The organism is Pseudoflavonifractor phocaeensis (genome assembly GCF_038439875.1).
Classification (GTDB): Bacteria; Bacillota; Clostridia; order Oscillospirales; family Oscillospiraceae; genus Vermiculatibacterium.
The window spans coordinates 1-56,053 of the sequence record NZ_JBCDMT010000007.1 but is presented as its reverse complement, the minus strand read 5'-3'; the positions used below and the strand labels follow the sequence as shown (position 1 = coordinate 56,053).

Below are 56,053 nucleotides of genomic sequence, written 5' to 3'. Positions count from 1 at the left end.
ACGGCTCCTTCTCCGTGAAGATCAACGTGGAGCCCATCAACATCGTCCAGCTGGTGGAGGCGGATTGGGAAGAGGTCATGGACCCCTTCTACGAGAAGTACACCATGGACGTGCAGAACAGCATGACCGACGAGGAATACCAGGCCATGGACGAGGAGTGGGCCCGGATGATCGTGGACCTCTACCTGGAGAAGCTGCCCGAGACCAGCAACCTGGAGAGCCAGTCCACCACCGTGCAGCTGGAGAAGGACACCGACGGGTATTACATCATCACGGAGGACGACTTCAACCGCCTGGACGGCATGATCATCGACTATTCCTCCGCTCCCAGCTCTGAGGCCTGAGACATAATCAAAAGAGCGCCCGCATCGTCACGATGCGGGCGCTCTTTTGATCACCGGGCTCAAATCTCCGCCGGCTCCAGGGACATGACGGAGACCTCGTAGGCGGTGCGCTCCGTCTCCCGGCCCTCCTCCAGCTTGTGGTACTTCCGGCTCTGCAGGCGGCCGGTCATATGGACGGCGTCCCCCACCTCCAGCTGCCCGCAGGAGCGGGCCAGGGAGCCCCAGACGATGCAGGGCAGGTAGTCCGCCCGGCCGTACCGGCGGTTGACGGCCAGGAGCAGGTCGCAGATCTCCCGCCCCAGGGGGGTGCGGCGGACCACCGGCTCCTTGCACAGCACCCCCGTCAGCTCCAGCTGGTTGGCGTGCTCCCCCTGGGCGGGGGCCAGGGTGCGGGCGAAGAAGGTGATGACCAGGCGGCTTCCCACGCCGCTGCGGTTATTGAACGAGCGGACCTCCCCCGTCACCTGGTATTCCCCTCCCGGCTCCACCGGGCAGGCGGAGAGCATGTCCTCCGAGACCACCACGTTGAGGGTGTCCATGGCGCCGCTGAGCCGGGCCACCTCCAGAGGAAAGGTGAGATAGGTCATGCCGTGATTGGTGTGGGAAAAACGGGGCTGGCCGCCCGCCCGCCCCCGCAGGGCGGCTTGGTTCCTGTTCCAGCTGGTCTCCATTTGTGTCACGCTCCTGTCCGTATTGTCAGGATACTATATGAGACGAGCCCTGGAAGTATGACAGGGAGGCGGGCGGAGAAACGGGCCGCCCAGTCTCCTGGACGGGATATGAAAACGGGCCACCCAGAAAACTGGGCGGCCCGTTGGTGCGGCGTATATTTTACCGGTCCCACTTCTTGATGAGGGCCCGGATCTGGTCGGCAAACCGTCCCAGGTCCTTGTTGGCGCCCCCCTTGTTGTGGCGGATGACGGTGAGAAGCTGCTGTCCCGCCTCCTCCAGCCTCCGGTAGGCCGGGGAACCGGCGGGGGAGGTGGGCAGGGACTCCTTGACGGCGGGGGGGATGCCCGGGGCCAGCATGCGGCCCGCCAGCAGGTCATAGACCTCCTCGTAGTCGGGGGCGTGGGCGGCGAAGCCCCGCTCCTTCAGAAGGTCGGCGTAGATCACGGTCACATCCTGGTCCCCGTGGACCACGAAGACCTGCTGGGGCTTGGGGGCGTCGAAATGGCTGATCCAGTCCAGCAGGCCGTTCTGGTCGGCGTGGGAGGACAGGCCCTCCACCCGGGTGATCTTGGCCCGGACCACGATCTCCTCGCCGAAGAGCTTGACCCGCTCGGCCCCCTCCAGCAGGCGGCGGCCCAGGCTGCCTTCGGCCTGATAGCCCACGAAGACCACGGTGCTCTCCTCCCGCCAGAGGTTGTGCTTCAGATGGTGGCGGATCCGGCCGGCGTCGCACATGCCGGAGGCGGACAGGATGACCCGGCTCTTGCCGTCGGCGTTCAGGGCCTTGGACTCCTCCACCGTCTCGGTGAGGGTCAGGTTGGGAAACTGGAAGAGGTTGCCCCGCTTGATGGCGGCGATGGCGTCCTCGTCCAGGTAGCCCGTCAGGTCCCCGGAGAAGATCTCCGTGGCCTCCTTGGCCAGGGGGGAGTCCACCACCACCTCAAAATTGGGATTGCTCTTGACCAGGCCCTCCTCCTTGATCTCCCGGATGAAGTAGAGAAGCTCCTGGGTGCGGCCTACGGCGAAGGAGGGGATGACCACGTTGCCGCCCTTGGCCATGGTGTCGTCGATGATGGCGGCCAGCTCTTCCTTATAGGAGCCCACCTTGCCGTGGAGGCGGTCGCCGTAGGTGCTCTCGGTCACCACGTAGTCGGCGCCGCCCTGGATGGGCTGGGGGTCCCGGATGATGGGCTGGTCCAGGTTGCCCAGGTCCCCGGAAAAGACGATCTTCTTGGTGACCCCGGCCTCGGTGAGCCAGAGCTGGGCCTCCGCCGAGCCCAGCAGGTGCCCGGCGTCCACAAACTCCAGCTCCACGTCGTCCTGAAGCTTGATCCGCTTGCCGTACTCCACGGGGACCAGGTGCTTCAGGGTCTCCTGGGCGTCGGCGATGGTGTAGAGGGGCTCCACCAGCTCCTTGCCCGCCCGCTTGCCCTTCTGGTTCTCCCACTGGGCGTCGCTCTCCTGGATGTGGGCGGAGTCCAGCAGCATGATGCCCAGCAGTTTTGCGGTGAGGCGGGTGCAGTAGATGTCCCCGTCGAAGCCCTGCTTGACCAGCAGGGGCAGCCGCCCCGAGTGGTCGATGTGGGCGTGGGTGACGATGACCGCCTCCACCATGCCGGGGGCGAAATCCAGGACGCTGTTGTCCTTCTCGTCCCGGCCCTGCTGGAGCCCGCAGTCGATGAGGTATTTGCGGCCGTTGCATTCTACACAGTGGCAGCTCCCCGTGACAGCACGGGCGGCGCCGAAGAAAGTAAGTTTCATGACCCTGCCTCCTTATTCGATTTTCCCGTATGTTCTTCCGCCGGCTGGAGCTTGGAGACCTTGGCCCACTCCACCCGCCGGTCGGCCAGTTCCTCTACCTCGATGCGCAGGCCGTCGGCCTCCACCACCGGGTGGCTGCCGTCGGCGGGGATCACATCCAGCCGGGCAAAGACCAGACCGCCCAGGGTCTCGGCCTCCTCCTCTTCAGGGAATTCCACGTCCAGGGCTTCGGCCAGCTCCTCCAGCTCGGCGGAGCCCGCCACCCGCCAGAGGTTTTCCCCCAGGGGCACGATCTCCTGGTCCTCCTGGGGATCGAACTCGTCGTAGATGTTGCCCACCAGCTCTTCCAGCAGGTCCTCCATGGTGATGATGCCGCTGGTGCCGCCGTATTCGTCCACCACCACGGCAAAGTGGATCTTCCGGCTCTGCATATCCCGGAACAGCACGTCGGTGCGCACCGTCTCGGGGACGAAATAGGCCTTCCGAAGCAGCTGCCGCAGGGGCTTGGGCTGCTCCGAGCGAGCGTTGAGGAGATAGTCCCGGGTATTGAGGGTGCCGATGATGTCGTCCTGGTCCTCCTCGTAGACAGGGAACCGGGACAAGCCCGAGGAGCGGATGGCCTCCATGATCTCCTCGTCGGTGTCGTCCACCCAGATCATCACCACGTCGGTGCGGTGGATCATCACGTCTCCGGCCGCGGAGTTGTTGAACTCAAAAACATTCTCGATGAGCTCCTTTTCCTCCTTCTCGATGGCCCCTTTCTCCTCCCCCATGTCCACCATGAGGCGGATGTCCTCCTCCGAGACCCCCTCCGCCTCCGCGTGGGGATCGATGCGAAAGAGCCGCAGGAGGGCTCCGGTGAGGCCGGAGATGAGCCAGGAGACGGGCCGCAGCAGGACGGAGAGAAAAACCAGGGGGGCCCGCAGGGCCCGGCCGGTCTTTTCCGGGGCGTGGATGGCCACCCTGCGGGGGAGATAGCTCACCAGCACCAGATGGACCAGTCCCAGCAGGGCCAGCACCAAACCGGCGTCCAGCGCCGGATGTCTCCGGGCCCAGTCAAAGGGGAAGGAGAACCAGCGCACGCAGGTGACCGCGGCGGCAAAGGACTCCGCCGTCAGCAGGATGCGGCAGGCGGCCAGGGCGTGGGCGGGGGAGCGGGCCAGGACGGCCAGGGGGTCCCCCTCCTCCCGGATGAGGGGGTCGTTGGCCAGCTCCTTGAGGGCGGCCTCCCCGGCGGCGCCCAGGGCGCCCAGGGACAGCAGCACCAGCTCGATCAATAATCGGGGCAGTGTGGGGTCTCCCACAGAGAATTCCTCCTTTGAGTGTCAAATGGTTACAGCCAGTATAGCACAGCGCGGGAAAAAATGCACGAGAAAACGGAAAAAGGGGGCCATTGACCCGCTGTCTGCCCGGAGTCCAAAGGACAAGCAGTCCCACATATCATGACAGTGGAGGGAAACTGTGCTATAATATGGTTGATTTCGACGTTTATGGAGCGGGTGTGTGGTATGAACAAGCTGAAAGACGAACTTTCCGGCGAGGTCAAGGGCCTGGGGGCCCATTTGGGGGTCCTGGTGAAGTGGTCCCTCATCGCCTGTGTCGTGGGCCTTGGAGTGGGGCTGGTGGGCGTGGCCTTCCACATGGCGGTGGCCTGGGCCACCCAGACCCGGGTGGACAATCCCTGGCTCCTCTACCTTCTGCCTCTGGCGGGGCTTGCCATCGTGGCCCTCTACCACCTGGCGGGCATCTACGAGGACAAGGGCACCAACCTGGTGATGAACGCCGTCCGGGGGGAGTCCAATATGTCCTTCCGCACCGCCCCCCTCATCTTCATCGCCTCCGCCCTGACCCACCTGTGCGGCGGCTCCTCCGGCCGGGAGGGGGCCGCCCTCCAGATCGGCGGCGCCATCGCCTCCAGCGCGGGGCGGCGGCTGGGCTTTGACCAGGAGGACCGGCGCATCCTCATCGTGTGCGGGATGGCCGCCGCCTTCTCCGCCCTCTTCGGCACCCCGCTGGCCGCCGCCGTCTTTGCCATGGAGGTGGTCCACGTGGGGGTGATGCACTACGCCGCCATCGTCCCCGCCACCCTCTCCTCCCTCATCGCCTCCTACCTGGCGGAGCGCGGGTTTGGGGCGGTGCCCACCTCCTACGCGGTGGCCCGGGTGCCCGAACTTTCCCCCCTCTCCCTCCTCCAGGCCGTGGGCCTGGGGGTGCTGTGTGCCGTGGTGGCCATCATTTTCTGCCAGCTGATGCACACCACCCATGATTTCTACCAGCGCTACATCCCCAACCCCTACGTCCGGGCCGCCGTGGGCGGCGGGATCGTCATCGCCCTCACCGTCCTGCTGGGCACCCGGGACTACAACGGCGCCGGGGGCCAGGTCATCTCCGCCGCCGTGGCGGGGACCGCCGTCCCCTACGCTTTTTTGCTGAAGATGCTCTTCACCGCCCTCACCCTGGGGGCGGGCTACAAGGGGGGCGAGATCGTCCCCGTCTTCTTCACAGGGGCCACCTTCGGCTGTGTGGTGGGGCCCCTGCTGGGCCTGCCCGCCTCCTTCTCCGCCGCCGCCGGGATGGTGGCGGTCTTCTGCGGGGTCACCAACTGCCCCATGACCTCCGTGTTCCTGGCCTATGAGCTCTTCGGCGGCCAGGGGCTTGGGATGTATGCCGCCGTCTGCGCCGTCAGCTATCTGGTGTCCGGCTACGGCGGACTGTATACCGCCCAGGAAATTGTGTATTCTAAGATCAAACCGGCTCGTTACGAGCGAAAGTAAGGAGCAATCATATGCTGTCAGAGCGTTATTTCGGCGGCCCCATCCTGACCATGGAGCCCGGCCCCAGGCCCGAAGGGGTGCTGGTGTCGGGCGGCAGGATCGTGGCCGTGGGCACGAACGAGGAGCTAAAGGCCCTGGACCCCAAAGCCAGGGCCGTGGACCTGGCGGGGCGGACCCTTCTGCCCGCCTTTTTGGATCCCCACGGCCATCTTTCCGCCGTGGCCTCCACCATCTCCCTGGCCCAGATGGGGACAGCGGAGAGCTTCAGTCAGATCGAAAAGGCCTTGGGGGACTTCCGGACGGAGCGCCGGGTCCCGGCAGGGGAGTGGGTGGTGGGCAACGGCTATGACCACAACCTGCTGGTTGAGGGGGCCCACCCCACCCGGCAGGTGTTGGACGCCGCCCTGCCGGAAAACCCCTGCCTGATCACCCACGCCTCCGGCCATATGGGGGTGGCCAATACCGAGGCGCTGCGGCGCATGGGCATCACCGCCGCTACTCCCGACCCTGCGGGCGGAAAGATCGGCCGGGAGGAGGACGGCACGCCCAACGGCTACCTGGAGGAGAACGCCTTCATCCGGCTGGCGGCGGGCTTTGTGCCCCGGCCCACGGCGGAGGAGGCCCTGGACGACCTGCGGGCCGCCCAGGAGAAGTACCTCTCCCAGGGGTATGTATTGGCCCAGGACGGTATGACGGGAAAGGCGGAGTACGCCCTCCTCGCCGCCGGGGCCCGGGCGGGCCTCCCGCTGGATGTGGTGGGCTATGCCGACCTCCGCAACGCCCCCGAGCTGGCCAAGGAGCCCCCGGTGGGCCGCTTTTCCATGGGGGGCTACAAGATCTTTCTGGACGGCTCCCCCCAGGGGTGGACCGCCTGGATGAGCCGGCCCTATGAGGGGGAGGCGGACTACGCCGGCTACCCCGCCTGGACCGACGAGCAGGTCACCGCCTTCCTCTCCCTGGCCCTGGGGGAGGGGCGGCAAATTCTTGCCCACTGCAACGGAGACGCCGCCGCCGAGCAATATCTGCGCTGCTTTGCCGCCGCCCGGCAGAGGATGGGGGCGGGGGATACCCACCGGCCCGTCATGATCCACGCCCAGCTGGTCCGCCGGGACCAGCTGGAGCGGATGGGGCGGTTTTCCATGATTCCCTCCTTTTTTGCCGCCCATATCTGGTACTGGGGGGACACCCACTGGAAAAACTTCGGGCCGGAGCGGGCCAGCCACATCAGTCCCCTGAAATGGGCCCAGGAGCTTGGCCTGCCCTTCACCATGCACCAGGACAGCCCGGTCATCGAGCCAAACGTCCTGGAGAGCGTTTGGTGCGCCGTCAACCGGGTGACCCGGAAGGGCCGGAAGCTGGGGTGCGGGCTTGCGGTGACGGCGGAGACCGCCCTCAAGGCCTTCACCATCCATGCCGCCTACCAGTACTTTATGGAGTCCGAGCGGGGGAGCATCGCCCCCGGAAAACGGGCGGACTTCGTGCTCCTGGACGCCGACCCCACCGCGGTGGAGCCTATGAAGATCCGGGACATTCAGGTGTTGGAGACCATCAAGGACGGCGTAAGCGTGTACCGCAAATAGCAAGGTTTGTCTCTCCTTCCCGACGGACTGACTACAAAAAGGCCCCGGCGTCCATAGGACGCCGGGGCCTTTGGTTTAAAAGGGACAGGTTTACTTGGACAGGTTGGCCTTGAGGGCGGCCAGGTCCTCGGCCGTCATGCCGTGGGCGGTGAGGTAGCTCTCGGCGGCCTTGGCCAGGTCGGTCTTGGACAGGTCCGCGCCCTTCTCAAGGCCCGCGACGGCCCGGAGCATCTCCATCACGTTGCCCTCGGCGATCAGGTCGTACTTGTCCTTGTCGGCCACGGGGTCAATGTGGTAGTAGTTGACATAACTCGTCATATAGTCGGCCACGATGTCCTCCAGCTTGGCGCCCATCAGGGCCTCCAGCAGGGCGGAGGTGAAGCCGGCCCGGTCCTTGCCCTCGGTGCAGTGGACCAGGTAGGGGCCGTCGTGCTGGGCCAGGAAGGTCAGGCCCTTGACGATGCCCTCACCGAACTCCTCGGAGGCGTAGTTGACGGGCATGCCCAGGGCGATGACGGCCTGGGCGTCCACCAGGGACTTGTAGTAGGGGGAGGCGAAGCCTTCGGCGGCCATGTATTCGGCCATCTCCTCGTCGGTGTCGGCCAGGTTCATGACGGCCTTCACGCCGGCGGCCTTGATGAGCTTGTCGGCGGTGGCGGCCCGGCTGTTTTCGTCGTTCACCGGGGAGGCGGAGCGGTAGAGCTTACCCTCGGCGATGTCTCCCATGACCACAGGACGGAAGTTGGCGAAAATCTCGTCGGTGGCGTAATCGGCCCGGTCATTGGTGTACTTGAGGGAGTAGGTGGCCTGGAGGGCGGCGGCGCCGCCCTTTTCCTTCATGGTGATGGTGATGGGAGAGCCCACGTCCACCTTGGCGACCTCGTTGAACTTGCCGTAGTTGATGCACACGGCCAGGTAGTCCTTGCCGGGGTAGGCACGGAGCATGGCCTCGCCGGAGTCCACGTAGTAGCCGTCCAGGTAGGGCATGTCGGCGGTGTAGGCCCCGGCGGTGACGGTGACCACGTCGCCCAGGGTGAAGCCCAGGGCCTCGAAATCGGCGATGGTCACGTCCAGCACGGCGTGGCCGTACTTCTCAATCTCGGTGACCGCGCCGGTGACGGGGCGGCGGGAGAGGTCGTAGGTGCTGGGGAAGGTGACGCCGTTGACCACCCAGACGTCGGTGAGGTCGGGCTTACCGTCCTTGTCGGCCCGGCAGACCAGGAAGTCGCCGTCGCCGTGGGGGGCGTTGGGCAGGTTGGTGTGGAGCACGTCGCCCCAGGCGGTGTTGACAGTGACGGAGAGGCCGGCGGGGACGAACATGGCCAGGTTGGTGTCGGGCTCGGCCTTGGTTTTCAGGTCGATGAAGACGTCCTTCTTGGCGAAGTCCTTGGCGGTGATTTCAGAGCCGTCGGCCTTGGTGTAGGTCTTGGCCACCTTTTCCAGCTTGGAGACCCACTGCTCGCCGGAGGTGCCCTTGAGCACCACGCTGACGCCGTCGTCGGTGACGGTGTAGTCGGTGACCTCCAGGGGGTTATGGAAGGAGGTCTCCTTGGAGACCATCATGCCCTGGATGGTGTACTCGGTCTTGCCGGTGACGAACCAGCTCTCGCCGGTGGTCTTCAGGTACTCGTCCAGGGAGACGGAGGGGTAAAGGTTCAGGGTGAAGAAGTCGGTGATGGAGGTCTCCACCAGGGCGGTGACCTCCGGCTGGTCGGAGTAGAAGCCGTAGCCGTGGTCGGCGTCGGGGACCACGATCTCCTGGGCGGCGGGGTAGGCGGAGACGATGGCCTTGTTCATCTCGTCGGTGACCACCACATCCTGGTCGCCGTGGAGCACCAGCACGGGGCCGGTGAACTTGGTCAGGGACTCCAGAGGCTTGCCCGCCTCCATGTCGGCAAACCAGGCCTTGGACAGCTCCTGGGTCTGGCCGTAGATGGTGGTGAAGGTGGCGAAGCCGTCCTTCTCGGCGGTCGCCTTGAGCTCATTGTAGGTCTCCAGGTCGCCGAAGATGCTGGGGGCCAGGGTCTCGGCGTCCACGGCGGCGGCGGAGAGGAGGACCACGGCCTTGTAGGGGTTATTCTCGGCGCCCACGATTTCGCTGGCGATGCGCCCGCCCATGGAGTAGCCCAGGATGCCCAGGCGGTCGGCGTCGATGGGGTAGTTGTCCAGCAGGTAGGCCAGACCCGCGTTGGAGTCGGCAATCATGTTGGTCATGGTGTTGTCCTGGAAGGACGCCTCGGAGTCCCCGCAGCCGGGGAAGTCCATGCGGATGGTGGCGAAGCCGGCCTGGGCCAGGGCCCGGGCCACGCCCACGAAGCCCACGTTCTCGTCTTTGCTGCCGCCGTGGCCGTGGTTCATGACCACCGCGGGGAAGGGGCCCTCGCCGGAGGGGAGGGTGACCACGGCGGGGACGGTGCGCTCGCCGCTCTGGTAAGTGACGGTCTGCTCCACATAGCCGGGGGTGAGGGCGTCGAACTTCATCAGCACGGTGGCCAGCTCGGCCCGGACGGCGTTGGCGGTGGGGTTCAGGTTCCCGTTCTGGTCACCGGTCATCAGCCCGGCGTAGTAGCAGAAGCTCATGCCCTCCAGAGCCCAGGCGGGGATGGCGTCGTAGTCGGGGGCCTCCTTCATGGACATGCCGCCCTCGGTGGAGGTCAGGCCCTTGCCGGCGGCGTACCGGGCCAGGATGGTGGCGATCTCGGCCCGGGTGATGGCCCGCTCGCCGTTGAAGGCGCCGTTCTCGTCCCCGGCGGCGACGCCGGTGAAGCCCGCCCAGTGGGCGGCGGGGGCGAACCACTTGCCCTCAATGTCATTGAAGGCGGCCTTCTCGATGCCCTCGGTGGGCTTGCCCTCCAGGTTGTAGAGGGTCTGGAACACGGTGGCCCGGTCCACGGTGCCGTCGGGCTCAAAGCCCTTGTCGGTGCCGGTCATGTAGCCCTTGTCGGTCACATAGGCCTGGGCCTCGGCGTACCAGGGGGCGGGGGTCTCGTCCGCGGCCAGAGCCGGGACGGCAAGGGACAGGCTCAGCGCCGCGGACAGCGCCAGGGAGAGGGGTTTTCTCCATTTCATACGCGTTTTCACCTTTTCCTTTTCGATTTTGGCACGCTGGGAATGTAAAAATATTGTATCATTTGGGTGGGGAAAAGACAACTTGTATTTTCTAGGCGATGGAGACGGCAGGCCCCGGGCGGAGCTTGTCCGTCCGGGGCCCGCGTTTATTTATGGTGGGTCTTGGCCGCGGCGATGAAGGCCCGGAAGAGAGGGTGGGCCCTGTTGGGGCGGCTCTTGAACTCCGGGTGGAACTGGACCCCCACGAACCAGGGGTGGTCCGGCAGCTCCACAATTTCCACCAGCCGCCCGTCGGGGGAGAGGCCCGCCAGCTCCAGGCCGGCGGCGGTGAGGGTGTCCCGGTAGTCGTTGTTGAACTCGTAGCGGTGGCGGTGGCGCTCCTGGACGGCGTCCGCGCCGTAGGCGGCGTAGGTCTTGCTGGTATGGGCGGTCACCCGGCAGGGGTAGGCCCCCAGGCGCATGGTGCCCCCCTTGGCGGTGACCCCCCGCTGGTCGGGCATCAGGTCGATGACCGGGTGGGGGGTGTCCTCCCGCAGTTCGCTGGAGTGGGCCTCCGCCAGCCCCGCCGCGTGGCGGGCGAACTCGATGACCGCCATCTGCATCCCCAGGCAGATGCCGAAGTAGGGGACGTTACGCTCCCGGGCATAGCGGACGGCGGAGATCATGCCCTCCACTCCCCGCTCCCCGAAGCCGCCGGGGACCAGAATGCCGTCGCAGTCCTTGAAAAGGTCGGCGGCGTTGGCGTCGGTGACCGTCTCGGAGTCCACCCAGTCGATGTCCACCTGCACGCCGTTCTCGATGCCGCCGTGGGTGAGGGCCTCGGCCACCGAGAGGTAGGCGTCGTGGAGGCCCATATACTTGCCCACCATGGCGACGCGGACCCGGGCCTGGGCCCCCTTGGCCCGGTCCACCATGGCCTTCCAGCCGGCCAGGTCCGGGGCCTTGTCCGCCAGGCCCAGGCGCTTGCAGGCCACCCGGGCCAGCCCCGCCTTCTCCAGGAGGAGGGGCACCTCGTAGAGAATGGGGGCGGTGAGGTTGGGGATGACGTTCTCCGCCGGGAGGTTGCAGAAGAGGGAGATTTTGTCCAGCACGTCCCGGGGAATCTCCGAATCCGAGCGGCAGAGGATCACGTCGGGCTGGATGCCCAGGGCCAGCAGCTCCTTGGCGGAGTGCTGGGTGGGCTTGGACTTCAGCTCCCCGGAGCCGGGGATGGACACCACGAGGGAGACGTGGAGGAACATGCAGTTCTCCCGGCCCACCTCGTTGGCCACCTGACGGATGGCCTCCAGGAAGGGCTGGGACTCGATGTCCCCCACGGTGCCGCCGATCTCGGTGATGACCACGTCGGGGCTGTCCGCCTCCCCCACGGCGTAGACCCGGCGCTTGATCTCGTCGGTGATGTGGGGGATGACCTGGACGGTGCCCCCCAGGTAGCCGCCCTCCCGCTCCCGGCTCAGCACCGTCCAGTAGACCTTGCCCGAGGTCACCGAGGAGTGGACGGTGAGGTTTTCGTCGATGAAGCGCTCGTAGTGGCCCAGGTCCAGGTCGGTCTCCGCCCCGTCCTCGGTGACGAAGACCTCCCCGTGCTGGTAGGGGCTCATGGTGCCGGGGTCCACGTTGAGATAGGGGTCGAACTTCTGGATGGTGACCTTACAGCCCCGGGCCTTGAGGAGACGGCCCAGGGAGGCCGCCGCGATGCCCTTGCCCAGGCCCGAGACCACGCCGCCGGTGACGAAGATGTATTTGACTGCCATGTGTCATTCCTCCCATTCGCGATGGGACGCCCTTGCCCCAAAGGCTTTTTTAATTTCCTTTTACTTACAGAAAAATCCTTTTTATTCTACTTCCGTTCCCGCCCCGCGTCAAGACGAAATTTTCCCCTGGGGTGCCGATTTGTGCTATACTGAAAACAAGAAACGGTTTGGAGGGGAACGGGTATGGGAGCCGAGTTTATCAACCTGACGCCGGAAAATCTGGCGGGGGAGCATTTGTGCTGTATCATCCGCAGCAAAAAGCCCCATCCGGGGGTGGAGGCCAAGCGGCAATGGCTGGCCCGGCGGCTGGAGGAGGGCCACGTCTTTCGGAAGCTGGACGCCAAGGCCGTGGTCTTCATCGAGTATGCCCCCCTGGAGACGGCGTGGGTGCCCGTGGTGGGGGACAACTACCTCTACATCTACTGCCTGTGGGTCTCCGGCGGGGACGTGAAGGGGAAGGGATACGGGAAGGCGCTGATGGAATACTGCCTGGCCGACACACGGGAGAGGGGGAAATCCGGCGTGTGCATGCTGGGGGCGAAGAAGCAGAAGGCGTGGCTCTCCGACCAGTCCTTCGCCAAGCGGTACGGGTTCCAGGCCGTGGACGAGACGGAGGACGGGTACGAGCTGCTTGCCCTCTCCTTTGACGGGACCGCGCCCCGGTTCACGGAGCGGGCAAGGCGGGGGGAAATTGAGGAAAAGGGGCTGGCCGTCTATTACGATATGCAGTGCCCCTTCATTTATCAGAAGGTGGAGGACCTCCGGGCCTACTGCGGGGAGAAGGGCGTGGAGGCGTCCTTCGTCCTGGTGGACAGCCTGGAACAGGCCAAGGGGCTGCCCTGCGCGTTCAACAACTGGGCCGTGTTTTACAAGGGGAATCTCCAGACGGTGAACCTGCTGGACGCGGCGGCGGTAGAGCGGATACTGAAGAAGTGAGGATGGAGGTGCCGGGATGAAAAAGCTGCTGTGCGCCGTCTGGGCCTTGGCGGCGGCGCTGTGCCTGCCCGCCTTGGCGGCGGAGGGGGAAATTGGGGTCTGCCTGGACGGGACGCCCCTCACCTTTGACACCGCCCCCACGGCGGTGGAGGGGCGGACCCTGGTGCCGGTGCGGACCATCTTTGAGGCGCTGGGCTATCGGGTGGACTGGGACGGGGGGACGGGTATCACCGCCGTCTCCCCGGAGCATCGGGTGGAGCTGGAGCTGGGGAAGGCGGAGATGAGGGTGGTCGGCGTGTCCCAAGCTCTGGATGTGCCGCCCATGGCGGTGGAGGGGCGCACCCTGGTGCCGGTCCGTGCGGTGGCCCAGGCGGCAGGCTGCGACGTGCTCTGGGACCAGGAGAGGAACGCCGCACTCCTCTGGACGCCCGGGGCCCTGCCCACCCATTTCCTCTACGATGATTTTTCTACCGACGGGGTGTATCTCTACGCCTTCTCCTTCCGGGGGACCCTGCAGATCTCGCTGGTGGACCAGTCCGTCCGGGTGCTGCCCCTGCTGGGGGCGATCTGCCAGCCCTACGGGGGGAAGCTGTACGGGCGGTTCGGTTCCGAGGGGGACAACCTGGCTTTCGCCGCCTACGACCTGGCCACCGGGGAAAAGAAGGCGCTGACGGACAAGAACGTGGGGGAGCTGTACGTCTACGAGGACCATGTCTACGGCGTACTTCCCGGCGTGGGCTTCGGCAGGATGGACCTGGACGGGGGGAACGTGGAGGAGGTGCCCTTCCGGGACGAGGGGGCGGGCATCGGCTACTTCGCCCTCCGGGACGGGCTGCTCTTCAGCCCCGGGGGCTGGGTGCTGGATCTGGAGACGGGGGAGACGGCGGCCCGGCTGACCAGCGGCGCGAAGGCCGAGGGCTGGCGGGACTATTATACCCTGGGGGGCGCCTCGCTGTCCGGGGAGCGGTTCTACGTGCCCATCAGCTTCTACTACTCGGAGGCCTACCCGCTGTACCCCTGCGGCATCGCGGTCTACGACTATAAGAGCGGGGCTTATGGTTTCCTACCCGTGGACGACGTGGTGGAGGACACCCAGGCGGTGGGGGACACGCTGTACTACACCGTCCGTACCGGCGACGCGGGGTACAATACCGGGACCCTCTACCGGCTGGACGACTGGGACCTGCCCCCCACGGTGCTGGCGGAGGGGCTCTACGTGAGCGGTTTCACCGTGATCGGGGACTACGTCTACTATAACCGCCCGTCCTATGAAGGGGAAATCACGCTGGACGAGGGCATGAGGGGCGCCACGGCCCTGTGCCGGATGCCGGCGGACGGGGGAGAGGAGCAGGTCATCAGCTTTGACCAGCACTTCTGAAAAACTACCCGGGCGTTTGTTTTGAGCGGGATTTGGGGAGGAAAACACGTGGAATTCAGATATGCCGAACGAAAAGACACCGCGTTGATTTTGCGGTTTATCAAGGAACTGGCTGACTACGAAAAGATGCTGGATGAAGTTGTGGCGGATGAAAAAACACTGGAGGAGTGGATTTTTGATCGACAGAAGGCGGAAGTGATTTTTTTGCTGGAAAGCGGCAAGGAAATTGGGTTTGCCTTGTTCTTTTATAATTTCTCTACGTTCCTTGGACGGGCGGGAATTTATCTGGAAGATTTATACGTACAGCCGGAATATCGGGGGAAGGGCTATGGGAAGGCCATTCTGAAAAAGCTGGCGGCAATCGCGGTGGAGCGGGGCTGCGGAAGATTGGAGTGGTGGTGCCTTGACTGGAACAAGCCCAGCGTTGACTTTTACTTGTCACTGGGGGCGGAACCGATGTCGGATTGGACGGTATATCGAATTGCCGGAGATACCTTGAAAAGACTTGCCGAGTGACAGCGACCAGTTTGCCGGGCCGATGGGGTCATGGCTGATTGGGGTCATGCGCGCATTTAAAAGACCGCCCCGGCGCTGTCTGCGCCAGGGCGGCTTTCTATTTACCGGTGGTAGAGCTTGTTGGTCTCGTACTGGGGCTCGCAGGTCATCTGGAGGCCCAGCTTTTTGTAGATGGCGGAGTCGGTGGCCGAGAGGATGACGGTGGCGTGGGCCTGGCAGTCCCGGAGGCGGGCCAGCTGGTCCAGGGCCTTGGCGGCCACGGGGTTGGAGGTGGCGGAGATGGCCAGGGCGATGAGCACCTCGTCGGAGTGGAGGCGGGGGTTGGAGCTGCCCAGGTGCTCCACCTTCACCTTCTGGATGGGGAGGATGGCGTCGGGGGAGATGAGGTGGACGGCCTTCTCGATACCCGCCAGGGTCTTCAGGGCGTTCAAAAGAGCGCCGGCGGAGGCCCCCATCAGGTCGGTGGTCTTGCCGGTGACCACCCGGCCGTCGGGCAGCTCAATGGCCACGGCGGGGGCGCCGGTCTCCTCGGCCACCGCCAGGGAGGCGGCGATCACGGGGCGGATGGAGGCATCCACCTTGGCCTGCTTCATGAGAAGCTCCAGCTTGTACACCGCCTCGTCGCTGCCCCGGCCCTCCCGCCGGTCGCAGAGGGCCTCGTAATACCGGCGGACGATCTCCTGCCGGGCGGCGGCGCAGACCACGTCGTCGTCCACGATGCAGCTGCCCACCATGTTCACCCCCATGTCGGTGGGGGATTTGTAGGGGCTCTCGCCGGTGATGGTCTCGAAGAGGGCGGAGAGGACGGGGAAGACCTCCACGTCCCGGTTGTAGTTCACCGTGGTCACCCCGTAGGCGGCCAGGTGGAAGGGGTCTATCATGTTCACGTCGTTGAGGTCGGCGGTGGCCGCCTCGTAGGCCAGGTTGACCGGGTGGTTGAGGGGGAGGTTCCAGATGGGGAAGGTCTCGAACTTGGCGTAGCCCGCCTTGACCCCCCGGCGGTGTTCGTGGTAAAGTTGGCTCAGGCACACCGCCATCTTGCCGCTGCCGGGGCCGGGGGCGGTGACCACCACCAGGGGCCGCGCGGTCTCGATGAACTGGTTTTTGCCGTAGCCCTCGTCGCTGACGATGAGGGGGATGTTGTGGGGGTAGCCCTCGATGGAGTAGTGGCGGTAGACCTTGATCCCCAAATCCTCCAGCCGGTGCTGAAAGACATCGGCGGCGGACTGGGCGGCGTAGCGGGTGATGACCACGCTGCCCACCAGCAGGCCCATGCCCCGGAAGGCGTCGATGAGGCGCAGCACGTCCACGTCGTAGGTGATGCCCAAATCGCCCCGGACCTTGTTTTTCTCGATGTCGGCGGCGTTGATGGCGATGACGATCTCCACCTGGTCCTTGAGCTGGGTGAGCATCTTTATCTTGCTGTCGGGGGCGAAGCCGGGGAGCACCCGGGCGGCGTGGTGGTCGTCGAAGAGCTTGCCGCCGAACTCCAGGTAGAGCTTGCCGCCGAACTGGGCGATGCGCTCCCGGATGTGGAGGGACTGCGTCTCTAAGTATTTATCGTTGTCAAAACCTACTCTCATCCTTGGTACCGTTCCCTTTCCAAATCATTCTGTTCTATTGTATCATTATTTTTGTTGGATACAAGGAGAAAATTCCGGCCGGGAGGTTTTTATGGAAGTTACGCTTCAAATGCTGGCAATCGTGTGCCCGCTCATTTTCCTGGCGGGGCTGGTGGACGCGGTGGCCGGGGGCGGGGGGCTCATCTCCCTGCCCGCCTATCTGGTGGCCGGACTGCCGCCCCACTACGCCTCAGCCACCAACAAGTGCGGGTCGGTCTTCGGGACGGCGGTGTCCACCGTCCGGTTTTTGAGGCGGGGGCGGTACCACCGGCGGGCGGCGGCCGTCTCGGCGGTGACGGCGCTGGCGGGCTCCGCTCTGGGGAGCCGGCTGAACCTCTTTTTGAGCGAGCGGGCCCTCCATTACGTGCTCATCGGCCTGCTGCCCGTCATCGCCCTCTTCCTCCTCTTCCACCGGGACTTTGGGGCGGAGAGCCGGGTGGACAAGCTCTCCCCCGGGGCGGTGGGAGCCCTGGCCGGGGGGATCGGGCTGCTGCTGGGGGCCTACGACGGATTCTTCGGGCCCGGGGCGGGGACCTTCATGATATTGGCCTTTACCGGGCTGTGCGGGTTTGACCTGGTCACCGCCTCGGGGAACGCCAAAGTGGTGAATTTGTGCTCCAATCTGGCAGCGTTCGTCAGCTTCGCCCTGGCGGGGAAGGTGGTTTGGGCCTTGGGGCTGCCCGCGGCGGTGTGCTCCATCGGGGGGCATTATGTGGGGGCCTCCCTGGCGCTGAAGAAGGGGGCAAAGGTCATCCGGCCCATGTTCTTTGTGGTGCTGTGTTTGTTGTTGGGGAAGATTGTGGGCGATTTGGTGGGGTAGATTTGTTCCTGGGGGAGGATGGGCCTACCTCCGGGAGGTGGTGCCTTCTGGGGGACCATCTTTTCTGCGTGGAAAAGATGGCACCCCCAGACCCCCCAGAAAAGACGCTTGGGGGAGAGTTTCGACTCTCTCCCCCAAGACCCCTTCTCAACGACCAAAGGAGGGGGACTGCGGTCCCCCTCCTTTGGAAATCACCCCGGGATGTTCACAAGAGCGTGGGAAAACCCCGTGGCCGCACTTCGTAGCGGGCACGGGGTTCGGTTTTTGCGGGGGACGGAAGACGAGGGGCGGGCGGCTAATAGCCGCCCCCACATGGAAAGCCCTCGTTATGCGCAGTTTCGCATATTTATAACAAGAAAAGCCGGGCTATGAGTGGTGCCACGTATTTGTAGGGGCGGATATTATCCGCCCGAACTCACCCGCCCCTCAATCAAGCATACGTCAGCGGCAGCGGCGCTGGGGGAACCACGTGTCGCACAGACGCTCCCGTGCTTATACCCCTAGCTTCGGGCAGTAGACCTCCTACTGAAAAGGGAACCTGCGAGCAGGTTTGCACCCAAGACTTTTCTTTGGGGGTCTGGGGCCGCAGCGTGAAGAAAATGCGCCGGTGGCGCATTTTTAGCGGAGGCTGGCCGGCTATGCCGGCCAGGTCACCCTTCCCTGAGATCGAAAAGAAATGTCCCCCAGAAAAGCGCACGTTTGACGCGCAAGCAGTTAAAATCAAACGGTCCCCCGTCACCGCCCCAGCCAGACGAAGTTGGTATCGCTGACAAAGTTGGGCACGGAGTAAAGCACCACCGCCATATCGATGCCGTTATCCTGGATGTACTGCACGGCGGACTGCTTATAGTACCGCAGGTCGATGAGGTGGATCTCGGAGAAGTGAGGGGTGAGGAAGGGCACCAGGGAGTCGGAATAGCTGTCCCGGATGAGGAGGAGCTTGGGCTTGTCGGGATTGCCCGTGCGCACCACGCCCAAAGCCTGCTGTCCTCCTAGGAACATGGCGTACTTGTCCTTCTTGGCCAGATAGCTCTCATCATAGAGCTGGCGGGGCTCCTCCACCGGGTTGCCCTTCATGTCATAGGTATAGGAGGTGACGGTGACGCCGTCCTCGGGGACATAGGTGTCCATCTCGTCGGGGCGCACCCACCGCACGCCGGAGGAGGAGAAGACGGTGCCGTAAAACTCGGTGGACACGGCGGTTTTGATATAGTCGGTGAGAGGGACGGGGGTGAAGCCCAGGGCCCCGGACAGGCCGGTGTAGCCGTAGTAGGCCCCCAGGGAGGTCCAGTGGTGGTCAGTGCGGTAGAAGATGTCCTCCCCCTTGTGCTCCATCAGGGGGGTGTAGAGGTCCACAAACTGGGCGGCGGAGGACTGGGCGGCCTGGTCGATAATGAGCTTCTGGTCGTAGTTGGGCGCGCCCTGGGGCAGCTTGTCGGCCCACACGGTGGCGGCTCCGGGAATGAGGCCGAAGTACACTGGCACCGGGGACTTTGCCGCAAAAGAGTTGACATAATTTATATTATTCGCAACCTTTTCGGCGTCGGGGGCGTCGAAGCGGGTGATGAGGGTGGCGTCATCGCAGAAGTAGACGCCGTTGTTCTCCTGCTTGCCCACCGCCCGCTCGGAGTACGCCTTGGCCGCCACCCAGGCGTCCCGGGCGACAAACTGGTCGGTGACGTAGGTCTCGTAGTCGGTCATGAACTGGCCGGAGAGGACGTTTTTCACCGTGGGAGAGGGCCGCTGGGCCAGGGGGCGGTTCTCCACCTCGGAAAAGGCGCTGTCGGGGGTCAAGGCGTTGGCGGCGAAGAGGAGGGCCAGGAAGCAGCAGAAGAAGGCAGACAAAAACTTGGCGTAATGTTTCGACATAATATCACCTCTCAGAATCGCGTTATGGAAGTTCTTTGGCTTCCTTTTCTTTCAAGAAAAGGAAGTTAGAATTGGAAGTAGAGGAAGGGGTTATAGGTGCCGTCCACCAGATAGGCGGTGGAGAGGAGGAGCCCCGCCAGCATGAGGAGGGGGCAGGCGATTTTTTGGGCCCTTTCGGGGAACTTGTACCACAGATGCTTGCCCAGGGGGGTGGCGGCCACGCCGGCGATGAGGAACATGGGCAGGTAGGAGCGCAGGTAGTAGAGGGTCGCCCCGTCCGCTCCCCCCGCCCCGGCGAGGCCGAACATGGCCCCCAGGTAGGGCCCAAGCTGGGCGAAGTTCTCCAGGGAGAAGAGGGCCCAGCCCACCATTACCAGGAGAAGGGTGTACCCGTGCCGCACCCAGCCGGGGAGCCGCTCCAGGGACTTGCCCCAGACCACCTTCTCCAGCACCAGGAGGACGCCGTAGTAGAGGCCCCAGAGGAGGAAGTTCCAGTTGGCCCCGTGCCAGATGCCGGTGGCCCCCCAGACCACCATCAGGTTGAACACAAGCCGCCCCTTGCCCACCCGGCTGCCCCCCAGGGGGATATAAAGGTAATCCCGGAACCAGGACGAGAGGGAGATGTGCCAGCGCCGCCAGAAGTCGGTGATGGACTTGGCCAGATAGGGGTAATTAAAGTTGCCCAGGAACTCGAAGCCCAGCATCCGCCCCAGGCCCACGGCCATATCGGAGTAGCCGGAGAAGTCGAAGTAGAGCTGGAAGGCGAAGGCCAGCACTCCCAGCCAGGCCCCCAGGGTGGTGAGCTGAGAGACCGGCATGGCCTTGTAGGCCTCCCACAGCGCCCCCAGGTTGTTGGCCAGGAGGACCTTTTTGGCAAGGCCCACCACAAAGATCTGGGTCCCGGCGGCGAAGCGCTCCACGGGGTAATCCCGCTCATCGATCTGGTCGGCCAGGTCCTTGTATTTCAGAATGGGGCCGGCGATGAGCTGGGGGAAGAGGGTGACGAAGGTGCCGAAGTTGACGATGTTCCGCTGGGCCTTGGCGTCCCCCCGGTAGACGTCGATGGTGTAGGACATGGTCTGGAAGGTGTAGAAGGAGATGCCCACGGGCAGCTCCAGCCCCAGGACGGGCATGAAGCCCAGGCCCACGGCATGAAGGCTGCCCGCGATGAAGTCCCAGTACTTGAAAAAGCCCAGGAGCAGCAGATTGAACACCACAGACTGGGCCACGAACCGCCGGGCCCGCCTGTCGTTGCCGTCCGCCTTGGCCCGCTCCACCAGGATGCCGTGGACATAGTCGATGCCGATGGAGGCGAACATGATGAGCAGGTAGACCGGCCTTTTCCAGCCGTAGAAGAACAGGTTTACCACCAAAAGCACGGCGTTGCGGTACTTCAGCGGGGTGATGGAGTGAAGCAGCAGCACGATGGGAAAATAGGTGAAGAGAAAAAATAAGGTGGAAAAGACCATGGGCCACCCCCGGAAAGTTAATATAAAAAGAACGGGATGCAGGGAGGAAGGGCGCCGGTTGCCCAAGCGCCCTTCGCATTATAGAACCTTTTTCTTATTTTGTACAGTCGTTGAAAATGGATACCACGTCGTCGGCGTACTCGGTGACGGCGAACATGACGTAGCTGCCGTTGGTGACCAGCTTGTAGTTCTCCACCAGCTCCAGCTGGGCGGGGAGATACTGTTTCCACTGCTCCACAAGGTCGGCCTGCCGCTTGGCGATGCCCGCCTTCACGGTGTCCATCTTGCCCTCCTTCACCTGGGCGATGAAGAACTCGGTGGCCTGGACGCTGACCATGGGCACCTTGCCTACGTACTCCACCAGGTCATCGGCGCTGATGCCGTAGAGGGCGGAGAGGGTCTCGCCGTCCAGATCCATGAAGCCGGGCAGCTCCTTGGCGGAGATGCCGGTCCAGACGGCCTGGACCTTGGACTCGCCGGAGGGGGCCTCGCTGGGAGCCTGGGTGGGCTCAGAGGGCTTTTCGGTGGGCTTGGCGGTCTCCGCCGGGGCGGTGGGGGTGGAGACGGGGGCGTCGATGTCCGGGGTCTCGGTGTCCTCGGGGAGCTCGCTGACCTCGGGCGTCTCGGTGGGGGTTGCGCTCTCGGTGACAGCGGGACTCTCGGTGAGCTCGGGGGTGGGGGTGGGATCGGCCTTGCCGCCGCAGGCGGCGAGGAGAAGGGACAGGGACAGGGCGCCGGTCAGGGCCAGCGCGGGGATACGGATGTGCTTCATAGGGGTCAAAACTCCTTTGTTTTTTAGTTTCGCTTCTCTTGGACGGCGAAACCGCAAACAAGTTCCCAAAAATTTTTGGAATCAATCGGAAGCCTGGGGGATCAACCACTGAAAGACCACCTTCCCGTCCCGGGTAGTCAGGGTGCTGCGGTCCGGGCGGGTGTGGAACAAAAGCCCGCCCACCAGCTGGTCCTGGCCGCCGCCCTGGGAATAGGGCTGGCTGGACAGCAGGTTCCCCTCCAGGTCGAAGAGCCGCCAGCACTGCAGCTCGTTGGAGCTGGTCCAGATGTAGCGCTCCCCGGTGAGCTCGTCGGTCTGGAACATGGCGGTAAAGCTGCCGGGGAGGGGCACGGTCTCAAAGGTTTCCAAATTCAGGAGGGAGGACTCCTCCGCGTCGGGGGCGTGCAGCAGGGCGTAACCCCCCTCCCCGGACCAGGCGCTGCCCAGTTCGGGCGGGAGGTCCCGGCTCACCCCGTCCTTCCACAGGGTGGTCCCGCCCCCCGCCCGGAGCCAGGACACCCAGCCGTCCCCCAGGATGGCGGAGTCCCAGGCCCCCTGGGGCAGCTCCACCTCCGTCAGGTCGGCGCGGAAGAGGCGGTCGGGGACGTCGGCCCCGTAGCATTTCCAAAAGCCCTTTTCATAGTAGAGAGAGTCGTATTCCGGGGGCAGCTCCTTGAGGACGGTCCCCTGCCGGTCCAGGAAGCACCACCCGCCCCCCATGGTCCGGGCGGCGGCTACTCCCTCGTAAAAGTCGCCCAGCTCGTTGTAGATGGGGTCGATGACCCACCGGCCCTGCTCGTCCAGGCAGCCGTAGCCCGAGCCGCCCTGGGCCCGGAAGAGGCCGTCGTGGAGCGGGCCGGCGTACATCACGTCGCCCGGGAGCGGGAGGGCCTCGCCGGTGTCCAGGTCGGCCAGGTAATAGCGGAAAGAGTCGCCCTGGGAGTCCCGGACCGAGAAGGGGGCGTACCGCTCGCCGGGGACGATGTTGCCGATGAGCTCCCAGCCGTACTCCAAGCCCATGTCCCGGTAGGGCTGGATGTCGATGACCCGCCGCTCCGTGCCGTCACCGGCGTCCAGGAAGACCAGCTGGGTGTCCCCCTTGAGCAGGGGGATGCCGTGGGTCATGTCCATGCCGTAGAAGAGTTCCCAGTCATAGGTGTAGAGGAAATCGGTGCACCAGCTCCCGTCCCGGGCGCAGACGGCGCTCCTGGCCTCCGGCTCCCCACCGGGGACGGGGAAGGTCTTGGTGAGGAGGAGGGCATAGGGGTCGTAGCCGGTTTGGCCGTCGGGGCCGTACTGCCGGAGGGCGAAGGCGGAGGTATATACCGGGTCCACGATGACCTCCCCCTCCAGGGTGGCGAGGCCGTAGAGGGTGTAGGGGTCGTCAAAGCCGTATTCGTGGCGGATGAGGGAGGCCCCCTGGAAGGGGAGGAGGGGGCCATAATCGTCCCTGGGGGTCAGGGTGTCGTTGAAGTCCTCGTACCGCCGGGTGTAGACCTCCTGGGGGGCCTCATAGGGGGTGAGGTGGGACCAGTCGGCGTACACCGGGGAGAGGGATTCCGCCGCCGGGCTCTCCTGAGCCGGGGCGGACTTGCACCCGGAGAGGAGGAGGGCCAGGGCCAGGGCGGTCAAACACAGTCGTTTCATTTCGTTTCGTTCCTTTCAATCCATGCCGTCGTCCCAGTACCGTTGCAGGAGGACGGTCCCGTCGGGGGAGAGGATGGTGGTGGAGTCGCCGCGGGAGAGCTGGCACAGCCCGCCCAGGAGGGAGGGGACGGCGTCCTCGGGCAGGCCGTCGAAGAGGACGGCGCCGTCCAGGGCGGTGAGCCGCCGTGAGCCGTCCGGCAGGGACACCCGGCAGCAGCCCGTCCCGGTTACCGGGTCCCGGTCCACGTTCTCCAGGGCGCCGGGAAAGACGGCCAGGGCGCCGGTCTGGGGCGTCCACGCCGCCCACCGCTCCGGGCTTGTAAGGAAGATTTGCTCCTCCCGGGCGCAAATCAACTGGCTGTCCTCCCAGCCCGCCGGGAGGGGCCATTGCTCCGCGCCCCGGACGACGCTTTGGACGCCGTCCTTCCACAGGGTGATCCAGCCGCCGTCCAGGAGGAAGTACTCGGTTTGGTAGAGGAGGGGGGAGGCGACGGCCTGGAGGTTTTCGTCCAGCACCAGGCCGGGGTCGCCGCTGTACCCCAGGAAGTACCAACAGCCGCCCCGCTGGAAACAGGTGTCCGCCGCCACGGGGCCGACGAGGGTTTCCCCGGCGGGGGAGATGAGGGAGAAGCCGCCGCCCCGGACCAGGGCGGAGCCGTTTTCAAAGGGGCGGGCGTATGAATATTGAGGCGGGATGGCCCACGCCCCGTTCGCGTCCAGATAGCCCCATTGGCCGCCGCCGTTCCGGGCGGGGGCGAGGCCCTGGGAGAACCGGCCCACCTGAGTGACTTCCTCCGGCAGGGGGACGGCCTGGCCCTCCAGGGTCCAGCAGAGGGGGTGGTAGGTCTGGCCCGCGAAGGCGTCATAGCAGGAGCCGGTGACCCGCCCGTCACCGGCCTGGGCGCTCCACAGCGCGTCGTACCGGCTGTCCCGGGACAGGGCGCCGGGGAGGGGGGCGGAAAAAAGCTCCGCGCCGGTCTCCGGGTCCAGCAGGACCAGGACGTTTTCGTCCCGGAGGGCGAAAAACTGGCCCGGCTCCACCCCCATGCCGCCGTACTGCAGGTCGGGGTCAAAGGTGTAGACCTCCTCCGTGACCCAGCTCCCGTCCCGGGCGGCCAGGGCGGAGCGGAACACCGCCTCGCCGGTCTCGGGGTCTTTTTCCCCGGTGTAACGGGTGAGGACCATGGCGGGGAGGGGGTCCGGGGTGTCGCCCCTGTTCCACCGGGTCAAAAGCGTGACGGAGGAGTACACCGGGTCCACTACCGCCTCCCCCTCCAGGGTCATGAGGCCGTAGAGATAGGAGGTGACCCGCTCCCCGGCGTACCAGGTGGTGGTCATGACCGCGCCGGGGAAGGGCACCAGGGGGCCGTAGTCCGGGGCGGGGAGAAGGGTGTCGTGGGGGCCGTCCCGGCGGGGATAGACCTCCGCACGCTCCGGCGTCTCGTAGGGGGTCAGCCTGGACCAGTCGGCGTAGACGGGGGACAGGCTTTCCGCCGCCTCCGGCGGCCCGCTGGGTGCTGGCGCGGGGGCCTTGCAGCCGGTGAGGAACAGGGCCAGGGCCAGGCCCAAGGAGATGGCGTGTTTCATGGTGCGTCCTTTCCAGGGGGGGAGCTATTTCAGCTTCACGGGCAGCTCCAGCACGGGGCTGCCCCCGGCGCCGACGGTGATCTCGTAGCGGTCGAACTGGAGAAAGACCTTTCCCTCGTCCACATAAAAGTCGAAGCTGTCCAGGGTGCGGCCCTCCACGGAGGCGCCCCCGTAGCCGTTTTCCTCGATGACCGAGCGGATGAGGGCCAGGGCCTTATCCTCCGGCTCGGCGATGAGGTCGGAGAGATAGAGCCGCTCCCCGGTGGCCGGGTCGAAGTTGTAGCAGTCGCCGCCGGTGTCGTTGACCCCGCCCATGTACCAGTACCAGTCCAGGTAGACGCTGACGAGGGTATCGGTCTGGGTCAGGACCCGGACGGAGCGCTCGTAAAAATAGCGGTAGTCCGGGTCGCCGGCCGATGTCACGCTGTCCCAGGCGGCCTGGGCGGAGCCCTCCCCGCCCTTCGGGTCAAAGAAGGCGTCCCGCAGGTCCTGGAAGAAGGCGTTGATGACCTGGTAACCCTCCGTGCTCTCCTCGAACAGCGGGATCTCGAAGGAACAGGTCAGGGGGTACCCCTGGGTATCCAGGACGGCTTTGTCAAGATAGACGGTGGGACGGAGGTAACAGAGGGTGTGGAAATAGTTGGTGGGCAGCGGGGGCACCGTGGCCTCGGGTGAGGGGGCGGCGGCCTCCGGCGTGGGCGCGGGAGCGGCCGTCTCCTGGGGGACGGGGGCGGCGCAGCCCGCCAGCAGGGCCAGGGCCAGCCCCGCCGCCAGGAGAGAGGGCTTTCTCATTGGGTGGGCTCCTTCACGGAGACATACCCCTCGTGGGCGACCAGGTTCTGCCCCTCCTGGGAGAGGAGCCAGTCGAAGAGGACGCCCGCGGGGCTGTCCGCCGGGGTCTCGGAATCCATGACGGCGTAATAGGCGGTGTGGATGGGGTAGCTGCCGTCCCGGATGGTCTCGTCGGTGGGGGCCACCCCGTCGATGGAGAGCAGCTTCAGCCCGTCGGCCATGCCCATGTCGGTGGCGTAGTAGTAGACGGTGTAGCCCATGGCGTCGGGCTGGTCGTCCCAGGCCCGGACGGCCTGGATGATGCCCTCCATGGAGGAGACCACGTAGTCGGTGTTGTAGGGCTCCATCATGGGGGTGTCCCCCATGACCTCCTTCTCCATGATGGCCTGGCTGCCGCCCCCGGCGGGCCGCTGGTAGGCCTGGATGGGGGCGTCGGAGCCCCCCACCTGGCTCCAGTTGGTGAGCTTCCCGGAATAGATGTCCCGCACCTGGTCCAGGGTCAGATTATCCACCGGGTTGTCGGCGTTGACGAAGAACACCAGGGTCTCGGCGGCCACGGGTTCCATCCGCCAGGACATGCCCCGCTCGTCCCGGTAGGAATAGGAGTCCTCGCCCCCCTCGGCCACGATGAGGAGGTCGGCCTCCCCGTCCACCAGGTTGTAGTAGGCCCGGGAGGTCTTGTTGAACTGGATGAGGTCGTCCACCTCCTCCCGGCTCTCCCCCAGCAGTACCGCCGCCACCGCCTGCCCCAGGGGCACCGTGGCGGTGGAGCCGTCAAGCCGGGGGAAGTTCTCCCGGGTAAAGACGTACTGGGAAGGGGCGGGGGTGGCCGCCGCGGGCGGCGCGGAAGGCTCCGCGGGGGCCTTGCAGGCGCATAAGGAAACTCCCAGCCCAGCGGCCAGGAGGAGAGACAGCGTGCGTTTCATAGTGGAAGCACTCCTTTCAGGGCTCCAGTCTATCATGCATTGGGAGGGGCTTCCAGGCCAAAACGGTGACAAATGGTAAAAAAGAGTGACAAATGACCCGGAAGCCTTTTCATAAAAGGCCCCCGGGTCATTTTCAGCTTGTCGAAGAACCTGTATTTCAGAAATTTCTTCCGGTCTGCGGTGGGGGAGCACGAGGGGGCGGCAGCCCGCCTCGTGTGGGATCAAATGCCCCGAAAAGCCCGCGTCAGCGGGCGCTCGGCGAGCAAAGCGAGGACTTTCCAGGGGCAAAGCCTCGGGAAAGTATCGGCATTGTGAAGGCTGTTGGGAAAGTCCAATGGACTTTTTCGACAGCCTGACCTCCCCCTTCGGGGGAGGTGTCAGCGAAGCTGACGGAGAGGGGGTCCCACGGCCCCGTGGAGACGTCAAGGCAAAACGGCCTCGATCTCCCGGTTGAGCGCCGCCACGTCCGGCGCCACCACCGGGCCGTCGGAGAGGCCGTAGGCCGCCTTCAGCGCCAGGATGCGGTACACGCTCTCGTCCAGCCGTTCCATGCTGATGCGGCCGCTGTCCACGGCCTCCAGCAGGGCGGACCGGGCCGCCTTCAGGTTGTCCGAGCGGTGGCACACCAGGGCCATGTCGCACCCGGCCTCCACCGCCAGCACGGCGGCCTCCCCCATGCCGTAGGTCTGGGAGACGGCCCCCATGGTCAGGTCGTCGGTGAACACCACCCCGTCAAAGCCCAGCTCCTCCCGCAGAAGGCCGGTGACCACGGCGGGGGAGAGGGAGGCGGGCCGCTGGGGGTCAAGCTGGGTCATGAGGATATGGGCCACCATCACGGCGGGGGCGCCCCCGTCGATGGCGGCGCGGAAGGGGGCCAGCTCGTTTTCCAGGAGGGCCTCCCGGCCCTTCTCCACCACCGGCAGGCCCACGTGGGAGTCGGTGAGGGTGTCCCCGTGGCCGGGGAAGTGCTTCACCACCGGGATGACCCCGGCGTTCATCATGGCGTAAGTACAGGCTGTCCCGGCCTCGGTCACGGTCTGGGCGTCGGTGCCGAAAGCCCGCCTGCCGATGACGGTGTTCTGGGGGTTGCTCCACACATCCAGGGAGGGGGCGAAGTCCACGTTGAAGCCGAAGGCGGCGCACTCCGCCGCCAGGGCGGCCCCCCGGGCGGCGGGGTCGCCCCCGGAGCGGATGAAGTCATAGGCGGAGGGCAGGTCGGCCACCTCGGGCGGCATTCGGGAGACCATTCCCCCCTCCTCGTCCACGCAGAGGAAGAGGAGGGCGTTCCCGGCGGCTGAATTGAGGGCTTTCAGGTCGCTGTTGAGCTGGGCAAGCTGCCCGGCGCTGGCCACGTTCCGGCCAAAGAGGATGATGCCCCCCGCCCTGGCCTCCCGGATGGCCCACCGGGCGTCGTCGCCGGGAGATGTCCCCTCGATGCCCGCCACCAAGAGCTGGCCGACCTTCTCCTCGGTGGAGAGGGCGGCCACCTGCTGGGCGATGGGGTCGGGTTCGGGGGTTGGCGCGGGGGTACTCACCCCGGTGGGCGTGGGGGACGGGACGGCCTCCGCCGCCTGGGAGGGGGCGGTGGTCTGGACGGTCTCCCAGGGGCCGCAGCCAGTGGTAAAAGCAAATACAAAGAGCAATAAAAGGGGGACCAGATTCCGTTTCGTCATCCCTTTTTCCCCTTTCTCCTCCCCTTGGGCACGTGCATGGCGGGCTTGCCGCTCCCCCTGCGCTTGCCCGGAGCCTTACCCTGGGGACGGCCCCCCTGGGGCTTTTTCTTCCCCGGGACGGGGAGGGGCTTGACGGCGGGGGCCGCCCGGCCGGGGGCGTCCTCCATGCCGGGGAGGCGGAAGTCCACCCGGCCGGTGGAGGGGTCGGCGGCCACGCACACCACCTGGAGGGCCATGCCGAAGGTGAACACCCGATTGGCCCGCTCCCCGGTGAGGGTCATGCGTGTCTCGTCGTAGACGTAGCGGTCCTCGGGGAGGCTCTCCACGGGGATGAGGCCCTCCACCCCGGAGGGGAGGGCGGCGAAGAGGCCAAATTTGGTGACCCCGGAGACGGCGGCGTCAAAGGTCTCCCCCAGGTGGTCCAGCATATATTCCGCGAAGTAGAGCTTGTCGATGTCCCGTTCGGCGCTCTGGGCGGCGATCTCCCGCTGGGAGGACTGTACGGCGGCCTTCTCGCAGCTTTTGGCCAGCTTCTTTTCCCCGGCGGGGCCCAGCTTCCCCTCCAGCAGGGCGTGGAGGCAGCGGTGGACCATCAGGTCGGGGTAGCGGCGGATGGGGGAGGTGAAGTGGCAGTAGAAGGGGGCGGCCAGGCCGAAGTGCCCCAGGTTTTCCACGTCGTACCGGGCCTTCATCAGCGAGCGCAGCACCATCATGTTCACCGCCGGGGCCTCCGGCTTGCCCTTGACGGATTCCAGCACCTTCTGGAGGGAGGCGTTGTCCGCCTCCTTGATGGCGTAGCCCAAGGGGGAGAGCATGGCCTTCAACGTCTCGGTCTTATCCTGGGAGGGCTTTTCGTGGACCCGGTATACGGCGGCCTTTTTCAGGTCGAAGAGGTGCTTGGCCACCGTCTCGTTGGCGATGAGCATGAAGCTCTCGATGAGCTTTTCGCTCTCCCCCTGGCTCCGGGCCACAATGTCCACGGGCCGGCCTGCGTCATCGCAGACGATATAGCTCTCGGCGCTGTCCAAGTCCAGGCTCCCCCGGGCCTTCCGCCGCTTTTCCAGGGCCCGGGCCAGGGCGGCCATGTCCCGGAGCATGGGCAGGATGCGGGCGTAGCGCTCCTCCAGGGTCTTGTCGCCCCCGGACAGCAGGACGTTGCAGTCCTCGTAGGTCATCCGCTCGGTGGAGCGGATGACGCTGGCGGCAATGGTGTGGTCCAGCAGGGCCCCGGTCTTGTCCAGGGTCATGAGGCAGGACAATGCCAGCCGGTCCACCTGAGGGTTCAGAGAGCAGATGCCGTTGGAGAGGGCCACCGGCAGCATGGGCACCACCTGGTCGGCAAAATAGACCGAGGTGCCCCGGTGGAAGGCCTCCAAATCGAGAGGCGCGCCGGGGTGGACGTAGTGGCTCACGTCGGCGATATGGACCCCCAGCACCCAGTTGCCCTTGTCGTCCTGTTCCAAAGACACGGCGTCGTCCAGATCCTTGGAGGAGGCCCCGTCGATGGTGATGATGGTCTTTTCCCTGAGGTCCAGCCGCCCCTTGCGCTGGGGGGCGGAGACCTTCTGGGGCACGGCGGAGGCCTCGGCGGACACCGGCTCGGGGAACTCCCGCTGGATGTCCAGCTGGTAAAGGACGGCCTCCACGGCGGCGGCGCGGGAGCCGGCGGGGCCGAAGGTCTCCTTCAGGGTGCCCAGAGGCGGAGTCTTGGCCGAGCCGTAGCTGGTCACGGCCACGGCGGCCTTCTCCCCCTCCCGGACCTTGGCCTTGCCCACCACCTTGATGGCGGCGGGGAGCCGGTCGGAGTCGGGCCGCAGCCAGACCTCGTGGTTCAGCTTTTGGATGATGCCGGTGACCGTCTTGTTGCCCCGCTCCACGATTTTGGTGATCCGGGCGGTGCTGCGGCCGGGCTGGGAGGGGTCGGCCTCTACGGCGGCTTCCACCGTGTCGCCGTCCCAGGCGCCGTTCTCCCGGCGGGGCGGGACGAAGCTGTCGTCCCCCCGGCCCGCGCCGTCCTCGGGGATGAAGAAGCCGAAGCCCCGGCCCGAGCCCTGGTAGCGGCCGGTAATGTTCTTTTTTTCAATCATAAATATGGAACCTCATTTCATTGGCGGGGTTTATGGAAGTATGCCCAGGCTGGGGAAAAATAAGAAAGAGCGCCCTCCCGGAGGTGGGAGGGCGCTCTTGAGTTCCTTACACCAGGGAAAGAACCAGGCAGACGACCATGAAAATAATGGCGACCCACTTGGTCCAGCGGGCCAGCTTGGCGTCCCAGCTCTTGGCCTTGTTCTTGGACAGGAAAGTGTCGGCGCCGCCGGAGATAGCCCCGGACAGGCCGGCGGTCTTGCCCTCCTGCAGCAGCACCACGGCCACCAGGAACAGGGAGAGCAGGAAGAGGATAATAGACAGGATCAGCTGAGGAATGTTCATCGTTCATCGTTCCTTTCCGCCCCGGGTGTGGAGCGAAGTGATATCTAAAATTGGGGCGCAATACGCCCTTTCTTTCACAGGAACTATATATTAGCACAATTTTGGGGCAAATGCAAGTCCTTTTTCCGCCCCTCTGGGCCTCAGCGCCCCGGCCTGACCGCTCCGGTCCGCCTTGCCGCGTCGGCCACCGCCGCCGCCACGGCGGGGCAGACCCGCTCATCGAAGGGGGCAGGGAGGATGTAGTCGGGGGAGAGGTCCTCCCCCACCAGCCCCGCCAGAGCCTCCACCGCGGCCAGCTCCATTTCCTCGTTGATCTCGACGGCCCCGGCGTCCAGGGCCCCCCGGAACACGCCGGGGAAAACCAGTACGTTGTTGATCTGGTTGGGGAAGTCACTGCGGCCCGTGCCCACCACCGCCGCCCCGGCGGAGCGGGCCTCGTCGGGCATGATCTCGGGGGTGGGGTTGGCCATGGGGAAGAGAATGGGCCTGGGGGCCATGGAGCGGACCATGTTGGCCGTCACCAGCCCCGGGGCGGACACCCCAATGAAGAGGTCGGCCCCCTTGAGGGCTGCGGAGAGCCCGCCCTCGGTGACCGCCGGACGGCTCAGGGCCGCCAGCTCGGCCAGATAGGGGTCCCCCTCCAAATCGGCCCGGCCGGGGTAGACCACGCCGTTGATGTCGTAGAGGGTGGCCTCCCGCAGCCCCAGCCGGTGGAGGAGCTTGAAGATGGCGGTGCCCGCCGCCCCGGCCCCGGAAAAGACCGCCTTCATATCCTTGAGCTCCTTGCCCACCACCTTGCAGGCGTTTTGCACCGCAGCCGCCGCCACGATTGCGGTGCCGTGCTGGTCGTCGTGAAAGACGGGGATGCCGCATTCCTGCCGCAGCCGCCGCTCCACCTCGAAACACCGGGGGGCGGCGATGTCCTCCAGGTTGATGCCCCCGAAGGAGGGGGCGATGAGCCGCACGGCGCTGACGATATCCTCCACCTCCTGGCTCCCGATGCACAGGGGCACGGCGTTCACCCCGCCGAAGGCCTTGAAGAGGACGCATTTCCCCTCCATGACGGGCAGGCTGGCCTCGGCGCCGATGTTGCCCAGGCCCAGCACGGCGGAGCCGTCGGTGACCACCGCCACGGTGTTGGCCCGGTCGGTGAGCTTCCACACCTCTCCGGGCTGTTCCTTGATCTTCAGGCAGGGGGCGGCCACCCCGGGGGTGTAGGCCAGGGAGAGGGCCTCCTTGCTGTCCACCGGCATCTTGGGCACCGTGTCCAGCTTGCCGTTCCACTGGTAGTGAAGCTTGAGGGATTCCGCGGCGTAATCCATGGGCATTGACTCCTTTGTTCCACAGATAATATGGAAGTCATTATACTACACTTTTCGGGCCATGTGTGATAAAATAACAAGAAAATCCTTTTTCCCGTCTCCGCTGGAGGCAATCAAAAGAATAGGTAAAAATGATACCGCAAATCCCAGGGACCTGTGATATCATTTTACAAAATCAAACAGGGGGCGCTGTTTATGGACATCATGGTCATCGGCATCGCGGGGGGCACCGGCTCGGGGAAAACCACGCTGACCGAAAAGCTGAAGGAGCGGTTCGGGGAGGACGTGTCCGTCCTCTTCCACGACAACTACTACAAAAGCCACTCGGAGATGCCCTATGAGGAGCGGGCCAAGCTCAACTACGACCACCCGGACGCCTTTGAGACCGACCGCTTCGTCCGGGACCTGGAGGCCCTGCGCCGGGGGGAGGCCATCCAGTGCCCCACCTACGACTACACCATCCACGACCGCTCCCCCAATACGGTGGAGGTGCGTCCCACCCGGGTGATTTTGGTGGAGGGTATCCTGATCTTTGAGAACAAGGCCCTGCGGGATCTGATGGACATCAAGATCTTTGTAGACACCGACGCCGACGTGCGCATCCTGCGGCGGCTGGTGCGGGACGTGAACAAGCGGGGGCGGACCCTGGACTCGGTGGTGAGCCAATATCTCACCACGGTGAAGCCCATGCACGACGCCTTCGTGGAGCCCTCCAAGAAATACGCCGACATCATCGTCCCCGAGGGGGGCTACAACACCGTGGCCCTGGACATGATCGTGGAGCGGATCCGGGGACACGTGGAAAAGTAAAGAAGGACAAAAAAGGAGCCCCGCCTGAAAGGTGGGGCTCCTTTTTCGTTGTACTTATTGCTCCGCGGCCAGGACAGCCAGGGCGGCGTCCAGATCGGCGGCGGTCAGGTCCCCCTGGGGACGGAAGTTCCCGGAGGCGTCGGCGGAGAGATAGCCCTTCAGCACGTTCCACATCATGGCCTCGGAGGCCCAGGCGGAGGCGTTGGCGGCGTCGGTATAGGGCACGCGGGTGGCCCAGGCGCCGGAGGGGCCCTGCTCGCGGGCCACGTCATAGCGCAGCAGCATCACTACGGCCTGCTCCCGGGTCACAGGGGCGTCGGGGAGGAACTGGCCCTCGCCGTTGCCGGCGGCGATCCCGTGGGTGTAGGCCCAGTTGACGGCGTCGTTGTTTTCGGTCAGGTCGGTGAAATCAGCCACGGCGGCCGCGGCGGGCTTGCCGTCGTTCTGGGCCTGGTACAGGGCCTCCACAAACTCCAGCCGGGTGACGGGGGCCAGGGCCTCGGCGCTGGTGGCGGCGTTCAGGGTCCACAGGCTCCTGGGCTCGGGGGGCGTGATCTCCTTCCCCTGGGCGGTGAGGGCCTTGATGTACTCGGCGATGATAAGGGTCACGGAGCCGCCGATGGAGCCGAACTCCTCGGAGACCGAGCCGTCCCACAGCACCTTGTCGCTGCCCATGGTGATGCCGGTGACGGCGTACCAGCCGTACTCATCGCCGGCGGCGTTGGCGGACAGGCGGTAGGAGTTGACGGCCACCTTGAAGGTCTGCTCGGCGGTGACGGGCTTGCCCTGGTAGACCAGGTTGGCCACCCGGACCCCTTCGGGGTTGCCCAGGTACACGTCGTAGCTGATGCCGTAGAGCTGGTCGGTGCCGAAGCCGCCGCCGGTGATGGTGCCGTCCTCGGCCACGGTGTAATCCTTCACGCAGTCCTCCAGCCAGTCCTTGAGCTGGCGGCCGGTCATCTCCACCATGTAGAGGAGGTTGTTGTCGTACTTGTAGAAGGAGTAGCAGTCCTTCAGGCTGATGGGGCCCTTGGCCTTGCTCCCAAGGAGCTGGGAGATGCAGAAATCCTTGTTGGCCACGGGGGAGGCCAGGGACACGTCGGCCCCGGTGGCCCAGAGCTGGGCCTCGTGGACCAGGTTCATGGTGTCGCTCTCCACGTGGAAGAGGTCGGTGACGGAGTCCCAGTCGCCGCTGAGGGTGCCGATCTCCTCGTTGACGAAGGGCACGGTGCGCTCGTAGTAGGGCTCCATGAGGGCCTTGAGCCCGGCGTCGTTCTCGTAGCCGGTGAGGTCCAGGTTCTCGCTCTGGCCGATGGTGAAGGAGCCGTCCTTCTTGATGGTCACCACGGTCTTGGTGAGGGTGGAGGTGCCGCCGTTGACCACGGGGACGTCCTTGCCGTCGGCGTTTTGGAAGGTGCTCACGCCGGGCACGTGGTTGTGGCCGGCCACCACCATGTCGATGCCGGTGGTGTTCTGGATCAGGTGGGCCACCTGGTTTTCCTTGTTGAACTCCGCGGAGACGTCGCCCACGGCCCCCTGGTCCCCAGCGCCCACGGCGTCTCCGCCCTCGCCGGAGTGGGCGGAGACGATGACGAAGTCGCACTTCTGCTCCTCCCGCAGCTCCTTCTGCCAGTAGTTGACCCACTCGTAAGCGTAGGAGCGCTCGGTGTTGCCCTCGTGGACGAAGTCGGCCCCCTCATAGTGGCTGGGCAGGTCCCAGTTGGGCACATTCACGTTCTCCAGGCCCAGGATGCCCACCTTGAAGTCCTTGCCGCCTACCTGGAAGGTCATGACCTTGTAGGGGTCCATCTTGGGCTCCTGGGTCTTGACGTCGATGTAGTTGGCGCAGACCACGTCCACGGGAGTGCCGGGATACCGGTCGGTCTCGTCGGAGAGCATATCGTAGAAGATCTGCTGGACGTCCTGGCTGAAGTTGAACTCATGGTTGCCCAGCACCAGGGCGTCATAGCCGATGTAGCGCAGGCAGATGGCCATGGGGTTGTCCTTGCCGCCCTCCATGTTCATGTTGTAGGAGATGATGGGCGTGCCCTGGATAATGTCGCCGTTGTCGATGAGGATGGTGCCGTCGTTGGCCTCCCGCTCAGCCTTCATAGCGGTGGCCACCTTCAGGTAGCTGTTGGTCACCTCTTTGCCGGTGATGGGGTTGAGGTCGTAGCACTTGCCGTGCATGTCGGTGGTGGAATAGATGCCTAAGGTAAAGGTGTCGGATTTCTTGTCCGCGGCCAGAGCCCCGCCGGAGAGCCCCAGCAGCATGGCGGCGGACAGGGCGCCCGCCAGAACGCGCTTGCAGTGATTCATCAACATTCGCCTCTCTTTGCTTTTTTGCGGGTTTAAAGGTGACTTTATTATAATTTACCAGGGGAGAAAAGGCAATCACCCCGGCGGCGGTGTAATGGAAACGTAACACAAAAATACCGGTTCCCGCTACATCAATCCGGGAACCAGGAGGTAGACCGCCATGCCTAGGGCGCCGCAGCCCAGCATGACCACGATGGGGTCGGGCTTCCAGCGGCGCAGGACGGCGAAGGCCCCCAGGCACAAAACCACAGCCGCCGGGTCGGGCAGGGTGGGGGAAAAGCCCCCCTCTCCCCAGAACGCGGTGGTGAGCAGTGTCAGTCCTGCCGAGGCGATCAGGGCCACCACCGCCGGGCGCAGGCCGGACAAAGCCCCCTGGATGGCGGCGAGGGAGCGGTATTTGTAGTAGAGAAAGGCCAGGAGGGAGACCACCAGACAGGAGGGGAGGATGCACCCCAGGGTGGAGACCACCGCCCCCCAGGGCCCCGCGATCTGGATGCCCACAAAGGTGGCCGAGTTGATGGCGATGGGGCCGGGAGTCATCTGGGAGATGGTGATGAGGTCCATGAACTCCGACATGCTCAGCCAGTGGTGCAGGTCCACCACCTGGGTCTGGATCAGCGGCAGGGCGGCGTACCCGCCCCCGAAGCTGAACAGGCCGATTTGAAAAAAGCTCCAGAAAAGCTGAAGATAGATCATTTCTTCCCCGCCTCCCTGTTCCGGCGCGCCCCCCACAGGGCGGCGGCGACGCCCAGCCCGGCGCAGGCCAGGATAATCCAGATGACGTTGAGCTTGGGCAGCAGCAGGGTGACGAGAAAGACCGCCGCCATGAGGAAGTCGGACAGTACCTTTTTCTCTTTGAGGACGCTGCCCGCCATGTCCACCACCACACTGCAGATGACGGCGGCCACCCCCGCCTGCATCCCCCGCAGCAGGGCCGCCACGATGCGGTTGGAGCGGAAGGCCTCGTAAAAGAGGGAGACCGCAGACAGAATGAGGAAGGGGGGGAGCACCGTGCCCAGGATGGTGAGGGCGGCTCCCGGCGCCCCCGCCACCCGGTAGCCCACCAGAATGGAGGCGTTGACCGCGATGGGGCCGGGGGCGGACTGGGCGATGGCGGTGAGGTCCAGCATCTCCTGCTCCTCCAGCCAGCCCAGGTCGTCCACGAACCGCTTTTTCATCAGGGGCACGATGACGTAGCCCCCGCCGAAGGTGAAGGTGCTGAGCAGGAAGGTGGAGGAAAAGAGCTTCCAATAGGTTTGGACAGGGTGTTTCATAGGCATGCCTCCCGACATTGGTGCTCCCATTATAGACGCGCCGGTGCGGGATGTAAATCACGAAAAAAGGGCGCCCGGCGGATCTGGCCGCCGGGCGCGAAGAGAGAGCCGGCCCGGTGGGCCGGCTCTCTCCATTTCGAGTGGATTTGGGATTTTACAGCCGGCTCAGCTCCGCCGCCGTCCGGGCGGCCAGCCGGGCGTTGTTGAACACCAGCTGGATGTTGGAGGCCAGGGAGTCCCCGCCGGTGAGCTTCTGGATCTTGTCCAGGAGGAAGGGGGTGATGTCCTTGCCGTGGACGCCCAGGGCGTTGGCCTCGGCCACGGCGTCGTCGATGGCCTTGTTGATGACCGCCGGGTCCATGGACCACTCCTCGGGGATGGGGTTGGTGACCAGCATGCCGCCCCCTAGGCCCAGCTCGTGCTGGACGGAGAAGGCCTTGGCCAGGTCGGCGGGGGTGTCGATCTCATAGTCCACGGCGAAGCCGGACTTGCGGGTGTAGAAGGCGGGCAGCTCCTTGGTGCCATAGCCGATGACGGGGACGCCGTGGGTCTCCAGGTACTCCAGAGTCAGCCCCAGGTCCAGGATGGATTTGGCCCCGGCGCACACCACCATCACGGGGGTGTGGGCCAGTTCCTCCAGGTCGGCGGAGATGTCCATGGTGGTCTCGGCCCCCCGGTGGACGCCGCCGATGCCGCCGGTGGCGAAGATCTGGATGCCCGCCATGTGGGCGATGATCATGGTGGTGGTGACGGTGGTGGCCCCGTCCTCTCCCCGGGCGCACAGCACCGCCAGGTCCCGGCGGCTGGCCTTGGCCACGTTCAGGCCCTTCCTGCCCAGGTGCTCGATCTCCTCCCGGGTGCAGCCGGCCTTCAGCCGCCCGCCGATGATGGCGATGGTGGCGGGTACGGCGCCGTTTTCCCGGATGATCTCCTCCACCTTGAGGGCGGTCTCCACGTTCTGGGGATAGGGCATGCCGTGGGAGATGATGGTGGACTCCAAAGCCACCACGGGCTTGTGGTTTTTGACGGCCTCGGCCACCTCGGGGGAGACGTCCAGATACTTGTTGAGATTCATGTTTTTACCTCCTGTACAAATCAAAATGAACGGATGCGGGATCAGTAATACTTAAAAGAATTCTGCCCATCCCGGGCGGGGGACAAATTTGGCAAGCTGGAAGCGGTCAGGATAAATCAAAGTCTATCTCGTATTTATCATCAATAAGCACATAATTTACGTTGTGCCTTTGAGCAAGTTCCAAAAACCGCGCGTTATCCTCCAAAACGTGTTCCATCGTACACCACGCGTCGTCCAAACGGTTTTCTATGACGTTGGCGTACCTTTTTATGCTTTCAAAGTGGTTTTTTATATAGTTCCCACTCATGACGAGACAGCAGTATTTTATCTGCTCCAGATCACCCTTCTCAAAATCTTTTGGCCAGTCAAAGGGGATATAGCATCCTTCGACAATCAGATTTTGCCGGTTTTCTATGGCGGTTTTGATCATTTCGCGGAGAATGGGCCACAAATAATCCGTAAGCGCAAGGTTGTCCTCGGGCGTGAGCTTGGTGCGGCCGCTGCGGATGAGCCCCATTTTCAAGTGGTCGATTGATAAATATGGATATTGATATCTTTCCAGCAGTTTTTGAGCAAGCGCGGTCTTCCCTGTGTGCGACGCGCCTGTTATCAATATGATCATCTTTTTTCTCCTGTTTTACAGCGTCCGGTCTCTCGGGCGGGCACGCCCTGTGTGTCCCATGAAAAGTCGGAGGGGGTCAAAGCCCGGCCCGGGCCTTGACCACTCCGGCGTTCAGCTCCGGGTTGATGGTCTCCGCCCCCTCGATGGCGATGGCGGCGGCGGCCTGGGCGCACTGGGCGGTGGGTTCCAGGGCGGTGCCTTCCAGATAGGCCCAGGCCAGGGCGGCCATGAAGGCGTCCCCCGCCCCGGTGGCGTTCACCATCCGGGCCGGACAGCAGGGCAGGCGCAGGGCCCCGGCGTGGTCGGCGGCGTAGACCCCGTCGCTCCCCAGGGAGATGAACACCCGCCGCAGGCCGGTGTCCAGCAGGGCCTTGGCCGCCCGCTCCAGGCTGGCGTCGTCGGTGATGGCCACCCCGGAGAGGAGCTCGGCCTCCATGCGGTTGGGCTTGAGGGTGTGGAGCTTCCCCAGCACCGGCTTCAGCTTCACCGCCTTGGCTGTGGAGACCGGGTCGGCAAAGATGGGGACCTTCACATTCTCGCACAGCCATTGGATGGACTCGGCGGGGATGTTGGTGTCGGTGACGATGACCTGGGCGTTGTCCAGCAGGGCCCGCCGGGACTGGAGGTAGGCGGGGGTCACGTGGTCGTAGATGTCCATGTCGCTCACCGCCAGGGCCATGTCCCCGTCGTCCCCGGAGATAAAGAGGTAGGTGGAGGTGGCCGCCCCCGGGACCTGGAGGGCCTGGGAGATATCGATGCCCAGCTCCCCGCAGGAGGCGGCGATTTTCTGGGCGTAGAGGTCGTCGCCGAAGGCGGTGAGCATCCGCACGTCCACCCCCAGCAAAGCCAGGTTGTGGGCGATGTTCCGCCCCACGCCCCCCAGGGACATGCGCACCGTGCCGGGATTGGAGTCGGCGGCCACCAAAGGCGCGGCGGACCGGCCCCCGATGTCCATGTTCACGCCCCCCACCACCGCGGCGTAGGAGGCGGAGCGGAGCACGTAGCCCTTTCCGGCGATGTAGCCCTTCTTCATCAGGTTGGAGATGTGCACCGCCACCGACGAGCGGGTGATCCCCGCCCGGTCAGCCAGCTCCTGCTGGGAGATCAGGGGATTTTCCGCGATCCAGTTCAAAAGCTCCCGTTCCCGTTGGGTCATGGCCTGGCCTCCTTTATGAAAGTTTATGTATTAAGCATAAGTTTAGTATATCTATTTGGGGCCCGCTGTCAAGGGCCAAAACGCAAAAAAGAGGAACAAATTTTTCCTCCCGGCGTCTAAAGGAAAAAAGGAGGCTGGAACCATGAACGGAAAGAGACTTTTACCCCCTGTGCTCGCCCTATCCCTGCTGTGCGGCTGCGCCGCCGGGGCGGTGGAGCCGACACCGGCGGGGCCCACCGCCCTGCCTGCCCCCGCCGAGACGGAAAACCCCTGGAACCTGACCCCCTGCCGGATCGTGGACGGGGCGGACATCGGGGAACTGCTGCTGGCCGACGAGGAGAGCGGCGAGATTTATACCCTCAGCGTGCAGGATTTGGCGGTGACGATGGACGGCGGCTCCTCCGGCGCCTCCGAGCTGCGGGACGGGATGAAGGTCTGGGTGGGGCACACCGGCGGCGTGGAGGAGACCTGGCCCGCCCGGTTCACGGCCCCCCAGACGCTGGCCGGGGAATCCGATACGGTGGACGACCGCTGCGGCCTCTACCTCCAAGTCCTGGAGGACCTGTGGAACGAGGACCCGGGCCTTAATGAAGGCGCCCTGACCTACCTGGGGGTGGACCTCTCCGGCCTCACCGCCCTCACCGACGGGGAGAAAAGCGCTGTGGCCTGGCGCTTCGCCCAGCTCCACGGCCTGGAGCTGGTCACCGGCACCTGGGACGAGCTGGTGGAGGAGGGCTATATCGACGGGGAGGAGCTGTACTGGCCCGACGGTATCCTCTTCTCCATCACCACCGACCCCGACGCGGCCTGGAGCCTCCCCGCCCTGGGCAAGGGGGAGGAACCCCGCCTTGCCGCCTTCGACGCCCAGAAGTGGCGCTCGGGCCTGGGGGCTTATTATTTCCTGGACTGCACCGCCCAAATGGGCGATGACGGGTCCTGGACCTACTCTGTGGGGGCTCAGGCCATCTCCTGACATCAAATCTCCCGCCGGAAGGGCGGGCTGTCCGAACCCCATGGACAGCCCGCCCCTTTTCGCCTATACTGGAGACAAAAGGGGGGAGTGGATATGGTAAATACGCAAAAAGAGGGGCGCAAGCGGTCCCTCCTGGGCTGGCGGGAAAACCTGCCCCATATCCTCCTGCTGTGCGCCCTGTTCCTCCTCCTGCGGCCCCTGGCGGAGGTGTTGGACGACTACGCCGTCCCCCTGCTCCGGGCGCTGGTGCTGCCCGTGCTGGCCTATCCCTTCACCGCCGTGGGAGTGGGCATCGCGGCGGGGGAGAAGAACGGCTTCTGCCCCCTAGTGCCCCTGGCGGCGGGGCTGGCCTTTTTGCCGAATCTGCTGTGGCCCAACGTGCCCTACGACTGGCGGCAGGCCGTGGCCTACGCCGGATGCGCCCTGCTGGGGGAGGCCGTGGGCGCGGCGTGGCGCTGGGCGAGGAGAAAATGGGGGGCGGACGGATAGTCCCCGCCCTTCTTTTCCCACAAATCCCTTGTAAAATGCCGCCAAAGTCCGTATAATGTAAGCATCTGTCAAAACCTACAAAGACGTAGAGAGAGGGATCATCCAATGGAACGCACACAGATCGCCCGCATTTACGCGGACCAGGAGACATTCGGCGGCAAGGAGGTCACCGTCTGCGGCTGGGCCCGCACCATCCGGGATATGAAAACCTTCGGCTTCATCGAGCTCAACGACGGCTCCTGCTTCAAGAACCTCCAGGTGGTCATGGAGGCCGAGGGCCTGGAGAACTTCAAGGACATCGCCAGGCAGAACGTGGGGGCCGCCCTGGTGGTCACCGGCACCGTGGTCCTCACCCCCGAGGCCAAGCAGCCCTTGGAGGTGAAGGCCGCCTCCATCCAGGTGGAGGGCCCCTCCTCCCCGGACTACCCCCTGCAGAAGAAGCGCCACTCGGTGGAGTTCCTCCGCACCATCCAGCACCTTCGGCCCCGGACCAACCTGTTCTCCGCCGCCTTCCGGGTGCGCTCCGCCGCCGCCTACGCCATCCACAACTTCTTTCAGGAGCGGGGCTTTGTGTACGTCCACACCCCCATCATCACCGCCTCCGACTGTGAGGGGGCGGGGGAGATGTTCCGGGTCACCACCCTGAACCCCAACGATCCGCCCCGCACCGCCGAAGGCGTGGTGGACTGCGCCCAGGACTTCTTCGGCAAGGCCGCCAGCCTCACGGTTTCGGGCCAGCTCAACGCCGAGAACTTCGCCATGGCCTTCGGGGACGTGTACACCTTCGGCCCCACCTTCCGGGCGGAGAAGTCCAACACCCAGCGCCACGCCGCCGAGTTCTGGATGATCGAGCCGGAGATGGCCTTCTGCGACCTGGCGGGCGACATGGACGTGGCCGAGGCCATGATCAAATCTGTCATCACCGAGGTCATGGCCAAGTGCCCCGACGAGATGGAGTTTTTCAACTCCTTTGTGGACAAGGGCCTCAAGGAGCGGCTGGAGCACGTGGCCTCCAGCGCCTTCGGCCGGGTGAGCTACACCGAGGCCATTGAGATTCTGGAGAAGTCCGGTCAGAAGTTCGAGTACCCCGTCTCCTGGGGCTGCGACCTCCAGACCGAGCACGAGCGGTATTTGACCGAGCAGCACTTTAAGAAGCCGGTCTTCGTCACCGACTACCCCAAGGAGATCAAGGCCTTCTATATGCGGGCCAACGACGACGGGAAGACCGTGGCCGCCGCCGACTGCCTGGTGCCCGGCATTGGGGAGATCATCGGCGGCAGCCAGCGGGAGGAGCGGCTGGACCTGCTGGAGGCCCGTATCCGGGAGCTGGGCATGGACCCCGCCGACTACTGGTGGTACCTGGATCTGCGCCGCTACGGCTCCTGCAAGCACGCGGGCTTCGGCCTGGGCTTCGAGCGGCTGGTCATGTACCTCACCGGCATCTCCAACATCCGGGATGTCCTGCCCCACCCCCGCACGGTGGGCAGCGCCGACTTTTAAGAAACAAGGCCGTCCGCTCACCCAGCGGGCGGCCTTTGCGTGTTTTGAGAGGGGGATTTTATGAAGCTGCCTAAAATGCTGATGGACTTTCCCTATGAGGAGCCAGAACTGGGGAATGGGAAGCGGCGCAGATGGATGGTCGGCGCCGTGCTGTTCCTGGCGATAGGTCTGCTGGGTATCCTGGGCTTTATGGATGAGCTGCGCGCTTTTTCCGTGATTGCCCTGTCCGACGGCCCGAAGCTGACCATTGCGGCCGCGCAGGTGCTGCTCGGCCTGTTCGGCCTGTTCAGCCTGGGCTGCTATTTGGCCTGGCGGAAGGGGAAGTCGGTCCGGGTGGTCTACCGGCGGGGCCAGGCCGTCATTCTTGCCCTGGCCCTGGCGGCGCTGGCGTGGTTGGGGGTCACGGCCGTGGCGGGGCGGAGAGAGCCAACGCCACCTGTGTCCGACCACTATACCTATCAGAGTTCCCCGCTGGCGGCTATCGCCTGGGGCGGGGACGAGGGGTACTGGTACCAGATCGTGGACGTGAAGGCCCCATTTGTCTACGACCTGTGCTTGGACATGTACACCGATGGCCGACACAACACCTCCTCCGAGTGGGAACCGTGGCCCCAAATCCTGGGGGCCACGGCGCTCTACGGGGAGTCGCGGGAGCGCAACTGGCTGGCCCTGTGGGAGGACCGCATCGTTTGGGTGAGCTTTGACCAGCCACCTGAGGCGAAAAAACTGATGGGGGTGCTGGAACAGCTGAACGCATGGGAGAGGGATTCCGCCTAGTTGTCCGCTGACTGCACGTCGGGACGTGCGTCCCCCAGACCCCCAAAGAAAAGTCTTGGGTGCAGACCTGGGCGCAGGTTTCCTTCCCGGTAGAAGGTCTACTGCCCATTGATGGGGGAAAAGCACGGGGACGTCCGTGTGACCCGTGGTCCTTCCAGCGCCGCTGGCGCTGATAGCTTCTTGATACAGCCTGGTCTTTAGCCTTCCCCCTGGGGGAAGGTGGCAGCCCGAAGGGCTGACGGATGAGGGGAACTGGGGACATGGGAAAAGGCTCTGCTACACTGATAAGCTCCCCTCATCAGTCTCGCTCCGCTCGCCAGCTTCCCCCAGGGGAAGCCTAAGAACATACAACCCCCGGGGCCGCACTTCGTAGCGGCCCCGGGGGTTTCTTGCACTTTTGTGGACAGATTGGGGAAGTTTTCAGAAGAAGGCCGGGGGGAGAAAATCAAAGCTCCTTCCCGGAGGGCACAGTCTCCCATGAAGGTAAATTCACCCCTTCTCCTGATACCATTTCCAGCTCATGAAGAAGGTGGCGCCCAGCCCACCGGCCAGCAGCAGGAGGAACACCCAGAAGAACACCTTCTCCGGCGCAAACAACCCCAGCACCACGGCGGCCAGCCCGGAGAAGAAGAACACGAAGCCCCCCATCCGCTGGGTCTTGTTCCACACGTCGGGGTCGCTGAGGGCCCAGGGGGTGCGGAAGCCCAGGAAAAAGTTGCTCTTTACCTTGCCCATCATGTTGCCGATCACGACGAACAGCAGGCCGACCAGCACGCCCACCGTCCGGCCCACGTTGATGCGCCCCGGCTGGAGGCTCTCGGAGATGGTGATGAGCAGGCATACCAGCAGGATCAGGGGCATCAGCACCCCCAGGGTGTCATACTTGTCCTGAAACTTTTCGTAATTCCCCTTCCTGGGGTCTATTCTGGGCATGAACTGGAAGAGAGCCGCCAGGGCGGGGGAGAGGGCGGCGATGAGCCACAGGGTGCCCACGGAGCCGTAAGTCACCGTGCCGTCCAGATTCCAGTGGGTGGGCACCCGCTCCGGCAGGAGGGGGGTAAAGGCCAGCACCAGCGCCGCCGGCAGAAGGGCGAATATCCACATCGTAACGATGGCTTTTTTACTTTTCATCTCGCTTCGCTCCTTTCAAAGCGGCCACCCAGCCGGTGATCTCGTCCAGCACCGACAGGTTGAGCTCATAACAGATATACTTTCCCCGGCGCTCGTCGCTGACAAGCCCCGCCTCCTTCAAAACGGAGAGGTGGTGGGAGACGGTGGCCCCCGTCATGTCGAAATGGCTCCCGATCTCTCCCGCCGTCTTGGCTCCGTCCTTCAAAAGGTCCAGGATGGCCCGCCGGGTAGGGTCGCCGAGGGCTTTGAAGGTCTCCTGGAAGCTCATGATCTCACCTCGTTATTTAGAAGTCTGTCAAAATAATAGCCCATAAAAATGGCGCTGTCAATAGACATTTAGAAAATGGCCTAAATATCCTGTGTCCGCAAAACAGGACTGCCCCCGTCAGTTTGGCGGGGGCTTTTTGCTTAGTTGTATTGACGCTGCGGATAGGTAGGTGGTAATATATCCCCAGTGATAGAACAAATGTTTCATCAAAAAAGGAGGAATACCATGAAGAAAAAGAAAAGAAAAATAGCCGCCTCGATTGAGACAGCTATTTTGGTGGAGGAGGGTGGATTCGAACCACCGAAGCGATACGCAACAGATTTACAGTTTGTTTTAACCTGCTATCTGTGCTTTGCGCCGCAAGCACTCGACCATATAACAAGGGACGGTACCCAAACTGTACCCAAACGTTTTTTCGTGGTATAAGTCTACAACGCTTTCGTTTGGGTGTCAATACGACAGTTTGGATACGTTATTCTTTCGGGCATCCAAATCGACCTCAGTATAAATTTGGGTCGTGGAAATTTTGCTGTGCCCCAACTGCTCCTGCACGGCTCGAATATTAGCGCCGCCGTTTAGCAAATGAGTTGCGTAAGTGTGCCGTGCTTTGTGAGGCGAGAGTATCGGCACCTGTTCTGATGGGATTAACGTGGCGTTGAGATCACGCAGAACGGCCCCATAACGATACGCAAATTGTGGCGGCGTAAGATAGGGCTGACCCTTTAGGCCAGGGAAGACAAATAGCCCATCCCGTGGCAGACTGTTAAACACTGCTGCGCCTTCATCTGTGAGTGCCACCACCCGGTCTTTTTTGCTTTTTGTAGTTTCCCGCAGCGCATATGCACGCGGGCGTTTTGTTTTTCCGCTTTTATCCGGCGGAAGTTTAACTGTCGGATCTGCGTTTTCGACCTTAGCAATTACCTGGCGAATCAGGATATATGGCGTGTCCCCGTCCAGGTGTATGTCGGACCACATCAAGGCACAGAGCTCCTCAGTTCGCAGGCCGGTAAACAACGCAATTTGGACGTGGCTGCCCCACTTGTGGCCTGGGGCGTAGGCCAAAATTTTATTTACATCTTCTAGGGAATACACTTTTGGTTTGCTTTTTTCAGGGCTACGCGCAAAAGTCTCGTCTTCCACTGGGTTTTCAGAGCATAGGCGGTTTTTCTTGGCACTTTTAAATATCCCGTTCAGGCAAACCCGGATCTCATTTTTTGCGCTGTTTGAGAGCTTGACTACCCTTTCACTAGCATAGAGTTGAGCAATATGAAACGGCATTACAGCATCCAACTTTTTGCCTCCAAGCGCTGGGAGGATATAGTCGTTTGTATAACGTTCGTAATTTGCGTATGTCCCGTATGCCAACGATCCAGCGGATACGTCTGCCTTTTTAAGGGACAGCCAGACTTCGGCCCATTGCTTAACAAGTTTGACCTCTTTGACCGCTTTCCCACCTGTCTTTTTAAACCATTCCCGATACTTTTTTTTGGCGCCCCGGCCATCCGCATCTTTACTGTAAAAGGACAGCGGCGTCTTTCGTCCTTCCACGCTAATCCGATACTCCCATGTGCCATCCTTACGTTGGCGGAGGCTACCATCTCCGTTGGCGTTTTTCATGCTCGAACACTCCTTCTATTGATATTTTGCGCCCAGTGGGATACAATAAAAGGGCGCAATGGTACCTTGGTTTGAACTGCTGGGGCCTTTGCTCTGCCGCTCTCGGAGGTCGCAACTCCGGGGGCGGCTTAATTATTACCAACCAAATATATCCTGCTTGTACCCTTTTGTCCACTGGCCCAAGACAAGACCTATGGTTTTAAAACGATCAAATTCTCCTACAACTATATCGTCGTATGCTTTGTTGATGGATACCAGATGAATTTGACGGTTTTCGTGATCCACCATCAACTTTTTGCAGTACGCTTGCCCATTCAGGACGAAGATCCCGATGCGGCCAGGATCTATGCTGGGACTAGCCTGGACAAAGACCGTGCCGCCGTTGTGTACCTTAGGCTCCATACTGTCGCCTGAGATTATAATACCAAAATCGGTTTTGGAGGGAATCACCCCGTCTGGATACTGCTCAATATGGTAGTCGGGTTCGTCTAGATAGTTCCCCAGGCCAGCTGCGGCGGGCTGATCGTAGGTCTTGAGCTCTACAATGCCACTTTTAGTTTTTTTCGCTTTAGGGAAGGATATAACGGATGCATTACCCGGCTCCTCGGTGGGCTCTTCCCCAGCGGTGTCCTTAATTTCATATTCCAGGATAGCCTTAACTGCACCCTTGGCATGTTTACTCAAGACGGCGTAATCCTTGGCAATGTTCAAAGCCTCTTCCGGTAACTCGGAGGGGGCTTTTTTTACGGCTTGGGGGGTAGAGGCACCAAGTAGAAAATCAACCGTTACGTGGCAGGCAGTGGCGATTTTTACAAGTAGGTCCGATTTTGGGTCATGCTTTCCGCTTTCATATCCGTGAAAGGTGTTCGGGGCCACACCGACTATTTCAGCAAGTTCTTTTTGCGAATAACCGGCGCTTTCTCTGGCCTCTTTAATGTGAAACTTCATATCGGCCTCCTTTGTCAGCACTTTCTGGACAATACAATAGTATAACAGTTATTTCTTGTAGTCAATAAAAAAATTCTAGATTCTAGAAAGCGTTTTCCTAAAAGACCTTGACAAAATCTATTATCTAGATTATTCTGTACATAGATTCTAGAATCTAGATTATTGAAAGGCGGTGATTCAGTTGAATTATAACATTGAGGCCGAACGCGGGCGGCTTCAACTTACAAAAGAGGAGCTCGCTGCACAGTTGCGTATCACCTCAAAAACGTACCTTTCCTACGTGCGAGGAGATACTGCTATTCCATCGGATATCCTCTTGAAGATGTCCCAGCTGTTCCATTGTACCACGGACTACCTGTTGGGCTTGAGCGACACCCAGGACGGTACATAAAAAGCCAGCCGGGGTGGAAATCTCCGGCTGGCTCTGGAATGGGTTACTTTAGTTAAAAAAGAAGGGGGATAAATTATGGCTGAACGTATCATCAATATTGTGATAAATGGGGAACAGTTGGATGTCGCAATAGAAAAAGCGAACCAACTGGTGGAGCTTCTGCGGGAAGCTGACCGCCATATTGATTCGCTTTGTTTGCCCAAAGAACGGAGCTAATGCTTATTTCCATTCACGATGGCTCCGCTTTTTACCTCTAGGATAGCTGAGCATTTCTTGCAGTTCAAAATTCCATAAATCTGTAAGCAACCACTTCCAGATATGGAATTTGCGGATAAAATGCCATATACATTTGCCAAGGCGGCATGAGAAATAGAAATGTTTCCGTTCATAGTGCCGTAAAGGAGAAGACTGCCACCGGCATTAATCTGTATATCGCCGTTTAGAATCCCATGCACAACAAGTTCTCCGCCTGAGTTAACAATAAAATTGTCAGAGCATACATCGTGTATCTCGGTTCTCGCGCTGATTGTACGAGTCACTTTTAGCACCTCCTTTCGCCCACATTCTACCACGGGACTTGAAGGGGATGCAAGGGCACATTTTAAAAGAGGAGGAGCGCTTGAGGAAGCGTGACTTCCAGGAACAAGGCCAGAAGGTCATCTAACAAGGGAGGGGAGACATGGATCGCATTTGCATCACCACAAAAGGGATTGCCCTTTTGGCAGCCATTGAAGCCGGCATTTGCCCAAAGGTAGACGAGGGCTACAATACAGATGCTTTTGAGCTGTTCTGGTCTAAATTTGAAACTGAGTTAGCCAAAAAGAGAGAAAATGGTTCCCATAACGCCCAAAATATGCTCAATAACCAAGCCGAGGACGAACGTTATCACAGGTACAAGCACCGATGCCAGAGAAACCTTATTTTCAAATTGCTTTTGTCGTTCTTCCTTGGCCTTCTCCTCATGGCGCTGCTCAAACTCGGCTAATACATCTTCTCCATGTGGAGCAAGGATGATCGAGCAAAGAGGAAAAGAATTGTCATTTTTGAAACGCACTAGATTTTCAGTTTTCATATCCGCTAAGCGATCATACCAACCCATATAAGCCTGTAAATCTTGCCCACAGAAGTGCTGGGCAATTTCAGCGGCAGATTGTGAACCGGTGATGTTGAGGTATTTCAAGATGGACAGTTTTTCTGGACTCATCTCATCACCTCCTTATGGAGCGATATTATCACATTCGACTAGTTTGGACAACAGCACAAAGGACCATTTTAGGTAGTCGGTAGCTTTCTGGGGCAAGACCAGGATACCACAAGAGATGTCCCATAAAACGGACTATTCTTTGCACAGAATCATGTCAAGTGGACTAAATTTAGGACATTCGATCAGTTTGGACAACAGCACAAACCACAATACCGCACGAAAAAGGAAAGGGGGAAGATGCGTGAGTAAATGCATAGTCAAGCTGTTCCATTGTACCACGGAATGCCTGTTGGACTTGAGCGACACCCAGGACGGTACATAAAAAGCCAGCCGGGGGCGGAAACCTCCGGCTGGCTCTGGAAGGGGTTACTTAAGTTGAGAAAGGAGAGAACGGGATGATTCAAGTTGTGGCGGTTTCCGCCCTTGTATCCTGGCTGGTGGCGACAGTGACCGCCAAGCTGTGCTTCCACAAAATCGACCGCTACATTAAAGACACCACCGACCTCTTGCAGCAGTCAGCCGACTACCTGACCGACTTCGCCAGAAATGCAAATAGCACAAAAGGCCTCTCCCATAGGCGTTAAGAATACCTCGCCTTTCTTCATTGTAGGTGTTTGGTCTTCTTCGCGTGAACAGTAATCCAAGATGTCGCGGTATTCCTTGGTCTGTTCAAAGGGTTCATAGAGCGATTTATCAATCAAATATCTTTCAAAGGTGGTTTCTGCCAAGCCCAGCCGTGCCAGATTTGCAATAGAAACCGCCTGCCGCGTAAGTGATTGCTCTTTCGGATTTGACAAGAACAAATTAGTTTGAACTACTTTATAGGACTTATCCGAAAGCGCTTTGACTCGGTATTCCCCTAGTGGAAGTATTTGTTTAAAAGAGGCCGGGCCTGTAAAGTAGGTGAGGTTTTGGGCGTCCAGAGGGGACAGATGGCGAATAATCTCTGTAAAAGACGGGTGGATAGCTGGTGCCTTTTCGCTATCCATAGAAGCCGCAATCAGCTTTGCGAACATCTCCCGGAGATCCGGCTCTTCAAAGTAGTACTTCGATGCCTCCAGCGCAGGCCCCACGATGGACAGAGGCGGCTCACATAGGCGTTCCTCCGGTATGGCCGAAACCTTATCTAAAAGGGATGCCCTAAAATTTTCCAAGTCTCTCGCTCTGACAATGCGTTTTTTCTCCACATAGCTGCCGAAGCTTCCGAACACAAGGTCCCATATGTCTTGCAGTGTGCTACCGGCTGCGGAGGCTAACGGTACAAGCAACTTGTTGGCCGGCTCAGACACGGTTTTGATTGCATCGGAAATAGGCATTTCATCACATCCTTTCATCAATACTCTACCATTTTCTTTCTAGTAAGACAAGTATGCCACAGCGCCAATATGTATAAAACACATCTAAAAAAGGGGGGTAATATTATAAAACGCTATTTTAAGGTCGACGGGGAGGTCATCGCCTGTATGGTGGAGATCAGCTCCGAGTTGGGCTATATCCTAGACGAAGGGGTGAACCCGGACAGCATGGAGGCCATTGAACTGTTGAACAACCGCATTGTGACCCTGCTGGGACAAATTGACGATGGGGAGAAGACCCAAGAAAGCGAAAGCAATGAAAATAGTTGAACAGACCCCAATTACTGATATTTTAGAAAGCCACGAACGACGGCTAAAACAATTAGAGCATGATTGGTTAGCCCGGCTGTTTGCCTGCATGGTCGGGACGGCTATCGGCGCATTTATAGACCACGCATCTGGAAAGATAAGGATACCACAACAATAGTCCTATAAAACGGACCAAGAAAGGAGGCACTACAATGCCTGAACTTGAAGTAACCTACACTATTGACCAGGTTGCGCTTCGCTATCATCGCACAGTCGATACCGTTCGCCGCTGGGTACGTAGTGGACGCATGACCGCAATCAACACTGGAGGAGGACGTATTGGGCCTTACGTCTTCCGCAGGGAGGACATAGATCGGTTCGACGCAGCCGCGGAGCACTGCGGGACCGGAGGAGAGGAGCAAGAATCATGAACTACAAAGGCAAGCGGGTAAAGCCGCTCACCCGGGAGGAGAAACGCCTCCAGCAGAAGGCGGAGGCCTGGATCAAGGGACTGGCGGCGTTGGCTCTGATCCTGTGTGTCGGCATTGGCCTGGGGCGGTGGGTGCTGTGAGCATCCAAGGGGATAAAAAGGGCCGCCTCCAGTGCTGCGAACACTGAAAGCGGCAAAGCAGAAAAAATCCGCCTTTATTGTAAGGCATAGAGAGGAAAATGTCAAATGTTTAAAAATCCGATTCGGGACATTCAGGACGATCCCCCAGCCGATTTTTGTCCGGACTGCGGCGGAGAGATCTGGCCCGGTCAAACTACTTATCTTCTTTATGGCCGCATGGTCTGTGAGGAGTGCTACAAAAAGGAGATCCTTGGACGGCTGAATCATGATCCCCGCGGCCTGGCCCTGGAGCTGGGCATCGACATGGAGCGGGTGAGCTGATGGATGACCACGGCGTCTCTTACTATACCACAGGTCACGCCACTTTGCCTGTGCCCTTTCCCGAAGGGAAAACCGTCTGTCAGTGGTGTCCCTTCGTTCGTACAGAGGACAGTCTTAAGCGGCACCGCTGCCTTCTGACGGGGGAGTACCTTCTGTACCCGTTTACCAGCCGGGGCAACGAGTGCCCGGTCGTGTTTGAAGAGGAGGAAAAATAATTGGGAACCCCTGTTATGGTCTTTGGCCAGTCCGGGTCTGGAAAATCCACCAGTCTGCGGAACTTTACCCCGGACGAGGTCTGTATCATCAATGTGAGCGGGAAGCCGCTGCCGTTCAAAAACCAACATAAAACCTTCAACTGTGACAACTACATGGAGATCGACCGCGCCGTCAAAGTGGCCCCTACCAGGGCCATCATTATTGACGATGCCACGTACCTCATGACCAATGAATTTATGCGGGGGGCCAAGACCTCCGGCTATCAGAAGTTTACGGACATGGCCCTCAATTTCTGGACCCTGGTCCAGACGGCGATCCAGCTGCCGGAGGATAGGGTCATCTACTTCCTGGGCCACGTGGACATCGACGCCAACGGGAACGAGAAGTTCAAGACCATCGGCAAGCTGCTGGATGAGAAAGTCACCTTGGAGGGGTTGTTCACCATCGTGCTGAAGACGGTGGTCACGGACGGGAAGTACAGCTTCGCTACCCAGACCAACGGCGCGGACACGGTGAAGTCGCCGGTGGGCATGTTCCAAGACCGGCTCATCGACAATGACCTGAAGGCCGTGGATACGGCCATCCGGGAATATTGGGGGATTGCCCCGCTGAACATGAAGGAGGACAAAAAATGAGAGCGTACAACGATGTGAAAGCCGAGCCCCAAAAGGGCCGTGAGATCCTTCCCGCCGGCGGCTATGTGGCCAGGGTCCAAGCCGCCATGGTAGAAAATACCGACTATGGGGAGCGCCTGGTCGTTTACTTTGAGATCTGCGAGGGGGACTACCGCGGCTTCTTCCAGAAAGACTTCGACGCCCAGACCCAGGAGGACAAGAAGTGGCGGGGCGTGTACCGTATGTATCTGCCCAAGGAGGACGGCAGTGAGAAGGACGGCTGGAGCAAGAAGACCTTGGGCGGCGTCATCTGGTCTTTTGAGCAGAGTAATCCCGGCTATCATTGGGACTGGAACGAGGCCGGCCTGAAGGACAAGCTGGTGGGCGTCCTTTTCCGCAACAAGGAGTGGGAGTTCAACGGAAACACCGGCTGGACTACGGAGTGCTGCTTCTTGACTGACGTGGACAGTATCCGGCAGGAGACGTTCAGAACCCCGAAAGACAAGCCCCTGAAGCGGGACAGCGGGCAGAACAACTGGGCGGCCCAGGCGGATGACAGCGACCTTCCCTGGAAGAGCTGATGAATCCCTTTGATGTTGCCTCTGCCCTCAAGACCATGACGGTCCTGGTGGATACCAGGGAGCAGGACACCATCAGGGCCAGAAGGCGCCTGCGTGATCTGGGCGTCCCCTACGAGAGGAAGGCCCTCAGCTTCGGCGACTATTCCGCCAGGTGTGACCGGCTGGATCTAACTGAGCTTGTGGCGGTAGAGCGCAAGATGAGTCTGGACGAGCTGTGTAACTGCTACTGCAAGGACCGGCCCCGCTTTGCCCGTGAGTTTGAGCGGGCAAGGCAGGCCGGGGCCAAGCTCTACCTGTTGGTGGAGAACGCGGACTGGGAGAAAGCCTACTCCGGGGATTACCGCAGCAAAATGGGGCCGTCCGCCCTTGTGGCCAGTATTCTGGCATGGCTGGCGCGGTATGACTGCCAAGTGCTGTTTTGTTCTCCGGCGACCAGCGGGAAGCTCATCCACGATATCCTGTTCCGGGAGTTGAAGGAACGTCTGGAGGCGCTGCCGGATGAATGTTGCGGATGAGGTCAAGCGCTGCCTGTCCGGGCGGCAGGTCGGTGAGTTCTACGGATTTGAGCCAAACCGGGCCGGGTACATAAGCTGTCCGTTCCATCATGAGAAAACAGCCAGCCTCATGCTGTACAAAGAAGCCGGGCGCGGCTGGTACTGCTTTGGATGCAACCAGGGCGGGTCCGTGATCGATTTCGTGATGGCCCTGTTCGGCCTGAGCTTCCAACAGGCGGTGATCCGCCTCAGCTTCGATTTTAAGCTGGGATTGGCCCCAACAAGGGCAACGCCTCAAGAGGCGTCTGAAATCCTGGCAGAGCGGCGCGCAGAGGCCGCCAGGAGGGAGCAGGAGCGAGTTGACTACGCTTTCTTGGCTTCGGAGTTCCGCTACTGGCAGGAAGCCGCTAAGGTTTTTGCGCCCACGCGGGAGACCGGCGGCTTCTTCCATCCTCTGTACGTGGAAGCGGTAAAACGCCTCCCTTACCTGGAATATTGGCTGGATGAGCATTTGGGGAGGTGATCCAGATAGACGAGAAAACCTTCAGCTATGAGGATTTTGACCGCGGGCGTGTTTTCGAATACCTCACTAATATCAAAGATCCGTATGAGCAGGGCATGGAAGAGCGCCGGATGGCACAGTTGGCCACAGAACTTAGATTTAGAGATTTCAAGAGACTGTTCAGGCTCTATAAAGACAAGCTTAGAGCCGTGTCGCTCCCGATGGTGACGGAGGACGGAATCAGCGATTTCGGGGAGCAGCCCTTTGAGCTCAATACCGGGTCGTGGCACGCGGACGAGAGCGGTGTTTGGAAGTACGGCGGTTCCAACGGGAACGCCATCTACGCCTGTACTCATCCCATCATGCCGGTGCAGACGTTGATTGGGGTGGACACCGGACTGATCAAGGTGCGGCTTTTTTACCGGCGGGGCTACGGACAAAGGAAGGTTTGGAGTGATGTCGTCGTGGACGCCAGGGACATCGCTTCCGCCACGAAGATCGTGGACAGACTTTCCGCGGTAGGGGTATCCGTAACCAGTGGAGAGCGGGCCAACGCCCTAGTGGACTATCTGCGGGATATGAGGGACCTGAACCACGACGTGATCCCACAGGTCAAAAGCGTGTCCCGGATGGGCTGGAATGAGGAGGGTTTTTCCCCCTACGTCGACGGAATCGTATTTGATAGCGCCGACAGCTTCCGCAGTGCCTATCAGGCCATCGCCCAGGTTGGGACACTGGAAGGCTGGCTGGCGGAGGCCAGAGACGCCCGAAGTTACAGCATTACCGCCAGGATCGTGCTGGCGGCGTCCTTCGCCTCGGTCCTGATCGAGCCGGTGGGCTGCCTGCCATTTTTCGTCCACCTGTGGGGCATGGACAGCGGCACGGGCAAGACGGTGGCCCAAATGCTGGGGGCATCCGTGTGGGCAAACCCGGCGCCGGGGCAGGCGTTTTTCCCGACGTTCCGGGGAACTACCGTCGGTTTTGAGATGATGGCCGGATTTCTGCACTCCCTGCCGCTCTTTTTGGACGAGCTCCAGCTCACCAAGGACAAGCATGGGAACATCGTATTCAGCGTTTATGACCTTGCCTCCGGCAGCGGCAAACTGCGCAGCAACAAGGCCCTTGGGCTAAATTATACGCCTACCTGGGCCAACTGCTTCATCACTTCGGGGGAGACCCCCATCGTCGGAGAGAACGATGGCGCCGGAGCGGTGAACCGGGTCATCGAGATTGAGTGCCGGGCAGACGATAAGGTCATCAAAGACGGCCACCGCACCGCCAACGCCCTGAAGGCGAACTATGGGTGGGCTGGGCGGATCTTCGTTGAAAAGCTGTGCGAGGACGGCGGGAAGGAGCAGGCGGCGGCGCTCTACGAGACTTATTACGCGGCCTGCCTCCAGGACGACACCACGGAAAAACAGGCCATGGCGGCGGCGCTGATCCTGACGGCGGACCACTTGGCCACAGAGTGGATCTTTCGGGACTGCCGCGCCCTGACCGCCAAGGATATTGGGGAGTTTTTAAAGACGAGAGAGGCCGTCAGCGCGTCAGACCGGGGCTATGAGGTCATGTGCGACTGGGTGGCTGTCAACGCCACAAAGCTGCGTGGTGTGGCTGAGACGGGGGATTGCTATGGCAAGGTGGAGGACAACGTAGCCTACATCATCCGGTCAGTGTGGAACCATGTCTGCGAGGAGAATAAGATCAACGCCAAGGCCCTCTTGAGCCATCTGAAAACGAAAGGGCTCATCATCACCGGAGAGAAGGGGTACACCAAGGCGAAGTACATTGGGGGCGGACAATCTCCGAACTGTGTGTGGCTAAAACTGCCCGAAAACGACGATCAAAGCGAGGATTTGTTACCGTAACGGCGCATTCGTCAAAATGTTGGTTTCTGTAACTTTTTTAGGTGGTTACAGAAAAATAAAATCCTGGATACGCTGTGCGGCAGTCACTTGCGGTTTTGATATGCTTCTGTAACTTTTCCTCCCCCCGCAATACTTTTTTAGGAAAGTATATTCGCGTAAATCGGTGGACAAATGTCAACGAAAAAACGAATATCCCTCGCGTGTAGAAAAACGGGGGATTTGGTTACAGAGTTACAGAAAAGCAAAAAACTTAGTGTTACCAATGGTTGTGCGTCTGTAACTTTAAGTTACAGACAGTCACAGAAGTTACAGGACGGATGTGAGGTAAAATGGAATTTCCGTTTGAACAGGCGGCCATGCGCAGGGAAGAGATGCCGTCAGGGTTGAGCAGGGAAGAACAACAACTTTTCTTGTCTCTGCGGATGCTGTACTACCAGATGTCTATTGGCCTGATCGACCGGGAGACGGGCAAGGCGGAAAAGAAAAAGCTTGTGCGGGTATACAACAATGCCACGCAGGCCAGCGCCTTTAGAGACAAGTGCGGGGACCATGCGGTCAAACTTTGGAGATCCATCGAACAGGCTGCCAATGAGTACGCAAAAACGAAAAGCCCGGAAGCGGCCGAGCGGATGTATAGGACTATTTACGGGATGCCCGAGGCGACGCCATGACCCTTTGCAACGGCTGCAAATACCGGGCGGCACCCCACAGCGGCCACCTGTGTGACTACGCCGCCCGGGTTGGTCATCTCAGAGGCGGCACCGTGGAAAACTGCACCGTCCGCCAGACCGGCAAGCGGGAATACAAGCCCCAGCAGATCACCATCGTGCCATCTTCCAGCACTCCGCGGACCGCCAGACTCAAAAACGCCGGGGGCCGCAAGGTGACCATGGACGAGACTATGGCCCGCATCCTGTACGACATGGGGCAAAACGACAGCCAGATCGCCCGCTCCATCGGCGTCAGCGCCGCCTGTATCATCAAGTGGCGAAGAAGGAACCGCTTGGAGGCGAAC

55 protein-coding genes (1 of these 55 cut by a window edge) are annotated in these 56,053 nt (G+C 62.2%); 26 read left to right on the top strand and 29 right to left on the bottom strand.

The genetic code is table 11. The features are described 5' to 3' along the window. Positions 1-344 carry the 3' portion of a hypothetical protein gene (locus AAEU42_RS13430; RefSeq protein WP_342234084.1) on the top strand. Its footprint begins 358 nt before the window's first position, so 344 of the gene's 702 nt are visible here — the last part of the coding sequence; its start codon lies beyond the left edge, outside the window; the stop codon is at positions 342-344. A gap of 59 nt (positions 345-403) precedes the next feature. Here AAEU42_RS13430 and AAEU42_RS13425 read toward each other — a convergent pair whose 3' ends face one another. From AAEU42_RS13425 to AAEU42_RS13415, 3 genes are all read right to left on the bottom strand, one after another. Beyond that, complete coding sequence (locus AAEU42_RS13425) at positions 404-1,015, bottom strand: single-stranded DNA-binding protein (RefSeq protein ID WP_342234083.1); 612 nt, start codon at positions 1,013-1,015, stop codon at positions 404-406. Between the two features lie 160 nt (positions 1,016-1,175). Beyond that, complete coding sequence (locus AAEU42_RS13420) at positions 1,176-2,777, bottom strand: MBL fold metallo-hydrolase RNA specificity domain-containing protein (protein WP_342234082.1); 1,602 nt, start codon at positions 2,775-2,777, stop codon at positions 1,176-1,178. Further along, on the bottom strand, positions 2,774-4,081 hold the full coding sequence (locus AAEU42_RS13415) for a hemolysin family protein (protein WP_342234081.1): 1,308 nt from the start codon (positions 4,079-4,081) through the stop codon (positions 2,774-2,776). Before AAEU42_RS13415 ends, AAEU42_RS13420 begins: the two co-directional genes overlap by 4 nt. A 204-nt stretch (positions 4,082-4,285) precedes the next feature. Here AAEU42_RS13415 and AAEU42_RS13410 point away from each other — a divergent pair, with 204 nt between their 5' ends. After that, positions 4,286-5,551 (top strand): chloride channel protein, encoded by a 1,266-nt coding sequence (locus AAEU42_RS13410; RefSeq protein ID WP_342234080.1) that lies wholly within the window; start codon positions 4,286-4,288, stop codon positions 5,549-5,551. Between the two features lie 11 nt (positions 5,552-5,562). Further along, positions 5,563-7,131, top strand: a complete 1,569-nt coding sequence (locus tag AAEU42_RS13405) for an amidohydrolase (protein ID WP_342234079.1) — start codon at positions 5,563-5,565, stop codon at positions 7,129-7,131. Between the two features lie 90 nt (positions 7,132-7,221). On the opposite strand, the gene AAEU42_RS13400 is transcribed toward AAEU42_RS13405, so the two are convergent. Both AAEU42_RS13400 and AAEU42_RS13395 read right to left on the bottom strand, forming a co-directional pair. Next, on the bottom strand, positions 7,222-10,200 hold the full coding sequence (locus tag AAEU42_RS13400; protein ID WP_342234078.1) for an alpha/beta fold hydrolase: 2,979 nt from the start codon (positions 10,198-10,200) through the stop codon (positions 7,222-7,224). Between the two features lie 146 nt (positions 10,201-10,346). Beyond that, positions 10,347-11,954, bottom strand: coding sequence for a CTP synthase (locus AAEU42_RS13395; protein WP_342234077.1), 1,608 nt, complete (start codon positions 11,952-11,954; stop codon positions 10,347-10,349). Between the two features lie 183 nt (positions 11,955-12,137). Here AAEU42_RS13395 and AAEU42_RS13390 point away from each other — a divergent pair, with 183 nt between their 5' ends. From AAEU42_RS13390 to AAEU42_RS13380, 3 genes are read left to right on the top strand one after another with little or no spacing between them, the layout of a single operon-like run. Further along, complete coding sequence (locus AAEU42_RS13390) at positions 12,138-12,890, top strand: GNAT family N-acetyltransferase (RefSeq protein WP_342234076.1); 753 nt, start codon at positions 12,138-12,140, stop codon at positions 12,888-12,890. Between the two features lie 16 nt (positions 12,891-12,906). Next, positions 12,907-14,268 (top strand): stalk domain-containing protein, encoded by a 1,362-nt coding sequence (locus tag AAEU42_RS13385; protein ID WP_342234075.1) that lies wholly within the window; start codon positions 12,907-12,909, stop codon positions 14,266-14,268. Positions 14,269-14,316: 48 nt separating this feature from the next. Then, positions 14,317-14,784 (top strand): GNAT family N-acetyltransferase, encoded by a 468-nt coding sequence (locus AAEU42_RS13380; protein ID WP_342234074.1) that lies wholly within the window; start codon positions 14,317-14,319, stop codon positions 14,782-14,784. A gap of 101 nt (positions 14,785-14,885) precedes the next feature. Here the strand turns inward: AAEU42_RS13380 and AAEU42_RS13375 are convergent, their stop codons facing one another. Next, positions 14,886-16,367: a DUF1846 domain-containing protein gene (locus AAEU42_RS13375; RefSeq protein WP_342234073.1), complete on the bottom strand. Its 1,482-nt coding sequence runs from the start codon at positions 16,365-16,367 to the stop codon at positions 14,886-14,888. Positions 16,368-16,458: 91 nt separating this feature from the next. On the opposite strand from AAEU42_RS13375, the gene AAEU42_RS13370 reads away from it, so the two are divergent. After that, positions 16,459-17,226 carry a TSUP family transporter gene (locus tag AAEU42_RS13370; protein ID WP_342234072.1) on the top strand — a complete coding sequence of 256 codons (768 nt, stop codon included), beginning with the start codon at positions 16,459-16,461 and terminating at the stop codon, positions 17,224-17,226. Between the two features lie 735 nt (positions 17,227-17,961). On the opposite strand, the gene AAEU42_RS13365 is transcribed toward AAEU42_RS13370, so the two are convergent. The 11 genes from AAEU42_RS13365 to AAEU42_RS13315 form a co-directional block, all read right to left on the bottom strand. Then, the gene (locus AAEU42_RS13365; protein WP_342234071.1) at positions 17,962-19,095 is read right to left on the bottom strand and encodes a DHHW family protein; all 1,134 of its coding nucleotides are present in this window, start codon (positions 19,093-19,095) and stop codon (positions 17,962-17,964) included. A gap of 65 nt (positions 19,096-19,160) precedes the next feature. Next, entirely contained in the window at positions 19,161-20,564 is a 1,404-nt protein-coding gene (locus AAEU42_RS13360; protein WP_342234070.1) for an MBOAT family O-acyltransferase, read from the bottom strand. Between the two features lie 94 nt (positions 20,565-20,658). Continuing rightward, positions 20,659-21,336 carry a DUF4358 domain-containing protein gene (locus AAEU42_RS13355; RefSeq protein WP_342234069.1) on the bottom strand — a complete coding sequence of 226 codons (678 nt, stop codon included), beginning with the start codon at positions 21,334-21,336 and terminating at the stop codon, positions 20,659-20,661. 81 nt (positions 21,337-21,417) lie between these two features. After that, positions 21,418-22,983: a WG repeat-containing protein gene (locus AAEU42_RS13350; protein ID WP_342234068.1), complete on the bottom strand. Its 1,566-nt coding sequence runs from the start codon at positions 22,981-22,983 to the stop codon at positions 21,418-21,420. A 15-nt stretch (positions 22,984-22,998) separates the two neighbouring features. Beyond that, entirely contained in the window at positions 22,999-24,570 is a 1,572-nt protein-coding gene (locus AAEU42_RS13345; protein ID WP_342234067.1) for a WG repeat-containing protein, read from the bottom strand. A gap of 24 nt (positions 24,571-24,594) precedes the next feature. Beyond that, positions 24,595-25,362 (bottom strand): polysaccharide deacetylase family protein, encoded by a 768-nt coding sequence (locus tag AAEU42_RS13340; protein ID WP_342234066.1) that lies wholly within the window; start codon positions 25,360-25,362, stop codon positions 24,595-24,597. Beyond that, positions 25,359-26,288, bottom strand: coding sequence for a PstS family phosphate ABC transporter substrate-binding protein (locus tag AAEU42_RS13335; RefSeq protein ID WP_342234065.1), 930 nt, complete (start codon positions 26,286-26,288; stop codon positions 25,359-25,361). The genes AAEU42_RS13340 and AAEU42_RS13335 overlap by 4 nt, the downstream gene beginning before the upstream one ends. A gap of 422 nt (positions 26,289-26,710) precedes the next feature. Continuing rightward, on the bottom strand, positions 26,711-27,961 hold the full coding sequence (gene nagZ / locus AAEU42_RS13330; protein WP_342234064.1) for a beta-N-acetylhexosaminidase: 1,251 nt from the start codon (positions 27,959-27,961) through the stop codon (positions 26,711-26,713). Continuing rightward, entirely contained in the window at positions 27,958-30,048 is a 2,091-nt protein-coding gene (rnr, locus tag AAEU42_RS13325) for a ribonuclease R (protein ID WP_342234063.1), read from the bottom strand. The genes nagZ and rnr overlap by 4 nt, the downstream gene beginning before the upstream one ends. Positions 30,049-30,154: 106 nt before the next feature. Continuing rightward, positions 30,155-30,391: a preprotein translocase subunit SecG gene (gene secG / locus AAEU42_RS13320; protein ID WP_342234062.1), complete on the bottom strand. Its 237-nt coding sequence runs from the start codon at positions 30,389-30,391 to the stop codon at positions 30,155-30,157. A 140-nt stretch (positions 30,392-30,531) separates the two neighbouring features. Then, a complete protein-coding gene (locus AAEU42_RS13315) occupies positions 30,532-31,713 on the bottom strand; it encodes an NAD(P)-dependent malic enzyme (protein WP_342234061.1) in 1,182 nt (393 codons plus the stop codon). Between the two features lie 195 nt (positions 31,714-31,908). Here AAEU42_RS13315 and udk point away from each other — a divergent pair, with 195 nt between their 5' ends. After that, complete coding sequence (udk, locus tag AAEU42_RS13310) at positions 31,909-32,523, top strand: uridine kinase (RefSeq protein ID WP_342234060.1); 615 nt, start codon at positions 31,909-31,911, stop codon at positions 32,521-32,523. 54 nt (positions 32,524-32,577) lie between these two features. Here the strand turns inward: udk and AAEU42_RS13305 are convergent, their stop codons facing one another. From AAEU42_RS13305 to AAEU42_RS13280, 6 genes are all read right to left on the bottom strand, one after another. Then, the gene (locus AAEU42_RS13305) at positions 32,578-34,842 is read right to left on the bottom strand and encodes a 5'-nucleotidase C-terminal domain-containing protein (protein ID WP_342234059.1); all 2,265 of its coding nucleotides are present in this window, start codon (positions 34,840-34,842) and stop codon (positions 32,578-32,580) included. Positions 34,843-34,968: 126 nt separating this feature from the next. After that, entirely contained in the window at positions 34,969-35,538 is a 570-nt protein-coding gene (locus AAEU42_RS13300; protein WP_342234058.1) for a chromate transporter, read from the bottom strand. Further along, positions 35,535-36,116, bottom strand: coding sequence for a chromate transporter (locus AAEU42_RS13295; protein ID WP_342234057.1), 582 nt, complete (start codon positions 36,114-36,116; stop codon positions 35,535-35,537). Before AAEU42_RS13295 ends, AAEU42_RS13300 begins: the two co-directional genes overlap by 4 nt. A gap of 154 nt (positions 36,117-36,270) precedes the next feature. After that, complete coding sequence (locus tag AAEU42_RS13290; protein ID WP_342234056.1) at positions 36,271-37,191, bottom strand: pseudouridine-5'-phosphate glycosidase; 921 nt, start codon at positions 37,189-37,191, stop codon at positions 36,271-36,273. Positions 37,192-37,297: 106 nt separating this feature from the next. After that, a complete protein-coding gene (locus AAEU42_RS13285) occupies positions 37,298-37,813 on the bottom strand; it encodes an AAA family ATPase (RefSeq protein WP_342234055.1) in 516 nt (171 codons plus the stop codon). 76 nt (positions 37,814-37,889) lie between these two features. Continuing rightward, positions 37,890-38,969: a PfkB family carbohydrate kinase gene (locus AAEU42_RS13280; RefSeq protein ID WP_342234054.1), complete on the bottom strand. Its 1,080-nt coding sequence runs from the start codon at positions 38,967-38,969 to the stop codon at positions 37,890-37,892. Between the two features lie 142 nt (positions 38,970-39,111). Here AAEU42_RS13280 and AAEU42_RS13275 point away from each other — a divergent pair, with 142 nt between their 5' ends. The 4 genes from AAEU42_RS13275 to AAEU42_RS13260 all read left to right on the top strand — a co-directional run bounded on the left by AAEU42_RS13275 (position 39,112) and on the right by AAEU42_RS13260 (position 42,708). Then, complete coding sequence (locus tag AAEU42_RS13275) at positions 39,112-39,942, top strand: hypothetical protein (RefSeq protein ID WP_342234053.1); 831 nt, start codon at positions 39,112-39,114, stop codon at positions 39,940-39,942. 93 nt (positions 39,943-40,035) lie between these two features. After that, positions 40,036-40,431 carry a hypothetical protein gene (locus AAEU42_RS13270; protein ID WP_342234052.1) on the top strand — a complete coding sequence of 132 codons (396 nt, stop codon included), beginning with the start codon at positions 40,036-40,038 and terminating at the stop codon, positions 40,429-40,431. A gap of 105 nt (positions 40,432-40,536) precedes the next feature. Further along, positions 40,537-41,931 (top strand): asparagine--tRNA ligase, encoded by a 1,395-nt coding sequence (asnS, locus tag AAEU42_RS13265; protein WP_342234051.1) that lies wholly within the window; start codon positions 40,537-40,539, stop codon positions 41,929-41,931. 60 nt (positions 41,932-41,991) lie between these two features. Beyond that, entirely contained in the window at positions 41,992-42,708 is a 717-nt protein-coding gene (locus AAEU42_RS13260) for a hypothetical protein (RefSeq protein ID WP_342234050.1), read from the top strand. Between the two features lie 489 nt (positions 42,709-43,197). Here the strand turns inward: AAEU42_RS13260 and AAEU42_RS13255 are convergent, their stop codons facing one another. Together AAEU42_RS13255 and AAEU42_RS13250 are read right to left on the bottom strand one after the other, a co-directional pair. Further along, positions 43,198-43,839 (bottom strand): SdpI family protein, encoded by a 642-nt coding sequence (locus AAEU42_RS13255; protein WP_342234049.1) that lies wholly within the window; start codon positions 43,837-43,839, stop codon positions 43,198-43,200. Continuing rightward, complete coding sequence (locus AAEU42_RS13250; RefSeq protein WP_342234048.1) at positions 43,829-44,107, bottom strand: autorepressor SdpR family transcription factor; 279 nt, start codon at positions 44,105-44,107, stop codon at positions 43,829-43,831. Before AAEU42_RS13250 ends, AAEU42_RS13255 begins: the two co-directional genes overlap by 11 nt. Positions 44,108-44,332: 225 nt before the next feature. Between AAEU42_RS13250 and AAEU42_RS13245 the strand changes: the two genes are divergently transcribed. Beyond that, entirely contained in the window at positions 44,333-44,533 is a 201-nt protein-coding gene (locus AAEU42_RS13245; protein ID WP_342234047.1) for a hypothetical protein, read from the top strand. Positions 44,534-44,557: 24 nt separating this feature from the next. Here the strand turns inward: AAEU42_RS13245 and AAEU42_RS13240 are convergent, their stop codons facing one another. Both AAEU42_RS13240 and AAEU42_RS13235 read right to left on the bottom strand, forming a co-directional pair. Next, positions 44,558-45,724, bottom strand: coding sequence for a tyrosine-type recombinase/integrase (locus tag AAEU42_RS13240; protein WP_342234046.1), 1,167 nt, complete (start codon positions 45,722-45,724; stop codon positions 44,558-44,560). 135 nt (positions 45,725-45,859) lie between these two features. Beyond that, positions 45,860-46,672: an XRE family transcriptional regulator gene (locus AAEU42_RS13235; RefSeq protein ID WP_342234045.1), complete on the bottom strand. Its 813-nt coding sequence runs from the start codon at positions 46,670-46,672 to the stop codon at positions 45,860-45,862. Between the two features lie 172 nt (positions 46,673-46,844). On the opposite strand from AAEU42_RS13235, the gene AAEU42_RS14580 reads away from it, so the two are divergent. After that, positions 46,845-47,063, top strand: coding sequence for a helix-turn-helix domain-containing protein (locus tag AAEU42_RS14580; protein WP_425288223.1), 219 nt, complete (start codon positions 46,845-46,847; stop codon positions 47,061-47,063). Between the two features lie 75 nt (positions 47,064-47,138). Next, entirely contained in the window at positions 47,139-47,279 is a 141-nt protein-coding gene (locus AAEU42_RS13230; RefSeq protein ID WP_342234044.1) for a hypothetical protein, read from the top strand. Between the two features lie 595 nt (positions 47,280-47,874). Here AAEU42_RS13230 and AAEU42_RS13225 read toward each other — a convergent pair. Both AAEU42_RS13225 and AAEU42_RS13220 read right to left on the bottom strand, forming a co-directional pair. After that, entirely contained in the window at positions 47,875-48,267 is a 393-nt protein-coding gene (locus AAEU42_RS13225) for a hypothetical protein (protein ID WP_342234043.1), read from the bottom strand. A 515-nt stretch (positions 48,268-48,782) separates the two neighbouring features. Next, positions 48,783-49,601, bottom strand: coding sequence for a DUF4393 domain-containing protein (locus AAEU42_RS13220; RefSeq protein ID WP_342234042.1), 819 nt, complete (start codon positions 49,599-49,601; stop codon positions 48,783-48,785). Between the two features lie 51 nt (positions 49,602-49,652). Between AAEU42_RS13220 and AAEU42_RS13215 the strand changes: the two genes are divergently transcribed. The 11 genes from AAEU42_RS13215 to AAEU42_RS13165 all read left to right on the top strand — a co-directional run. Beyond that, positions 49,653-49,892, top strand: a complete 240-nt coding sequence (locus tag AAEU42_RS13215) for a hypothetical protein (RefSeq protein ID WP_342234041.1) — start codon at positions 49,653-49,655, stop codon at positions 49,890-49,892. Positions 49,893-50,083: 191 nt separating this feature from the next. Beyond that, positions 50,084-50,302 (top strand): helix-turn-helix domain-containing protein, encoded by a 219-nt coding sequence (locus AAEU42_RS13210; protein WP_342234040.1) that lies wholly within the window; start codon positions 50,084-50,086, stop codon positions 50,300-50,302. Further along, on the top strand, positions 50,299-50,442 hold the full coding sequence (locus AAEU42_RS13205) for a hypothetical protein (RefSeq protein WP_342234039.1): 144 nt from the start codon (positions 50,299-50,301) through the stop codon (positions 50,440-50,442). The genes AAEU42_RS13210 and AAEU42_RS13205 overlap by 4 nt, the downstream gene beginning before the upstream one ends. 105 nt (positions 50,443-50,547) lie before the next feature. Next, a complete protein-coding gene (locus AAEU42_RS13200; RefSeq protein WP_342234038.1) occupies positions 50,548-50,763 on the top strand; it encodes a hypothetical protein in 216 nt (71 codons plus the stop codon). Between the two features lie 215 nt (positions 50,764-50,978). Further along, a complete protein-coding gene (locus AAEU42_RS13195; RefSeq protein WP_342234037.1) occupies positions 50,979-51,614 on the top strand; it encodes a DEAD/DEAH box helicase family protein in 636 nt (211 codons plus the stop codon). Next, entirely contained in the window at positions 51,611-52,174 is a 564-nt protein-coding gene (locus tag AAEU42_RS13190; RefSeq protein WP_342234036.1) for a hypothetical protein, read from the top strand. The genes AAEU42_RS13195 and AAEU42_RS13190 overlap by 4 nt, the downstream gene beginning before the upstream one ends. Then, positions 52,174-52,689, top strand: coding sequence for an ERCC4 domain-containing protein (locus AAEU42_RS13185; RefSeq protein ID WP_342234035.1), 516 nt, complete (start codon positions 52,174-52,176; stop codon positions 52,687-52,689). The genes AAEU42_RS13190 and AAEU42_RS13185 overlap by 1 nt, the downstream gene beginning before the upstream one ends. Then, positions 52,673-53,191, top strand: coding sequence for a CHC2 zinc finger domain-containing protein (locus AAEU42_RS13180; protein WP_342234034.1), 519 nt, complete (start codon positions 52,673-52,675; stop codon positions 53,189-53,191). The genes AAEU42_RS13185 and AAEU42_RS13180 overlap by 17 nt, the downstream gene beginning before the upstream one ends. 188 nt (positions 53,192-53,379) lie before the next feature. After that, complete coding sequence (locus AAEU42_RS13175; RefSeq protein WP_342234033.1) at positions 53,380-55,038, top strand: DUF927 domain-containing protein; 1,659 nt, start codon at positions 53,380-53,382, stop codon at positions 55,036-55,038. A 329-nt stretch (positions 55,039-55,367) separates the two neighbouring features. Continuing rightward, entirely contained in the window at positions 55,368-55,709 is a 342-nt protein-coding gene (locus AAEU42_RS13170; RefSeq protein ID WP_342234032.1) for a hypothetical protein, read from the top strand. Further along, positions 55,706-56,053, top strand: a 348-nt coding sequence (locus AAEU42_RS13165) for a hypothetical protein (protein WP_342234031.1), incomplete at its 3' end; no start/stop codon positions are given. The genes AAEU42_RS13170 and AAEU42_RS13165, both read left to right, overlap by 4 nt.

Bases quoted from the DNA above. Each gene is read 5' to 3' on its own strand.
- AAEU42_RS13425 (WP_342234083.1), bottom strand. From the start codon at position 1,015: ATGGAGACCAGCTGGAACAGGAACCAAGCCGCCCTGCGGGGGCGGGCG.
- AAEU42_RS13420 (WP_342234082.1), bottom strand. From the start codon at position 2,777: ATGAAACTTACTTTCTTCGGCGCCGCCCGTGCTGTCACGGGGAGCTGC.
- AAEU42_RS13410 (WP_342234080.1), top strand. From the start codon at position 4,286: ATGAACAAGCTGAAAGACGAACTTTCCGGCGAGGTCAAGGGCCTGGGG.
- AAEU42_RS13405 (WP_342234079.1), top strand. From the start codon at position 5,563: ATGCTGTCAGAGCGTTATTTCGGCGGCCCCATCCTGACCATGGAGCCC.
- AAEU42_RS13400 (WP_342234078.1), bottom strand. From the start codon at position 10,200: ATGAAATGGAGAAAACCCCTCTCCCTGGCGCTGTCCGCGGCGCTGAGC.
- AAEU42_RS13395 (WP_342234077.1), bottom strand. From the start codon at position 11,954: ATGGCAGTCAAATACATCTTCGTCACCGGCGGCGTGGTCTCGGGCCTG.
- AAEU42_RS13390 (WP_342234076.1), top strand. From the start codon at position 12,138: ATGGGAGCCGAGTTTATCAACCTGACGCCGGAAAATCTGGCGGGGGAG.
- AAEU42_RS13385 (WP_342234075.1), top strand. From the start codon at position 12,907: ATGAAAAAGCTGCTGTGCGCCGTCTGGGCCTTGGCGGCGGCGCTGTGC.
- AAEU42_RS13375 (WP_342234073.1), bottom strand. From the start codon at position 16,367: ATGAGAGTAGGTTTTGACAACGATAAATACTTAGAGACGCAGTCCCTC.
- AAEU42_RS13370 (WP_342234072.1), top strand. From the start codon at position 16,459: ATGGAAGTTACGCTTCAAATGCTGGCAATCGTGTGCCCGCTCATTTTC.
- AAEU42_RS13365 (WP_342234071.1), bottom strand. From the start codon at position 19,095: ATGTCGAAACATTACGCCAAGTTTTTGTCTGCCTTCTTCTGCTGCTTC.
- AAEU42_RS13360 (WP_342234070.1), bottom strand. From the start codon at position 20,564: ATGGTCTTTTCCACCTTATTTTTTCTCTTCACCTATTTTCCCATCGTG.
- AAEU42_RS13355 (WP_342234069.1), bottom strand. From the start codon at position 21,336: ATGAAGCACATCCGTATCCCCGCGCTGGCCCTGACCGGCGCCCTGTCC.
- AAEU42_RS13350 (WP_342234068.1), bottom strand. From the start codon at position 22,983: ATGAAACGACTGTGTTTGACCGCCCTGGCCCTGGCCCTCCTCCTCTCC.
- AAEU42_RS13345 (WP_342234067.1), bottom strand. From the start codon at position 24,570: ATGAAACACGCCATCTCCTTGGGCCTGGCCCTGGCCCTGTTCCTCACC.
- AAEU42_RS13340 (WP_342234066.1), bottom strand. From the start codon at position 25,362: ATGAGAAAGCCCTCTCTCCTGGCGGCGGGGCTGGCCCTGGCCCTGCTG.
- AAEU42_RS13335 (WP_342234065.1), bottom strand. From the start codon at position 26,288: ATGAAACGCACGCTGTCTCTCCTCCTGGCCGCTGGGCTGGGAGTTTCC.
- nagZ (WP_342234064.1), bottom strand. From the start codon at position 27,961: ATGACGAAACGGAATCTGGTCCCCCTTTTATTGCTCTTTGTATTTGCT.
- rnr (WP_342234063.1), bottom strand. From the start codon at position 30,048: ATGATTGAAAAAAAGAACATTACCGGCCGCTACCAGGGCTCGGGCCGG.
- secG (WP_342234062.1), bottom strand. From the start codon at position 30,391: ATGAACATTCCTCAGCTGATCCTGTCTATTATCCTCTTCCTGCTCTCC.
- AAEU42_RS13315 (WP_342234061.1), bottom strand. From the start codon at position 31,713: ATGGATTACGCCGCGGAATCCCTCAAGCTTCACTACCAGTGGAACGGC.
- udk (WP_342234060.1), top strand. From the start codon at position 31,909: ATGGACATCATGGTCATCGGCATCGCGGGGGGCACCGGCTCGGGGAAA.
- AAEU42_RS13305 (WP_342234059.1), bottom strand. From the start codon at position 34,842: ATGAATCACTGCAAGCGCGTTCTGGCGGGCGCCCTGTCCGCCGCCATG.
- AAEU42_RS13300 (WP_342234058.1), bottom strand. From the start codon at position 35,538: ATGATCTATCTTCAGCTTTTCTGGAGCTTTTTTCAAATCGGCCTGTTC.
- AAEU42_RS13295 (WP_342234057.1), bottom strand. From the start codon at position 36,116: ATGAAACACCCTGTCCAAACCTATTGGAAGCTCTTTTCCTCCACCTTC.
- AAEU42_RS13290 (WP_342234056.1), bottom strand. From the start codon at position 37,191: ATGAATCTCAACAAGTATCTGGACGTCTCCCCCGAGGTGGCCGAGGCC.
- AAEU42_RS13285 (WP_342234055.1), bottom strand. From the start codon at position 37,813: ATGATCATATTGATAACAGGCGCGTCGCACACAGGGAAGACCGCGCTT.
- AAEU42_RS13280 (WP_342234054.1), bottom strand. From the start codon at position 38,969: ATGACCCAACGGGAACGGGAGCTTTTGAACTGGATCGCGGAAAATCCC.
- AAEU42_RS13275 (WP_342234053.1), top strand. From the start codon at position 39,112: ATGAACGGAAAGAGACTTTTACCCCCTGTGCTCGCCCTATCCCTGCTG.
- AAEU42_RS13270 (WP_342234052.1), top strand. From the start codon at position 40,036: ATGGTAAATACGCAAAAAGAGGGGCGCAAGCGGTCCCTCCTGGGCTGG.
- asnS (WP_342234051.1), top strand. From the start codon at position 40,537: ATGGAACGCACACAGATCGCCCGCATTTACGCGGACCAGGAGACATTC.
- AAEU42_RS13260 (WP_342234050.1), top strand. From the start codon at position 41,992: ATGAAGCTGCCTAAAATGCTGATGGACTTTCCCTATGAGGAGCCAGAA.
- AAEU42_RS13255 (WP_342234049.1), bottom strand. From the start codon at position 43,839: ATGAAAAGTAAAAAAGCCATCGTTACGATGTGGATATTCGCCCTTCTG.
- AAEU42_RS13250 (WP_342234048.1), bottom strand. From the start codon at position 44,107: ATGAGCTTCCAGGAGACCTTCAAAGCCCTCGGCGACCCTACCCGGCGG.
- AAEU42_RS13245 (WP_342234047.1), top strand. From the start codon at position 44,333: ATGAAGAAAAAGAAAAGAAAAATAGCCGCCTCGATTGAGACAGCTATT.
- AAEU42_RS13240 (WP_342234046.1), bottom strand. From the start codon at position 45,724: ATGAAAAACGCCAACGGAGATGGTAGCCTCCGCCAACGTAAGGATGGC.
- AAEU42_RS13235 (WP_342234045.1), bottom strand. From the start codon at position 46,672: ATGAAGTTTCACATTAAAGAGGCCAGAGAAAGCGCCGGTTATTCGCAA.
- AAEU42_RS13230 (WP_342234044.1), top strand. From the start codon at position 47,139: ATGGCTGAACGTATCATCAATATTGTGATAAATGGGGAACAGTTGGAT.
- AAEU42_RS13225 (WP_342234043.1), bottom strand. From the start codon at position 48,267: ATGAGTCCAGAAAAACTGTCCATCTTGAAATACCTCAACATCACCGGT.
- AAEU42_RS13220 (WP_342234042.1), bottom strand. From the start codon at position 49,601: ATGAAAGGATGTGATGAAATGCCTATTTCCGATGCAATCAAAACCGTG.
- AAEU42_RS13215 (WP_342234041.1), top strand. From the start codon at position 49,653: ATGTATAAAACACATCTAAAAAAGGGGGGTAATATTATAAAACGCTAT.
- AAEU42_RS13210 (WP_342234040.1), top strand. From the start codon at position 50,084: ATGCCTGAACTTGAAGTAACCTACACTATTGACCAGGTTGCGCTTCGC.
- AAEU42_RS13205 (WP_342234039.1), top strand. From the start codon at position 50,299: ATGAACTACAAAGGCAAGCGGGTAAAGCCGCTCACCCGGGAGGAGAAA.
- AAEU42_RS13200 (WP_342234038.1), top strand. From the start codon at position 50,548: ATGTTTAAAAATCCGATTCGGGACATTCAGGACGATCCCCCAGCCGAT.
- AAEU42_RS13190 (WP_342234036.1), top strand. From the start codon at position 51,611: ATGAGAGCGTACAACGATGTGAAAGCCGAGCCCCAAAAGGGCCGTGAG.
- AAEU42_RS13185 (WP_342234035.1), top strand. From the start codon at position 52,174: ATGAATCCCTTTGATGTTGCCTCTGCCCTCAAGACCATGACGGTCCTG.
- AAEU42_RS13180 (WP_342234034.1), top strand. From the start codon at position 52,673: ATGAATGTTGCGGATGAGGTCAAGCGCTGCCTGTCCGGGCGGCAGGTC.
- AAEU42_RS13170 (WP_342234032.1), top strand. From the start codon at position 55,368: ATGGAATTTCCGTTTGAACAGGCGGCCATGCGCAGGGAAGAGATGCCG.